A 54,853-nucleotide genomic window follows, 5' to 3' on the forward strand; every position below is an offset into this window, starting at 1 on the left:
AATATGCGTCCGCGCTCGGCGGCGGGCATCGCTGGAAGGTGCTCGGCGTCGGCGTGGCGGCCAACGCGAGCTTCTCGGCTGCGGCGGCCGGCATTCCGACCACGGCCGTGTGGATGCGCAGCGGCTATCACCTGAGCAACGGCGAACTGGGATTCGTGCTCGGCGCGCTCGGACTGGGTGTCGCGCTCTCGGAATTGCCCTGGGGCGTGTTGACGGATCGCTGGGGCGACCGTCCGGTTCTGCTGACGGGCCTGCTGTCCACCGCCGCCGTGCTCGTCGCGATGAGTCTCTTCGCGCTGCCGTCGTCGGCCACGCTCGGCTGGCTCGTCTTCGCGATGTGCGCGCTCGGCCTGCTGGGCGGCAGCGTGAACGGATCGAGCGGACGCGCGGTGATGGCGTGGTTCGCCGAAGGCGAGCGCGGCCTCGCGATGAGCATCCGGCAGACGGCGGTGCCGCTCGGCGGCGGCATCGGCGCGGCGTTGTTGCCGTGGCTCGCGTCGTCGCACGGCTTTGCGGCCGTGTTCGGCGCGCTGGGGGCGATGTGCGCGGTCTCCGGCGCCCTGGCCTGGCGCTGGCTGCACGAGCCGCCTGATGCTATGCATCGCGCGGCCGCGAGCAAGAGCGCCGCACCGCTGACGAACGCGCTGGTCTGGCGCGTCGTGCTCGGCATCGGCATCCTGTGCGTGCCGCAGTTCGCGGTGCTGACGTTCGCGACCGTGTTTCTGCACGATGCCGGTCATTTCGGCGTGAGCGCGATCAGCGCGACGATGGGCGCGATCCAGCTCGGCGCGATGGCCATGCGCGTCTGGAGCGGCCGTCATACGGACCGGCGCGGCAACCGGCGTGCGTACATGCGCGTGTCGGTGATCGTGGCGTCGGCGTCGTTCGTGGTGCTGGCGGCGGCGACGGCGAGTGGCGCTGCGCACGCACCGGTGCTGCTCGCGTCGATACTCGTATTTGCCGGCATCTGCGTCTCGGCGTGGCACGGCGTCGCGTACACGGAACTGGCGACGCTCGCCGGCACCGAACGCGCCGGCACCGCGCTCGGCATGGCGAACACGGCAGTCTACGCCGGCTTCTTCCTCACGCCGCTCGTCATTCCGCAAGTGCTCGCGGCGGGATCGTGGGCGGTCGTGTGGCTCGCGGCGGGCGTGTGCGCGTCGTTTGCACTGCTGTTGTTTCCCCGGCCCGCGCGACCTTAAACTGTCCGTCTGAGAAATCGACCACGCGGAGCGCATCTTGATTCTCATCGGCCAATACGATTCCCCGTTCGTGCGGCGCGTCGCCATCACGCTGAATCTCTACGGCATGGCGTACGAGCATCGCCCGTGGTCGACGTTCGGCGATGCCGACAAGATCGCGCCGTACAACCCGCTGTGCCGCGTGCCGACGCTCGTGCTCGATTCGGGCGATACGCTCATCGAGAGCACGATGATCCTCGATTACCTCGATGAACAGGCGGGCGAGGCGCGCGCGCTGGTCGCATCGCGCGGCGAGCAACGGCGTGAGGCGCTGAAGGTCTGCGCGCTCGCGATGGGCCTCGCCGACAAGGCCGTCGCGCTCGTCTACGAACGCGTGCTGCACAAGGAGAAATCGCAGGCGTGGCTCGATCGCTGCACGGGGCAGGTCGAGCGCGTGCTGAATGCGCTGGAGGCGGACCGCGCCGCGCGCGCGATGCCTTACTGGTTCGGCGATGCGATCGGCCACGCGGATATCGCCGTGGCCTGCGCGCTGCGCTTCGCGCGCGAGGCGCATCCGGAGATTTTCAGTTCGACGCGCTGGCCCACGCTCATCGGCCACAGCGACCGCTGCGAGATGCTGGCGGTCTTCACGGCGATCGTGCAGCCGTTCAATCCGCCGCGCTGAATGTCCGGGCTCAGGCTCAGGCGCGCGCGAGCGATGTCAGATCCCAGCGCGGCTTCACGGTGAACGCGTAGTCGCGCACGGCCTGTTCGGGCCAGCGCGCAAGCCGCAGCGCGCCCGCGAGCGCGATCATCGCGCCATTGTCGGTGCACAGCGAGAGGTCGGGATAATGCACGTCGAAGCGGCGCTTCTTCGCCGCCGCAGACAGCGCCTCGCGCAACTGCCGGTTCGCGCCCACTCCGCCCGCCACGACGAGCCGCTTCAGTCCCGTCTTCTTCAGCGCGGCCAGCGATTTGGCGACGAGCACGTCCACCGCCGCATCGACGAAACCGCGCGCGAGATCGGCCTTTGCCTGCTCGCAGACGTTGTTGCCGAGCTTGCGGCTTTGCGTGAGGACGGCGGTTTTCAGGCCGCTGAAGCTGAAGTCGAGATCGCCTGAATGGAGCATCGGACGCGGCAGCGTGACCGCGCCCGGCGTGCCGAATTCTGCGAGCCGCGACACTTCCGGCCCGCCCGGATAGCCGAGGCCGAGCAGCTTCGCGGTTTTGTCGAAGGCTTCGCCGGCGGCATCGTCGAGCGTTTCGCCGAGCGTCTCGTAGACGCCGACATCGGTCACGCGCATCAGCTGCGTATGCCCGCCCGACACCAGCAGCGCGACGAACGGAAACGGCGGCGGTTCGGCAACGAGCAGCGGCGACAGCAGATGCCCTTCGAGATGATGGATGCCGACGGTCGGCTTGTCCCACGCCATCGCGAGCGAATTGGCGATGCTCGCGCCCACGAGCAGCGCGCCCGCGAGCCCCGGCCCCTGCGTGAACGCGATGGCGTCGATATCGCCGCGTTTCGCGCCGGACTTCTCCAGCACTTCCTCGAGCAGCGGCAGCGCGCGCCGGATGTGATCGCGCGAAGCCAGTTCCGGCACGACGCCGCCGTAATCGCGATGCATCGCGATTTGCGAGTGGAGGGCGTGCGAAAGCAGGCCGCGCTCGGTGTCGTAGAGGGCGAGGCCGGTTTCGTCGCAGGAGCTTTCGATGCCTAGAACGAGCATGGATTCAAAGCGTCAGAGGTAACAGAAAAGTATAGCAGCGGCGAGTAAATCGCGTCCCGCAGGTAAAATGCGCGCCATGGAATCCTTCGATATCGCCGTCATCGGCGCGGGCGCGGCCGGCATGATGTGCGCGGCCGTGGCCGCTCAATCCGGGCGCCGCGTCGTGCTCATCGACCACGCCGAGCGTCTCGCCGAAAAAATCCGCATCTCCGGCGGTGGGCGCTGCAACTTCACCAACATCAACGCGCAGCCGGCCAATTTTTTGTCGGCGAATCCGCATTTTTGCCGTTCCGCGCTCGCGCGTTACACGCCGCGCGATTTTCTCGCGCTGCTGAAGCAATACCGCGTGAAGTGGCACGAGAAGCACAAGGGGCAGCTTTTTTGCGACGACTCCAGCGACACGATCATCGACCTGCTGAAAAGCGAGTGCGATGCGGGCGGCGTCGTGTGGCGGCGTCCGGTCAGCGTGCATGAGATCCGTCACGACGGCGCGCGCTTTTCGCTCGACACGACCGCGGGCGCGATCGGCGCGGCGGCGCTCATCATCGCGACAGGCGGCCTGTCGATTCCGAAGATCGGCGCGACGGACTTCGGCTATCGCGTCGCGAAGCAGTTCGGCCACAAGCTCGTCGATACGCGTCCGGCGCTGGTTCCGCTCACGTTCACGTCCGCCGACTGGGCGCCGTTCGCCGCGCTTTCGGGGCTTTCGCTGCCGGTGCGCATCGGCACGGGCAAGGGCAAAACGCGCGGCGAGTTCGACGAGGACCTGCTGCTCACGCATCGCGGCGTGTCGGGGCCGGGCGTGCTGCAGATATCGAGCTACTGGAACACGTCGGAGCCGATCCACGTCGATCTGCTCCCGGACGCCGACGCCACCGAGATCCTGATCGAAGCGAAAGCGGGCTCGAAGAAGCAGATCGGCAACTTCCTCGCCGAGCACGTGCCCGCGCGTCTCGCGCACGCGTGGCTCGAAGCGCAGCGCGTGTCCGTCGATGCGCGTCTCGCCGATCTGCCCGATCGCACTTTGCGCGCCATCGGCGCATCGCTGTCGAACTGGACGCTGATGCCGAGCGGCACCGAGGGCTATCGCAAGGCGGAAGTGACGCGCGGCGGCATCGACACGCGCGAGCTTTCGTCGGCGACGATGATGAGCGAGCGCGTCGCCGGGCTTTATTTCATCGGCGAGGCCGTGGATGTCACCGGCTGGCTCGGCGGCTACAACTTCCAGTGGGCGTGGGCGTCGGGCGTCGCGGCGGGCAAGGCTGCCGCCGAGTTCGCGCGGGGCGCGGCGGCGGCCGGCTGAGCGCGCATTCGCGGGGGTTTTGGCGAGTCTCGAAATGCGTACCCGTTTGCTATACTCAGACGGTCATCGGAGGATTCTCTCCGCTCTGGCTGGCGCTCGGACGGTTATCGCGGCAAGCCTGGCTTCAGTGCTCGCCGCGGCTCGGAACGGCTCGCAAACAATCCCGCTTGAGGAGGCGTTTCCCAAGCGGGTTTTTGCTTTCGCGGCCCGGCCGGCGCCCGCCGGAATCCAAACTTTCGCAATTGCACCGGGTGAACGATGAGCCTCAAAGACCAGATCAACGACGACATGAAGACTGCCATGCGCGCGAAGGAAACCGAGCGCCTCGGCACGATTCGCCTGCTGCTCGCGGCAATCAAGCAGCGTGAAGTCGACGATCGCGTCACGCTCGACGACGCGGGCATCACCGCCGTCATCGACAAGATGATCAAGCAGCGCAAGGATTCGATCAGCCAGTTCGAGGCCGCGGGCCGCACCGATCTCGCCGACAAGGAAAAGGCGGAACTCGCGGTGCTGTCGGCCTACATGCCGGAACAGCTTTCCGCCGATGCGATCGCCGCCGAAGTGCAGGCCGCCATCGCCGCGACGGGCGCCGCCGGCCCGCAGGACATGGGCAAGGTGATGGGCGTGCTGAAGCCGAAGCTCGCCGGAAAGGCCGACATGACCGCCGTCTCGGCGCAGGTGAAGGCAGCACTCGCCAAGTAACCTCCGCTGCTGACTGATCGGTGATTCCGCACGCATTCCTGCAGGATTTGCTCAACCGCGTCGATATCGTCGACGTGGTGGGCCGTTACGTCCAGTTGAAAAAGGGCGGCGCGAACTTCATGGGTCTCTGCCCGTTTCACAACGAGAAGAGCCCGTCGTTCACGGTTAGCCCGACCAAGCAGTTCTATCACTGCTTCGGCTGCGGCGCGCACGGCACCGCCATCGGCTTTTTGATGGAGCACACCGGCCTCACGTTTCCCGAGGCCGTGAAAGAGCTTGCGCAGGGCGCGGGTTTGACGGTGCCGCAGGAGCCTTCGAACTCATTCCGTGGCGGCGGCACCAGCGGCGAGAGCGCGCCGAGCAAGGCGGTCAGCGTCGCGCTGACCGACGTGATGCAAACCGCGTGCGATTTCTATCGCAAGCAACTGCGCGGTGCGGCGAACGCGGTCGCTTACCTCAAGAAACGCGGACTGACCGGCGAGGTGGCCGCGCGCTTCGGGCTCGGGTACGCACCGGATGGCTGGCAGAACCTCGAAGCCGCGTTTCCTGATTATCGGGATGACAACCTGGTGGAATCGGGCCTCGTGATCGTCAGCGAGAAAACCGATTCGCAGGGCCAGGCGCGCCGCTACGACCGTTTCCGCGAGCGGGTGATGTTCCCGATCCGTAACGTGAAGGGGAACGTGATCGGCTTTGGCGGGCGCGTGCTCGACGGCGGCGAGCCCAAGTATCTGAATTCGCCGGAAACGCCGTTGTTCAGCAAGGGAAGCGAGTTATACGGACTGTTCGAGGCGCGTCTCGCGATTCGCGAACTGGGCTACGTGCTCGTCGTCGAAGGGTACATGGATGTCGTCGCGCTCGCGCAACTCGGCTTCGCGAACGCGGTGGCGACGCTCGGCACGGCTTGCACGCCGGTCCACGTGCAAAAGCTCTTTCGCCAGACGGACACTGTCGTCTTCAGCTTCGACGGTGATTCGGCCGGCCGACGCGCCGCGCGCCGCGCGCTGGAGGCGGCGTTGCCGCACGCGGCGGACAACCGGACGATCAAGTTTCTCTTTCTGCCGAAAGAGCACGATCCTGACAGCTACGTGCGCGAATTCGGCACGGACGGTTTCGGCGAGCAGGTCGATCGCGCGATGCCCTTGTCTCAGTTCCTTCTGAACGAGGTGCTGAACGACAAGGAGCTTGAGCAGCCGGAAGGCCGCGCGAAAGCCCTCTTCGACGCGAAGCCGCTGCTTCAGGCGCTGCCCGCGAATGCGCTGCGGGTGCAGATCCTGCATATGCTCGCGGATCGGCTCGACACGCCGTTCACCGAGATTGCCGCGTTGTGCGACATCGATTCGCGCGCGGCCGCCGTTGCGCGCGCGAACGTGCCGAAGAGCGAGCGCCGTCGCGTGACGGGGCAGGAACAGCGCGCGTTGCGCAATCTCGTGATGTATCCGGGCATTGCCGTTTCGCTCGATCAGGACAGCGAGGGCACCCTCGTCACGATGACCGAGCACGGCGAATTGTTCAGCGAGGTGATCTCGCACGCCCGCGAACTAGGGAACGCAGCGGAATTCCAGTTGCTGTCGGAGATCTTGAGAAATGCAGCAAACGCGCCCACGTACGACGATATCTTCCAGGAAATTCTCGCCTATGATGAAAACGTTCGCGATTTGCTGATGCGCGACCCGGCCGACGAGGACGCGGCGCAGCGAGTCGAAGAGCAAAGGCGCCTGCTCGCCGAAGAATTGCAGGCGACGGTCGTCAAGCTGCGGCACGACAGCTATCGGGCGCGGCTGGACCAATTGGCGCGGCAGTCGAGCCTTTCGGCGGAAGAGGTCGCGGAGTTTTCGGATCTGTCGGCGAAAGTCGCGCAGATCAAGGCCGGACGGGGCACGAGCCCGGCTGGAGGAAGGTGAACTGCTATAATAAAAAGTTCAAAATGAATTGCTTTTTGTCAACTGTTTGAACGTTTTTCCTGCCTTTAGCAGAGGGCGAACGAGACATCGAACCGTTGGCAAAGATCATTTGGCATCGAGCATTCGAAGCAGTCATGCGGTAAAGCCGGCGCGTTGGCCGGTTGGGGGAGCAGAAAGGCGCTGGTTGAAATCGGCTGTCCGTGATGTGGCGCGATGCGGTTCTAGGTGGCGCATGCCGCATAAATCACACGAAACGGACGGTTAAGCACGCCGACGAACAGACGGGCGCAAGGGAAGCGGCTGCTATTGAGGGTAGGCGAGGAGAGGCGATTCACACTCGTCCGAACCGAAATGGCGCCCCGGGCAGGGCACGCAGGACGAAGCAGCGTGCGCGTATTGGGTATTCACGGTTCCATCGGCTGTTGTCCAGCAGCCGCGAGTCGAGACTAGAGCCGGTATGGCGAACTCCATGACGAAAAAGCTGAACGATGTATCCGTCGAAGACGACGCAACGCAAAACGCAGAGTCTGGCGCCGCTCCCGCGGCGAAGGTCGAAAAGGCCAGGGCTCGCGATCGCCGCGCGAAGGAGAAAGCGCTTCTGAAGGACGCGTTTTCATCGAGCGCGCCCGGCACCGTCGAGGAACTCGAAGAGCGGCGCGGCAAGCTGCGCGCGCTCATCAAGCTCGGCAAGGAACGCGGCTTCCTCACCTATGGCGAGATCAACGATCACCTTCCTGATAACTTCACGGAAACCGAGGCGATCGAAGGCATCATCAGCACGTTCAATGATATGGGCGTGGCGGTGTACGAGCAGGCGCCCGATGCCGAAACGCTGCTGCTGAACGACAACGCGCCGAACGCCTCCTCCGACGACGAAGTCGAGGAAGAAGCCGAAGTCGCGCTCTCTACCGTCGATTCCGAATTCGGCCGCACGACCGACCCGGTGCGCATGTACATGCGCGAGATGGGCACGGTCGAGCTGTTGACGCGCGAGGGCGAGATTGAAATCGCGAAGCGCATCGAAGACGGCCTCAAGCACATGGTGATGGCGATCTCCGCCTGCCCGACGACCATCGCGGATATCCTCGCGATGGCCGAGCGCGTGCAGAACGAGGAAGTGCGCGTCGATGAGCTTGTCGACGGCCTGATCGATCCGAACGCCCAGGATACGGACGGCTTCTCGGAGCAGGAGGCCGAGGCGATCGAGTCGGAGGACGAGGAAGCCGAGGAAGAAGGCGACGAGGAAGAGGAAGAAGAGGACGACGGCAGCGCGCAAGCCAGCGCGAACGCCGCGCAACTCGAAGCTCTCAAACTCCAGTCGCTCGAGAAGTTCGCGCTCATCAGCGAGTGGTTCGAAAAGATGCGCCGCGCTTACGAGAAGGAAGGCTACAAGTCGAAGGCGTATCTGAAGGCGCAGGAAGCCATCCAGACGGAGTTGATGAACATCCGCTTCACGGCGCGCACTGTCGAGCGTCTGTGCGACACGCTGCGTGCGCAAGTGGATGAGGTGCGTCAGGTCGAGCGCCAGATTCTGCACACGGTCGTCGACAAATGCGGCATGCCGCGCGCGGAGTTCATCACGCGCTTCCCGGGCAGCGAAACGGACCTCGAATGGGCCGACAAGGTCGTTGCGGAAGGGCACGAGTACAGCGCGGTGCTGGAGCGCAATATTCCGGCGATCCGTGAGCAGCAACAGCGTCTGCTGGATCTGCAGGCGCGCGTGGTGTTGCCGCTGAAGGACCTGAAAGAAACCAACCGGCAGATGGCGGCGGGCGAGCTGAAGGCGCGTCAGGCGAAGCGCGAGATGACCGAGGCGAACCTGCGTCTCGTGATTTCGATTGCGAAGAAGTATACGAACCGCGGCCTGCAGTTCCTCGATCTGATCCAGGAAGGCAACATCGGCCTCATGAAGGCGGTGGACAAGTTCGAATATCGTCGCGGCTACAAGTTCTCGACGTATGCGACGTGGTGGATTCGTCAGGCCATCACGCGTTCGATTGCGGACCAGGCGCGCACGATCCGCATTCCGGTTCACATGATCGAAACGATCAACAAGATGAATCGCATCTCGCGGCAGATCTTGCAGGAAACCGGCCTCGAGCCGGATCCGGCGACGCTTGCCGAGAAGATGGAAATGCCGGAGGACAAGATCCGCAAGATCATGAAGATCGCGAAGGAGCCGATCTCCATGGAGACGCCGATCGGCGACGACGACGACTCGCATCTCGGCGATTTCATCGAGGATACGAACACGGTGGCGCCGTCGGATGCGGCGTTGCATGCGAGTATGCGCGATGTCGTGAAGGACGTGCTCGATTCGCTGACGCCGCGCGAGGCGAAGGTGCTGCGGATGCGCTTCGGAATCGAGATGAGCACGGATCACACGCTGGAGGAGGTTGGCAAGCAGTTCGACGTGACGCGCGAGCGGATACGCCAGATCGAGGCGAAGGCGCTGCGCAAGCTGCGTCATCCGAGCCGGTCGGACAAGCTCAAATCGTTCCTCGAAGGGAACTGACAAGACGGTCGGGCTTGTATTGAGAGGCGTTGTGAGGCAAACTCGCTTCCCTTCGAGAGCCGCCCAGCGCAATGTTCGGAAGTGACAGAAAGCGCCCGATAGCGGCGCTTTCTTTTTGCCCTCGCTTGTCAGGAAGGGCCGGAAGCTTAACTGGTATAAGCTGTCGACTCATAATCGACCGATAGTGGGTTCGAGTCCCACCCGGCCCACCACGACTATCGTTGTAAAATCAAATAGATAGCGTTATTTTGTCCCACGAGGAAGCCTCCAGGGACAATTTCGGGGACGATGTGGGTACATGACCTCTTCGGGGGCGTGGTGCCGCCAGGTTTCCTGATGGCCAATGGTGCAGCGATCTCCCGCACCACCTACGCGGCGCTGTTCGCGGTGATCGACACCACCTACGGCGCGGGCAACGGCTCCACCACGTTCAGTCTGCCGGATACCCGGGGCGTCGTGCTGCGCGGTCTCGACAACGGGCGTGGGCTGGACCCGGGGCGCACGTTGGGTTCATATCAGGGCGATAGCTTCAGCGCGCACGCACACGCCTTAAATGATCCGCTCCATACCCACGGTGTCTGGGATGGCGGACACAGTCACCCCGTCTCGGACGGCCAACACTGGCATGCCGGGAGCAACGGCAGTGCCTTTTTCAATGACGTAGGTAGTGGTGGCGACGTCAACGTCCATATCGATACCGGGCAGACCAACGCCGATGGGAGGATTGGTCTATTCACCGCACCTGCTTTCTCGAACGTCGGCGTCGGGGTGTCGGGTTCGAGTATCGGCCTTTATGCCAGCGCCACCGGCATCACGGTCGGGGCCAGTAGCGAGTCTGAAACGCGCGGCAAAAACCTGGTCGCGAATTACCTCATCAAGTACTGAACGCCATGACGAACTTGACCATTGCCTACCAGTGCGATGCTCAGGGCGTGCTCCTCGGCGCAACACAGGTGCAGGAGGATCCGCACATGCCCGGCGACTACCTCCTGCCGCCCGGCGTAACGCTGATTGCGCCGCCGGAATACGACCCGTGCTGGGGCGTCATGGTGTTCGTGAATGGCGAATGGACAGTCCATCCGTTGCATCCGGTTGCTGAACCCGATCCGACGCCCGCCGCACCGGCGCTGCCCACGGCGGACAACAAGCCCGCTGTCGACGCGAACCAGATTGCGGCGATCGTCGACGGGCAGTGGAAAGTGCTCGCCGACTTCCGTGGCACGACGTATTGGCTCGCGGACGGCAGCCAGCGCGTCATTACGGACATCGGCGAGACCTTGCCGCTTGACGCGTTGATGTCGCGGCCGCCATCGCCATGAAAGCCGCCGATATCCCGGACGGGATGCCAGCGCCGTTCGCCGTGAACGGCGAGCGCAACGTCATTGCGCAGTCCTCGCAGATCAGCGTCACGAAGGGCGCGGCCTCGTTCAACGACGGCTTTCCGCCGCTCACGATGACACCTGTGCTGCAAGGCGGCGTGCCGCCATTCGGCAAGGATATGAATGGCATCCTTTATCTGCTGTCGCAGGCCGCCCGATGGGCGCAGGCGAGTGGCGCGTTCACCTACAACCCGGCGTTCGCGACCGATCCGATCGTGGGCGGTTATCCGGCGGGCGCGGTGCTGCTGCGGGCCGATGGGCGGGGGTTCTGGTTCAACCTCGCCGACGACAACGAGACGAATCCGGACGCGACGGACGGCAGTGCCGCGAACTGGCTCTCCCTGAACCCCGACTGGAATGCGGTGAGCGGCCCGAGCGCGATCCTGAACCGGCCGGATCTCGCGACGGTCGCGACCAGTGGACGCTATGAGGACCTCATTGATCCGCCCGCCATTCCGGCCGCGCCAGTCAATGCCGACTGGAACGCGACCTCGGGCCAGTACGCGGACCTCTCGGGCACGCCGACGATTCCGGCCGCGCAGGTGAATAGCGATTGGAACGCCACGTCGGGTGTGGCGCAAATCTTCAATAAGCCGTCATCGCTGAGCGGTTCGGCCTCGGGCTTGTATATCGAGCTCGGCTACGCCGGTACACGCGGCATCGACAAGGGCGATCACTACGAGCTGGATTTCAGTGCGGCCACGAACACCTTCGGCGGCTTCCAGTTCACGCTGAACAGCGACAATTCCATTTCGGTGCCCACGGGCCTGTATCTGATCGATGCCGACGCCGAGATCCTCGCGCCGGTTGAGGACCAGTGGCAAGTCCCCGCGCAAGTGACGTTCTCCGTGTGTGTGGGCTACGGCTATCCAGGTGTCTATCAGCAAGCGGTGCGACGCTTTCCCGACCTGCCGCTTGGTACGCAGGTGAAGGGCGGCATACTCGGCTCGCTCGTGATCGCGGGGCCGCCATCGATTGGGGAACACGATCACGTGTGGGCGGGTTTTACGAACGTGCTCGGCGCCAACACGCAAACCTCGCTGATGCTCCGTGGCCACCTGTCACTGGCCAAAGTCGCATAAGGCGCTCGATCATGAACCGGCTCGTGCGGATGGGCATGGTCGGCGTGTTGCTCACGCTCGGCGCTTGCACCTTCGTGCACATCGAGGGCGACCATAACGCCCTGAGCGATGTCGGCGGGCATGGCGGGGGCATTCAACTGCCCGAGCACACGATCCCGTCAGCGCCGCCTTCGCGGCTTCTTCCTCACATCCCTCAACCATGACCAAGAGGTGACACCACGAAACTCAAAATCGAGAACATTGGACAGCACGGATGCCGCGTTTTAGCTATCGAATATCGTCGAGCGCGCGATCACTCGATTGGTGCCAGGCGGACAACCGCACATCACAATATCGCCGTCAGCCACACAGCGCGATCGGCCAAACCGCCAATTCACGGCGGTGCCGAGCATCGGCCCAGGTTTGCCGCAAAGCGGACATGAAGCGAGACCCATGTGCCGCGCGATCATCTTTCCGTCGTCGAGCATCGAGTCGTCGCCATCCTGCACACGCCCTCCTGTTGTCGTGAGATTCCCTTCCAGCGCAATCATTTTGGCATGGTGATGTCCGTTCGCTCCTTGTTGATAGATCGCACGCCGTTTGATTGCTTAATAGCAGTCATCGAGTTATGACGATGCTCGCTCAGATTCCGATTCTTCCTCGGCAACCTATAGCACACCTGAAGGCTGAAGATTGTTGAATCTTGAGAACGCAAGACCTTAAACAAGGATTTGTCTGAATTGTTGGTCTAACGCCTTCCATAATCTATCCGGCCCGGATATGTTGCAACCCCAATAAGGCGCGGAAGGCGGCTAACCAGGCGCCAAGGCGCGCAGAACGGCTTTCAACGCTTGCTCTCGTTCATCGAGTGGCGAGCTTCGATAGCACTGCAAATAAAGGAGAGCCTGTCAAATGGGCTTGATGGAAGATGGGTTGACGCTCGCCGAGGGGGAATTGCGTCCCGGCCAGCAACAGTGTTTTCTGGACGTTCCCGGTGTCGAGCAGGCGAGTGCGTTTTCGGTCGGTGACTGGGATGCCATCGAGCGCATGGGCGAGCCTGTGCAGATCGAGATCGAACTGACGCATCCGCTGCGCATTTCGCGCAAGCATTTCCTGAATCGCGATGCGACGTTCCTGATGGCGCCGCAGGGCGGCGAGCCTCGACGGTTCTCCGGGTTCATCGCGTCGTTCACCACGGTGAAGACCACAGCCGACTTCACGTTGTATCGCGTTGTAGTGAAATCTCACCTGGCTAGGCTCCAGGGCATCAGGCAGTCCAGAATTTACCAGCATCAAACCGTGCCGGAAATCCTGGAGGCGCTGCTGCGTGGTCACGGCATTCCGGCGCACCTTATCACGTTCAAGCTGCGTCGTCAGCATCCGCAGTACGCGTTCCGGTTCCAGTATCAGCAGGACGACTTCGACTATTTCCATATGCTCATGGAAAAGGAAGGGTTGTATTGCTATACGCAGGAAACCGAGCACGGGGACATGATCGTCGTCGGGGATGACATCGATCACTACATCTACGACGACAAGCTCGTACTGCCGATGCGACCCGTCTCAGGGCTGAACGCGCCCATCGAGTCGATCTCCGAACTCTCGATTCACTCGACGACGGTACCGAAATCCTTCACGGTCGCCGAGTATAACGAAAATAAGGCTTACGAACGCTTCAAAGATGAAGCGAACATCGCGCCCCAGGACGAAACGACGTACGGGACGCCTTACATCTATGGGACCGGGCATCTTGACCAACAAGGGGCTCAATGGCAGGCGCAGCTTCATCACGAGGCGGCGATCGCCTGGCAGGTCGTGTTCGATGGCAGCAGCACGAAGCACGCGTTGCAGGTCGGTCGCGTGTTCTACACCGACGAAGAACTGGATGACGCGCCCGATGGCTTGGTCGTCATCGAAGTTCGACACAGTGGCGGGCGTGGCAAGAACTACGTCAATAGCTTCAAGGCGATTCCGGCTGACCGGCGCTTTAGGCTGAAGCTTGAATCGGATAAGTGGCCCAAGATCGCGGGAACACTCAGCGCCCGAGTCACGAGTCCGGACTCGTACCAATATTCGTATTTGACCGCCGCCGGATATTACGTCGTTCGCTTCGATTTGGACTTCGCGAATTGGCCCAAGGGCGGCGAGAGCGTGCCGTTGCGGCTGGCTAAACCGTTCGCCGGCAAGTTGCAGACGGGGATGCACTTCCCCGCGCTGGACAATGACGAGGCCACCGTCGAATTTCGCGATGGGGATCCGGACAAGCCCTATATCAGCGGGTTCCATCACCACAGCCAAGCGGTCGATTTGGTCACGAACGATCGTCGCTGGCTGTCGAGAAACACCATCCGGACTCAAAGCAACAACAAACTTCGGATGGAGGACTGGAAGGGTCAGGAAGGCATCAAGCTCAGCACGGAGCATTCGGGCAAGTCGCAGTTGAATCTCGGGTATCTCGTTGATTCAAATCTCGAACGCCGAGGGGAAGGTTTTGAGCTTCGGACGTCGGCTCAAGGAGCACTCCGCGCAGGCGGCGGTCTTTTCTTCTCGTCTAACGATCGCCCTAATGCTACCAGCGCACAGCTGGATATGCGAGAAGCGCTTCAACAACTTGGCGCAGCGCAATCGCAGATGAATATGCTGGCGCAGGCCGCTCAGGCTGCCCAAGCCGACGCAGCGGATGCCAAGGCTATGAATGACGTGCTGCAGGATCAAATTAAAGATCTGCAGCAAGCGGTGATGCTGTTGTCAGCAAGCGCGTCGATTGCCCTTACGTCGCCCGAGACTATCCAACAAAGTGCCGGAAGCAACCTCACGCTAACCGCGGGCGCGAACGTCGATGTTGGGGCTATGCGCAAGTTTACGCTGGCTGCAGGAGAGCTCATCAGCCTTTTTGCGGGCAAACTCGGCATTAAGCTCTTCGCGAGCAAAGGGAAAGTGGATATACAAGCTCAGTCAGACGAGCTCGCACTTACGGCACTCAAGAACGTCACTGTAACCAGCACCAACGGCAAGCTTATTCTCACTGCCAAAGAAGAAGTATGGATCGGTGCGGGCGGCTCGTACATCAAAATTAACGGTAATCGTATCGAGAACGGTACGTCTGGCGATATTCTCGAGAAATGCGCTTCGTGGGATATTGATTCCGTTGGAAGTTCTAACCGATGACGTCGTTCTCATCTGGGATCGAGAGTTGAGCGACGGCAGAGCCGACGTTGCATGGTTGCGTCAGTTGAAGAAATTGAGGAGGGGGCGTCCGTTAGACGGGATCGTTGTGTTACTTGATAGCGATTCACAAGCGCACGTCTCGGACGGACGCTTATCCAAGGCCGCACGATTTAAGATTGCCCGAACGACAGATGTATTGAACTGGGCCCCTCCGGTCTATTTAATCAACATCGATTCGATTTTCCCGAGTGGTGACACGGGATCGGCGGTATTTGGCTGCGAGTTCTCGAATGATTCGGATATTGTCGGCGCCAGTCATCGGCTTTTCGAATTGCGAGACCAGTTGGCGAGCGCCGGCATATTGCGACTCGGACTGAACAAGCGTGATCGCTACTTGGCCGAACTATCGCGTTATTTGGACCAGCGCATTGCACCCTTGGCCGCGCACATCGCAAGTATTAGAGAGGCGCGACCAAATCGAGTGCGATTACGAGGCATCTATTTCACATCGCGGCCTTTTGTAAGTTTACGGGCTGACCCGCTTGCTTTTGTGAACGCTAATCATCGATTGTGGTGCTACATCGGGAAAGACACGGAGGGAGTATCCGGCCGCCGGGTCGGCTTTCACCCGATCACGGTGCTCTCAACGCTCGCGCTATGCGTCCTCGGCCTCTGGGGCGCAGGCATGGCCGCATCGGGTATCCACAATGCGCACCAGATGGTGCTGACGAACGAAGCGTTGAATAGGCTCGAACGCGCTCCGGATATATCCACTCGTCTGCGCGCGTTGCGTGCGTTGCAGGAGCGCATCGGATTCTATGAACACCGGGTCGAGAACCACGCACCGCTGTTCTCGCGCTTCGGACTGAATCACGACCGCGAAGTGCTGGATGCGCTGTGGATACCGTACGCCCGTGCAAGCCGCGAGTTGCTCACCGCACCCGTGCAGCAAGACATCGAAGGCCGTCTGGTCGATCTGAGCCAGATGCCGACGACCGAACTCGACGATCAAGTCACGAAGGTGGTGCAAGACGGCCAAAGCGCGCTCAAGACCTACCTCATGATGGCCGAGCCGGACCACGCCGACGCGACGTTCCTGTCGCAGCAGCTTTCGACGTACTGGAACACATCCGCCAGTCTCACGGCTGGCGAGAAGATGGACCTCTCGCAGCACCTGCTCAGCTTCTGGGCCGATCACCTCAAAGCGCATCCGGACTGGCGCATTCAGCCACGCGAGGAACTCGTCGGCACCAGCCGTCAGACCTTGCTGGCCGTGATCGGTGTAAAGAACTCCGAGGACACGATCTATCAGGGCGTGCTTGCCGCCGTCGGTCACAAATATCCCGACCAGACGCTAGCGTCCCTAACCGCCGGCACGGATACGCGCGGCGTGTTCCGCGCCTCGGCCACGGTGCCGGGCGTATTCACGCGCCAGGCGTGGGAAGGTTCGATCGAAGCCACCATCGATGATGCCGCCAAACACAACGGCATCGCGGGCGACTGGGTGCTCGGCAACGCCGGCGCGGGGCAGACCAATGCAGCCACCAAGGCACAGTCGCCCGAAGCGTTGCGTGCAGCGCTGCGCGCGCGCTACTTCGCCGACTACACCGAGCACTGGCAGAGCTTCATGAACAGCCTCCGATGCGACGCCGCGTCGACGCTGCCCGCCGCGATCGGTCAATTGAAGCTCATCGCCGATGCGCGTCAGTCGCCGACGATCGCGCTGATGAAGTCGCTCGAGTATCAAGGCGGCGCTGGCGCGCAACGCGATTCGCTCTCTGACACGATCGTCGGCAAGGCGCAGAGCATGTTCGGCAAGAAGGACGAGACGCCGCAAGCGGCGAAGCCCGATCCTGCCGGGCCGCTGGGCGCATCGTTCGGACCGGTCTTGCGGCTCGTTGCGCAATCGAACGCAAACGTTTCTGCGAGTATCCGTTCGCCAACACGACGAACGACGCGTCGTTGCCCGAACTCGCGCGTTTCCTGCGCCCGCAAGGCGGTTTGATCGATACGTTCCTGACGACGCAAATGGCCGGCGTGCTGCAATTGCAAGGCGATCAGTGGGTGCCCGTGTCGGCTGCGAGCGGTTCGGGCAGTGCCGCGCGCGCGGTCGATCCGGCGTTCCTGAAGGCGATCAACGTGCTGCAGCGCATCGGCGGACATCTGCTGGCACAAGGCGAGCCGTCCTACCGGTTCGATCTCAAACCAGTTCCGACGCCGGGCATTGTCGATACGCTGCTCACCATCGACGCGCAGAAGCTGCATTACTACAACCAGGTCGAGACATGGAGCGGCATGGCGTGGCCGACGAGCGATCCGCAAAGCGCCGGCACGCGTCTCGAATGGCAAACCGAGACAGCGGGCACCAACAAGCGCTTCGAGTTCAACGGACGCTGGGCGTTCGTGAGAATGCTGGAGCGTGCGCACATCGAACCGATCGACACGGCGACGTATCAGCTGACGTGGCAAGCCACACCGCAATTCGAAGACACGCGATTCAAGCCTAAGTCGAGCGACGACGCCGATCAGGACGCGCTCACAGCGCACGGTCCATCGGCGGTGGCATCGGCGGACGTCACGCATCCCTTGAGCTACATGATGCGAACCGATGTCGGCAAGGGACCGCTGGAACTTCTGGACCTGCGCGGCTTCACGTTGCCATCGCGCGTGTTCTTGAAGCGTGACTCGCCGGTCAAGGGCGGCAAGCTAGCCGATGGCCCGCCGCCATTGCCCAAGGCAACGATCGAAGCGGCGAAGCAGGCGGAGACGCCGTTGCCAAGCGGTCGTGGCGGGCTATGAAGCGTGTTCGCTATTAAGCTGCTTCTGCACGCCGCGTTCAATGCATCGAACGAAACGCCGAATGATCTAAGAAGCCTGACGAGTTGAGAGACAGATCCTGGCGGGCCGCCATACGGAATCGACATGGAGTGCCGGTGAGAATCTTGCAAAAACGTATTGCTACTACGGCCTTGTTGTCCGTCGTGCTGACCGTGCAAGTGGCGATGGCGACCGTGGCGCCCGTGCTGAAGACCGGACCGACGACGGCAATGACACTGCCTATCGCTGCCGAGGCGGCGCGGACCTGCCAGCAGCTGCGCACAACCGGCCCCGCCGCTATTTCGAAAGCGCTACTCACCTTGACGGCGAAACTGCCGAAAGTGCCCGTGAGCGATGCCGCCGCGTTTGCGCGCGAGAACACCGCAGTCATCCCCGATGGCGTGGTGACTTTTCGGAAGCCGCTCTACCATGTTTGGCGGGCCGGACGCTATCTCGAACGCGCGACCGGGCAGATCGGCGTCGTTCCAAATGCCGCGTCACCGATGCTGCGCTAGCTGATGCTCGCCGACAGCGCGAACACGATGTCAGACTATGTGTCGATGGCCACCGATGCGTTATTGCTGGCTGCAGCCGCTCGGGGCGACGCCGACAAACCGGTGCCGAGCAACGCGCAGCTGCAAGATTACGCTTTCGATCTGCAGCAGATCTCGCTCACGCTCAACACGCTGGTCATTTGCAGCCTGCGGCAACCGGGGTGAAGGGATGCGACCTCTGACGATCGAAGCGATGCACGCGATTGCAACTGCACGCGGAGGCCGCTTCCTGTCTGCGCAATACGTCAACAACCATACGCGGCTGGAATGGGAATGTGCCGAAGCGCACCGGTGGTTCGCGCTTCCAAGTGATGTCAAGAAGTATGGCTCATGATGCAACGCGTGCGCGGTGCAAAACCGGCGTCTGTCCCTGGACGATGTCCAGCGTGCGGTCGCCGTGCAGGGCGGGCGATGCCTGCCGAGTGAATACATCAACGCCATCACACCGCTCGAGTTCGAGTGCGCGGCAGGCCATCGCTGGCACACGACGTTCAGACATATCAAGAATGGAATATGGAGCTGGCATGGTCGTCACGAGCTAAGGCGAGACACCATCGAGATGATGCAGGCGTTGGCGGCCGAGCATGGTGGTAAGTGCTTATCCGTGAGCTATGAAAACCAGCGTCTGCCATTGCGCTGGCGTTGCGCGAAGGGACATGAATGGATGTCGCTACCAACTACTGCGAAAAAGCACCGGTGCATGCGATGCTATCGGGAGCGCCGCCGGCTGGGGATCGAGAAGATGCTTGAGATCGCGGCCGGCAGTGGTGGGCGTTGCTGGTCGGACGTGTACGTGACGACGCGCCACCAATTGGAGTGAGAGTGCCGGTTGGGGCATGTCCGGTCGACGATGCCGCAACTTGTGCTCAGAGGGTGCTGTCGTCCGCTGTGCACGAACCTTGAGCGTTCAAAGAAGGCGCTTAAACGAGTGTAATGGGACTTCGAGGGGTTGAGGGCGTCATTGCGTTGCACTCGGTTCTTTTCGCAGTGCTGCCGTTAAACACGAAAGCCCCACGTGGCGGCTGCCATTGCAGATTCAAAGCCTAGGAAGACGAGTTTTGCGAGAGTAAGAAGAGCTTTGGTTCCAAGAGCTGCTCGTTCGTCTTGTAACTCGCCATAGCTAGACAAAAAATGCCGCGCTGGAACGGATCGGCTGCCTCGAGCTGGTCTCCGATTGGCTGCGATTCATCGAAGGGACGGCTTTGCCCATACGCCGCGCGAAGCTTGATGATCTCAACGTCCGTGTGCAAGGTGAGATCGTCGTACACGAGGCGAGTCGGAGCAACCCGAAGAGCCTGCGCGAGCGCAGGAAGCAGTTGTGTGTGTGTTGGACACAGTCTGGTTGTCGCTGCCCACGTGCCTCGATCTGCGCGACGGTGCGATAAGCTTTTTCGAGGTGCACAGGGTCGTCGCTCACCGTCTCGGCGGCGAGTTCTCTCGCGGTCCACCGAAGTGCCAGGCGGGCGCGGACGACGTTGCGGCCCAAGCTCATGCCGAAGCTCGAACGTCTCCCAAAAAAAGAAGCGCCCGCACAGTGGCGGGCGCTTCCTCGGTTGCGATACGTCTGGAATGACTCGACCTATCGCGCACTTCCGTTATTTCCATTCCTCGACGCGCTTCGGCGTGTCGGGACGCGAACTCTGGGTGACGCTCTCGGGCCAGCTATGGGAAAAGCAAGGCGCGGATGACGATGCCAGAGAGGAGAAGCCCATCGGCCCGGACCGGCACCTGACGGTGCGTGCCCTCGTCCACAACGGCCGTCTGCCCCGCATGGCGCTTGCCGAGGCGACGATCACCGAGACGGTGTCGGGTTTCACCGGCATCGCGTCGGTGCGCAACCTGAGCGCGCCGACCTTGCCGTACTACCCGCCACGGCACCATCCGGAATACGACTGGCGCGTGCTCGGTCACTACGCGGCAGGCGGCGCGAACGAGTTGACCATGATCCGGATGGGCGGCGCGCCCGCGCTGCGCGAGGTGCTGGACCTTTACGACTGGGCAGTCGATGACCGCATCGAGCGGCGCATCGAGGCGATCCAGCGCGTGTGGTTAGTCGAGCATGAGGTGCTGCAGCGCGCGTACCTGCACCGGGAAGCTCGCATGCATGTGCAGCTCGATGCGAAGGCGCTCGACGGCCCGGGCGATGTCATCCTGTTCGGCGACGTGCTCAGCGGCTTCGTCGGTCATTACGCGAACTTCCATCATTCCATGCGACTGGTGCTTCATGTCGATGGCAAGGAGATCATCTATCCACGCATGGAGCACGCCGGAGCGCCGTTCTGATGACCGCACGGATCATGCGATGCGCGACCTGCGTTGGCCTTGCGTTAAACGACCGATCCGGTGCGACTGATGGCAGTGGGCCGCGATGTGTACATTGGCATCGTTACAGTAGCGCCACCGACGCTACTGGCCGCGAAGGCAGCGATAGCCGACGCTGCGCGCGCAGATGCTCGCCGACAGCGCAATCACGATGCGAAACCACAGGACTACGCCCTCAACCTGCAACAGATTTCGCTTACGCTCAGCACGCACACTCGCCCGCCCCGGGCGTTAAGCGTCGGAGGCGTTCGCAAATAGCGCGAGATAGTCAGCGGGGTTGACTGGCCTGTTATCCACGCGTACCTCGAAATGCAGGTGTGGACCGGTTGAACGACCTGTCGAGCCGACCTCGGCGATCGTCTCGCCCGGCTGCACCGTCCGTCCGAGATGCACCTCGATCTTCGAGGCGTGAGCATAGCGCGTGATAAAGCCATTGCCGTGATCGATTTCGACGGTGTTGCCATAGCCGGGCTTCGGCCCGGCGTAGATTACGCGGCCGGCGCCGGCGGCGAGGATAGGGGTGCCCGTTGGGGCAACCAGGTCCACGCCCGGATGGAAGCTCAGCCGGTGCGTGAACGGGTCGGCGCGGTTGCCAAACGGTGAACCGATGCGTCCGGGCCCGAGCGGGCGACGGCCGGGGAAGGCGTTCCACGCCGCCTCGTGCTGTGCCACACCCCGTTCCACCGCGCTAAGCGTTGTCGAGAGGCAGTCGAGTTCGGCGCGGATAGCTTGCGGCTTTGACAACCCACCGGCGGTTTGGCAAGGCCGGGGCGGCAGTTCGGGGCCGCCCTCGGCGTCGCTATAGGACGCGCGCGCTGACGCCGCCGTCCTGGTGGCGATGGCGTGCAGCGATGGTGCGCGCAGGCGCTGGTCGAACGCGCTGAGGGTATTGAGTTGTGTGGAGAGCCGCTCGACCCGCGCATCCAGCGAGGCGTTGGCGGCCTGCAGGCGCGCAAATTCGTCTGCCGTGTAAGGGGCGACGATGGAAGACCGCTCAGGCTCGTGGTACACGCGCGGCGTCTGGGTGATTTGGATACCGTAGTGCCCCAAAGCGAAACCTACGGCCAATGCGACCGCGACTGTCGAACACGCAGTCCTGAGGATGGTGTTGCGAATTGCGCCACGCCGCATGACGATGTACGCATCGCTTCTCGAACGCGAGAACACTGAAGCCATCCTTACCTCCCGACAACCCGTGACAACTTTGAGATGGTAAGAGTGCGGGCAGATGCCGGCATATCGGAGAAATCAGATAAATTTGAGATGAGCGCGCGTAGAAGCCGAAATAGAGTGTTTACCTTCACGACAAAAGTCGCTGGTTGAGGGGTGCTCTCAATTGCCTCGCTTTGATGAAACGGTTGTCATCCGCCGCGACGATGCGCCAAGGCCACTTCTTGATTAGATGATGCGGTCTCCAGCCGCGCCATCGCGAGATTGTTTAGGCTGCCGTCGATCCGCTTCGCGTAGGTACGCAGGAACATCTCGGCCGTGTGGACGGTTTGCCGCGCGCAGAGCACGGGCGTCATGCCGGCCATCAGCATGCTCGTCCCGAAGGAATGTTGCATGTTGCAGGGACCGAAGTAGCGGACCCGAGACGCATTCGAAATGCGCGCCCACTCGTTTCGTTGAAACGCTTCCCCGCTGTGCCAAGGTTTGCCGGTGCGCGGATCCTTAAACACTCGGCCGCCCGCCACTTGCGTTAAGGCGCGCTAACGCTGTAGCGCCGCGCGCGAGCGGCTGTTCAGGCGCACCAGGCAACCAGCGGTGAAGCGGAAGCGAACGTCTGCGTGCTTCGCTCGCGCAGTCGGCCAACGCGTTGAATGTGCTCGCAGGCGTGTTGCCTCTGGTTTCGGGGATACTTGGAGACGCCCAGGGACACCGCCGGGGAAAGTCGAGCGGCATGCAGGGGCACGGAGAGAAACAGCCCCGTCGACTATAAAATAGTTAGCATGCCTATCATCATGGTGGCGCGCGAAGCGCAAGCGTTGCGACGCGTGGAGAAGCAACGGAAAGACACAGATCCGCTGAAGATTCCGGTACAACGGAACCGGCTCGCGTGCGAGGGCGCGAAGCCGAAGCCCGTCAGGCACGCGCGCCAGCAGTTAGCCGACGCGCTGAAGAGCGCAAAGGCGAGTGGAGCTCGGCCTCACAAACCGCTGCTGGGCTGCTCTCGAACCGGGCACGTCCGAGCTGCCTGACTGCATTACTCCGCTCGCGGGGCGCTTTCCCAGTCTCGGACCTTCATCAACAACAAGGCAGGTAAAAACATGAAGCAATTCCTTTCTCTCGCCGCGTGTGCGCTTTCGGTTTCCCTATTGGCCGCCTGCGCCACCGGGCCCAATCGCGACCACGAGGTCGCACTGAACCAGCAAGTCGGCATCGAAGTGACGCAGACCAAAGACGGTGTGCAGGTGCGCCTGCCCGATCGCGTGTTGTTCGATGTCGACCAATCGGCTTTGCGCGGCGATTCCGCCGTGGCGATCCAGCGTGCGGTCGTGCTGCTCAAGCGAAGCGCGAAGTCCGTGATCGTGGAGGGCCATACCGACAACACCGGCACGCACGAACACAACCAGGCGCTGTCCGAGACCCGCGCACAGACGGTCGCGAGCGCGCTGGAACGGCGCGGCATCGCGGCGTCACGCCTCACCACCAAGGGCTTTTCTTACGATCGCCCGGCGGCCAGCAACGATACGCCAGAGGGGCAGGCGAAGAACCGCCGCACGGAGATCGTCGTGGTCGGCGAATCGCTCGATACGATCATGGGCAAGGCAAAGCGCTGACGCGCGTCGTCGCCCCCGGGCACGTCCGTCGAAGCGCGTGCGGACGTGCCATGCGTGGCCGCGGCATGATCGGCCTTCGGATCCCGACCCGCCACCGATCCGCTATATCCGACCATACATCCCGCCCTATATGTACGATAAGAATGTTTTGCTTTCGTGGATGCTTTTTCTGCCTCAACATGAAGTGGTTCTGAAAAGCACATGGAGCGAGACATGGACAGCACGACGGATCTGAAGCGCTATGAATTGCTGATCAACGGCGAGTTCGTCCCGCCGAGCGGCGGCGATTACTCCACGAACCTCGACCCTGCAACCGAGAACCCGATCGCGCGCGTGGCGCAGGGCACCTCCGCCGATGTGGACCGCGCCGTGCTGGCCGCGCGCGCCGCGCTCAAGCCGTGGAACGCGATCCGGGCCGCCGAGCGCGGCCGCATCCTGATGAAACTGGCCGAGCTGCTGCGCGAAAACCAGGAAGAACTCGCGGCGCTCGAAAGCCTCGATGCGGGCAAGCCGATCGCCGGCGTGCAGCGCCAGGACGTGCCCGCCGCCATCGATACCCTCACGTACTACGCCGGCTGGTGTGACAAGATCAACGGCCAGGTCGTGCCCGCGCGTCCCGACGCGCTCACGTATACCGTGCGCGAGCCGGTCGGCGTTGTCGCAGCGATCGTGCCTTGGAACTTCCCGTTGATGATCGGCATGTGGAAGATCGCGCCCGCGCTCGCGTGCGGCTGCACGCTGATCGTGAAACCCGCCGAGATCACGCCGCTCTCCGCGCTGATGGTCGGACGGCTCGCGCTCGAGGCGGGCGTGCCGCCTGGCGTGCTCAATATCGTGACGGGCAAGGGCTCGGTCGTCGGCGATTCGCTCGTCGCGCATCCGGGCGTCGACAAGGTGACGTTCACCGGTTCGCCGTCGGTCGGGCGCGGCATCCTGCAGGGCGCGGCGGGCAACTTCAAGCGCGTCACGCTGGAGCTCGGCGGCAAGTCGGCCAATGTGATTTTCGCGGACGCGAACGTCGACAGCGCCGTGCGCGCGGCGGCCTCCGGCATCTTCTTCAATGCGGGACAGGTCTGCTCGGCGGGCTCGCGCATTCTCGCCCAGCGCGCGGTCTACGACGAAGTGGTCGAACGCCTCGCCCAGCGCGCGCAGACGATCAAGCTCGGCGATCCGTCAAAGCGAGAGACCAACATGGGCCCGCTCATCTCCGCCAAGCAGATGAAGAGCGTGCTGGATTTCGTGGACATCGGCAAAGGCGAGGGCGCATCGCTCGTGACGGGCGGCAGGCGTTCGGGCGAGCGCGGTTATTTCGTCGAGCCGACTGTCTTCGCGAAGGTCGAGCACGAGATGCGCATCTCGCAGGAAGAGATCTTCGGGCCGGTCGCGAGCGTGATTCCCTTCGACGATGAAGCCGACGCCCTGCGCATCGCCAACGGCACCGCATACAGTCTCGCGGCGGGCGTGTGGAGCGCGGATATCGGCCGCGTGCATCGCATGGCCGCGGAACTGAAGGCGGGCACGGTCTGGGTGAATACCTACGGCTTCACGGATGTGCGTCTTCCGTGGGGCGGCGGAGGCGATTCAGGCTTCGGCCGCGAACATGGCGATGTCGCCATCGAGAACTTCACCGAGCCGAAGGCGGTGTGGGTCGCCCTGACGCCCTGACATCGAAGGCGCCGCGGGCAACCGCGGTGCGTCGTATGAACGTCTTATAAAGGCAGAAGGGCGGTCCGGATTTCCCGGACCGCCCGCATCAGTAATAGTGAAACCTCAGACGCGCGCCGTTTCCTGGTTGCGCGCCCGCCAAAGCCGCGCCCGCTGCGTGCTGTCTTCGTACTGAACCGTGTTTTGCCGGCACGCTTCGATCGTGGAATTCTTCCGCTCGACGATCGCCTGGCAAAGAAATTCCGCGCTGTACGCCTTCAACAGATGCGGACATTGCGATTCGATGTACTGCGCGATCTTCCCGTAGTCGCTATCCGCCGACGCGAGCGAGCGCCAGGTTTGCGCGTCCCAGCGGAACATCAGGTCGAGCTCTTCGAAAGCGGTATTGAATGCGCAGACTTGCGCCTGTACTTCGCGTTCATCGCCGTGCGTTGCATGGATCATGATCGTCTCCTGTATGGCCGAGGGGCATGAATGCAGGATAGAAAAGCCGATCCATATACGATAGTTAAACTTTTTTCGGTTATTTATTCAGTAAGCGTTATGCATTGGGTTTACCCGTCTTCGCGACGATCTGTGTGATCGCCTCGATCTGCGCGGCGCCTTCCTCGATCAGGAATTGCTTGAACGCGAGCGCCACCGGGGGCAGCCGCTTGTTGTTCCGATGCACGACGAACCAGTTGAGCATCACGGGAAAACCCTCGATGTCGAGCACCGCGAGCTTGCCGACCTGCAGCTCCATGCTGATCGTGTGCGCGGACAGAAAGCTGAGACCCATGCCGGCGATGACCGCCTGCTTGATCGTCTCCGTGCTGGTGATTTCCATCGCGACGTTGAGATTCGTAAGGCGTCCGGCGAAACCTTCCTCCATCGAATTCCAGGTATCTGAGCCGCGCTCGCGGACGATGAACGGCTCGTCGGCAAGCGCTTCGAGCGGAACGTCCTTGCGCCCGACGAGCGGATGGTCCGGCGGCGCGACGATCACGTACGGATGAGGCGCGAAGGATACGTTCACGGTATCCATGTCGCGCGGCGGCCGCACCATCACGGCGAGGTCGGTCAGGTTATCGGAAAGCTGATGCAGCAATTCCTCGCGGTTATGCACGGCGAGGTTGAGCCTTACATCGGTATTACGCCGCGTGAATGCTGCAAGGAGACGGGGAAAGAAATAGTCGCCCGCGCTGATCACCGCGACATTGAGCGTTCCACCCGAGATGCCCTTGAGGCGTGCCATGGCGTCGTCCGCTTCGCGGAACTGCTCCAGGATGGCACGGCTGTAATGGAGCATTTCATTTCCGGCCGGAGTGAGGTAGATTCTTTTGCCCAATTGCTCGAAGAGAGGCAAGCCGGCATGCTCTTCCAGCTGCTTCACCTGCGTCGAGACCGCGGGCTGCGTGAGGTAGAGCTCCTCGGCGGCGCGGGAAAAACTCAATCGCCGGGCCACGGTTTCGAAGATCTTCAGTTGACGCAGGGTGGCGTTGCGCAGCACAGCAGTCCCTCATCCATTAACGATAGCTAATTTATACAATAATTTTTTCTAACTTTCCTTAATCGTTTTTCTCCTCCACGATGCTTTCACGTCCCCGTTTGTTGTAAGGCGGACAGTTGCGGATAGCACGAACGACCATGCTGGACCCGGGCATGAGCCGGCTTTCCGCGCGGCACTCGAGCATCACCCCGCAGTACACGAAGCCTGCAAAGGCCGCTCAACCATCCGGACTCTATTGGGAATCGCTTGAAATGATTCGTCGATCGCCTGACGCGGATGTACGCCGGATGTGCGAATCGATCGCCCACTTCCTCCCGCGCGACCAGCGCGCCAAGCACGACAAGCGGCCTCACGCCCATGCCGCCTGGACGGAGCATTTCCCCTGACCGACCGCTCGCCGCCGACGCACCGCGCCGGCTTCTCGCAGTACCTCAAGCGCCGTACGAGCGCTAAGAACACATAACGGAGACAGACATGGCAAGCGCAGACACGGTTGTGTCCGGGCATTCGCACGGGCGTCATCACAACAGATGGATTCAGCTAGCGGTGGGCATCCTATGCATGGGGCTCGTCGCCAACCTGCAGTACGCATGGACGCTATTCGTCGTTCCAATGGATGCGAAACATCATTGGGGGCAAGCGGCGATTCAAACGGCCTTCACCATCTTCATCGTCACTGAAACGTGGCTCGTGCCCGTGGAGGGCTGGCTCGTCGATAAATTCGGGCCGAGACCGGTCGTCATCGGCGGTTCGATCTGCGCGGCGATCGGCTGGGTCATCGATGCCCACGCGACCAGCCTCATGCATCTCTACATTGCGGCGGTGATCGCGGGTATCGGCGCGGGCTGCGTGTACGGCACCTGTGTCGGCACGGCGCTCAAGTGGTTCCCGGACAAGCGCGGTCTCGCGGCCGGTCTGACGGCGGCGGGCTTCGGCGCGGGCGCGGCGGTCACGGTCATTCCGATTTCCAACATGATTCAGAGCTCCGGCTACGAGCACGCGTTCATGTTCTTCGGCATTCTGCAGGGCGTGTGCATCTTCGTGCTCGCGCTGCTGCTCGTGCGCCCGAATCCGCCGAAGGATATCGTGCCGGCCAAGCGCATCGTGTCGACGAAGGTCGACTACACGACCGGACAGATGGTGCGCTCGCCGCTCTTCTGGGTGCTGTATCTGATGTTCGTGTTCGTCGCGGCGGGCGGCGTGATCGCGACCGCGCAGTTCGGGCCGATCGCCAAGGAGTACGGCTTCGCGAAGATGCCGGTGAACATCCTCGGCGTGACGCTGCCGCTGCTCGCGATGACGCTCTCCATCGACAACCTGTGCAACGGCTTCACGCGTCCGCTGTGCGGTTTCATCTCCGACAAGATCGGCCGCGAGAACACGATGTTCATCATCTTTCTCGGCGAAGGCGTGGCCTTGCTCGGGCTGATGGAGTTCGGCCACAACCCGTATCTGTTCATGCTGTTCGCGGCGATGACCTTCCTCTGCTGGGGCGAGATCTTCTCGATCTTCCCGGCGACCTGCGCCGATACCTTCGGCAGCAAGTACGCCGCCGCCAACGCCGGCACGCTGTACACGGCGAAGGGCACGGCGTCGATGCTGGTGCCGCTCGCTTCGGTGCTCGCGTCGATCGGTTCGTGGAACGCGGTGTTCATCGCGACCGCGATCACGTCGATCGCGGCGGGCCTGTGCGCGAAGTTCGTCCTCGCGCCGATGAGGAAGCGCTGGATCGAGAACACGGTGGCAGAGACGTCCGCCGAGTCGTCGTCGGCCAACGCGTCGTTCCAGGCGGGTTGGGACGCATCGCGCAACACGGTGCAGTAAGGAAGCACGGCATGCGCGATCAACCGAACAGGAACGCGCATGCCGCGCCGTCGCTCAGCGTATCGCTGCATCAGTTGAGGCTGTTCGTCACCCTCGCGCGGCATCGCAGCTTCACGCGCGCGGGCGACGAATTCGGCATCACGCAATCCGCGGTCAGCCGCAGCATCCGCGAACTCGAAGACGAAATCGCGCTGCGGCTCTTCGATCGCACCACGCGCCAAGTCGCGCTCACCGAAACCGGCCGCAAGCTGCTCGCGCGCATCGCGCCGCTCGTCGAGGAACTGGAGGCGACGCTCCGGCCGCGCGCGCAGGAGGGCGGCGAGCCCGGCGTCGTGAACCTCGCGAGCAGTTGCGGTCTCACCGCGAGCGTGCTGCCGGCGATGCTCGCCTCGTGTCATGAACGGCTGCCGGATATCACGGTCGTCGTGATGGACCGGCCGCAGAACGCGGTGCTGCAGCTCGTGCGTTCGGGCGAGGCGGAACTGGGCGTCGTCGTGGCGCCGGACAATCTCGATGAACTCGCCGCCGAGCCGCTTTTCGCCGATGGACTCGCGGCGGTCGTCGGCGCGTCGCATCGTCTGAATGCGGCGGCGCGCATCGACTGGCAGCAGTTGCGCGGCACGCCGCTCCTCCTTCTCGATGACGACACCGGCAGCCTCGGCGCCATCGAAGCCGCGCTCGCGCTGCACGGCGTGACCGGCGCGGTGCGCCAAAGGCTCACGCAGCCGGCGGCGGTCGCGCGCATGGCCGAAGCGGGGCTCGGCGTCGGCATCCTGCCGATGCACGCGCGCGCCGCATGCGACAGCGCCCGGACGCGCTTCATCCCGCTCGTGCCGGACGCCTCGCGCACGATCATGCTCGTGCGGCGCAAGAGCCGCGCGTTGCGCGCCAGCGCGGCCAGCGTCTGGTCACACATCATCGCGGCCTCGTCGCATACTCTCATCACGAGCCAGGCCGTCGAGGCCTGAGCGACGCCTTTCCGATCCATTGGCAAAGCCCGCAGCGCGGTATCGCGCATGCGGGTTTTCGCTCGTCCGGAAGCGCACGATTCGCCTTGTTCTCGCTCAATACGGAATGTAGTATCTTGTATATCAGAAAGCTTTAAGGCTACAACCCTCAGGAGACGAACCATGAAAATCTGCGTGTACGGCGCCGGCGCGATCGGCGGCTATATGGGCGCACAACTGGCGCGAGCCGGTGCGGACGTCAGTTTCGTCGCGCGCGGGCCGCATCTCGCGGCCATGCAGGCGAACGGCGTCAAGCTGCGCATCGACGGCGAGGAGCACACCGTCAAGGTCCGCTGCACGAACAACCCTGCCGAGCTTGGTCCGCAGGATTACGTGATCATCGCTCTGAAGGCGCATTCGATTCCGGGCGTCGTCGATCTGATCCCCCCGCTGCTCGGCCCCGAGACGGCGATCGTCACGGCCGTCAACGGTCTGCCGTACTGGTACTTCTACAAGCACGGCGGCGAGCTGGAAGGCACGAAGCTGCAGAGCGTTGATCCGGGCGGCCGGCAATGGGACGTGTTCGGGCCGGAGCGGGCGATAGGCTGCGTGCTGCTGCCGGCGGCGGAGATCGCGGAGCCGGGCGTCATCGAGCATCACTACGGCAAGAAATTCCCGATCGGCGAGCCGAGCGGCGAGATCACGCCGCGTTTGCAGGCGCTGCACGACCTCATGGCGAAGGCGGACATGGAGGCGCCGATGCGCGACAACATCCGCGATGAAATCTGGCTGAAGCTCTGGGGCAATCTGTGCTTCAACCCGATCAGCGCGCTGACCGGCGCGACGCTCGACGTCCTCACGAGCGATCCCGGCACGCGCGCGCTTTCGAAGGCGATGATGCTGGAAGCGAAGGCCATCGGCGACAAGATCGGCGTGAATTTCCGCGTCGACGTGGAGCGGCGCATCAACGGCGCGGGCGCGGTAGGTGCTCACAAAACATCGATGCTGATGGACTGCGAAGCCGGACGGCCGATGGAAATCGATCCCTTGATGACCGTCGTGCAGGAAATCGGCCGCCTGGTGAACGTCGGAACGCCGATGCTCGATGCGGTTCTCGCATTGATCAAGCTGCGTGAGGGCGTGAACCAGGGCACGGCGAAGGCGTTGCCGCTCCCGCAATCGCAAAAAGCCGCCTAAACTGCAGACGAAGGGACCAGCGTTGTTTCTGATATACAAGATTCAAAATATGTTGCGCGCTGTTGCGATGCAGCATATACTGAGGGCTCTTGAGTGATTTAACTGGAGCCTGAGATGAGCATCGCCCTGTTGGTTGTTGTCGGATTCGCGCTGGTTGCCGTGGGTGTGGGTGTTACATTTATGATTGCGTCGTCGGTGCCGCAGAGCATGCTGCAGCGCGCACAGGATCACGGTCGCTTCGCCGGTCTCGCGGCGGATGACCAGAACGGCGGTTCGGGCAAGCGTGTGCACGCTGGCCGTCCGCACTTGGGAAATCAAGCCATCAATGCCATCTGATACTCAATCCGTAGACCGGCCGGAAGTTCGCCCCGAAGTTCGTCAGAGCGGACTGACGCTTTCGCTGGAACCGATCAATGCCACGGTTTCGCTGCGCGATCAGGCGTACGCGAAACTGCGGCAGGCGATCGCCGAAGCGGACATCTACCGCTCGCGGGAGGAAATCCGTCTCGACGAGAAAGAGCTGACCGAAGCGCTCGGCGTCTCCCGCACGCCAATCCGCGAGGCCATGACGCTTCTCGAGCAGGAAGGCTTTCTGCGCACGGTGCCGCGGCGCGGCGTCTATATCTTGCGCAAGACCAAGCGCGAGATCGTCGAGATGATCCATATGTGGGCGGCGCTGGAGAGCATGGCGGCGCGGCTCGCGACGCAGCGCGCATCGGACGAGGAAATCGCCCAGTTGCGCCATATGTTCGACAACTTCCGCGATTCGACGCCCGCCGAGCATATCGACGAATATTCGGACGCGAACATCGCGTTCCATTCCGCGATCGTGCGCTTGTCGAAATCGGAGATCATCTTCGAGACGATCAAGAACATCTTTGTGCACGTGCGCGCCATTCGAAAGATGACGATCTCGCAGAGCGACCGGGCGTCGCGCTCGATCGTCGATCACATGCGCATCATCGAGGCGCTCGAGCAGCGCGATACGGAATTGGTCGAGCGGCTCGTGAAGCAGCATTCGCTCGACCTGGCGGCGTTCGTCGAGGCAAATTGCGACTTTCTGGACTGAGTTCGGATTGCAGTGCAGCAAAAAAGGCCACGCGGCGTTCGCCGTGTGGCCTTTTTCGTTCTGACTTACATAACGGCTGCCGCGAGCGCCTGCTCGATGGTCATCGAGAAAAACAGCGCGGCGACGGCGGCGTAGAACAGGCGGATCATGGCGGCTCCGTCGAACGAGGTTGAGATCGACCCGCCAGTTTAAGCTCTTTTGTAATTAAATCGTAATAAATGGATGCGGCATTGTGAATTGCGCCGCATCCGCTTGCCTGCTAACCGACGCTTAGCGCATCGCGCGCACCATCGTTTCGCCGAGCGCGGCGGGCGAATCCGCCACATGAATGCCCGCTGACTTCATCGCGTCGATCTTCGCGCTCGCGGTGCCCGAACCGCCCGAGATGATCGCGCCCGCGTGGCCCATGCGGCGTCCCGGCGGCGCGGTCGTGCCCGCGATGAAACCGACGACCGGTTTCTTCGTCTTCGCATCCTTGAGGAACTGCGCCGCTTCCTCCTCTGCCGATCCCCCGATCTCGCCGATCATGATGATGCCTTCGGTCGCGTCGTCCTCCAGAAAGAGCGAGAGGCAGTCGATGAAGTTCGTGCCGTTCACGGGATCGCCGCCGATGCCGATGCACGTCGTCTGCCCGAGCCCGGCCGCGGTCGTCTGCGCGACGGCTTCATACGTGAGCGTGCCCGAGCGCGACACGACGCCGATCTTCCCCGGCTGGTGAATATGCCCCGGCATGATGCCGATCTTGCATTGCCCCGGCGTGATGACGCCCGGACAGTTTGGCCCGACGAGCCGGCTGCCCGAGCCGGCGAGCGCGCGCTTGACGCGCAGCATGTCGAGCACCGGAATGCCTTCCGTTATGCAGACGATGAACGGCACTTCGGCGTCGATGGCTTCGAGAATCGCATCGGCGGCGAAGGGCGGCGGCACGTAGATGACGGATGCGTCCGCGCCGGTTTTCGCGACCGCATCGGCGACGGTGTCGAACACGGGCAAGTCGAGATGCGTCGTGCCGCCTTTGCCCGGCGTCACGCCGCCGACCATGCGCGTGCCGTACGCGATCGCCTGCTCCGAGTGAAACGTGCCCTGCGCGCCGGTGAAGCCCTGGCAGATGACCTTCGTGTTCCTGTCGATCAAAACGCTCATGTCGGCTTCCTTTTCAGTGACGTGCGGCGGCGACGGCGCTGACGATCTTGTCGGCGGCATCGGCGAGGTTTTCGGCGGGGATGATGGCGAGGCCGGACGTGCGCAGGATTTCGCGGCCCGCATCGACGTTGGTGCCGGCCAGGCGCACGACGAGCGGCACGCGCAGATCGACTTCGCGCGCGGCCGCGACGACGCCTTGCGCGATCACGTCGCAGCGCATGATTCCGCCGAAGATATTGACGAGAATCCCTTGCACTTTCGGATCGCGCAGGATCAGCTTGAACGCGGTCGCGACGCGCTCTTGCGTTGCGCCGCCGCCGACGTCGAGAAAGTTCGCCGGCTCGCTGCCGTAGAGCTTGATGATGTCCATCGTGGCCATCGCGAGGCCCGCGCCGTTCACCATGCAGCCGATGTTGCCGTCGAGCTTCACATAGTTGAGGCCGTGCTTCGCCGCTTCGATTTCGGCGGGATCTTCCTCGTCCTCGTCGCGCAGCGCTTCGATGTCCGGGTGACGATAGAGCGCGTTGTCGTCGAAATTGAGCTTGGCGTCGAGCGCCATGACATCGCCGGAACCGGTCACCACGAGCGGATTCACTTCGACGATGGACGCGTCCAGATCGACGAACGCCTGATACAGCGCCGTGATGAACTTCGACGCCGCGCCGACCTGTTTGCCGGTGAGGCCGAGGCCGAACGCGATCTGGCGCGTGTGGAAGGGCTGAAGGCCGGTCGCGGGATCGATCGCGACCTTGAGGATCTTCTCCGGTGTCCGATGCGCCACTTCCTCGATCTCCATGCCGCCTTCGGTCGACGCCATGATGGTGATGCGTGAGCTCGCGCGGTCGACCAGCATGCCGAGATACAGCTCGCGCGCGATATCGCAGCCTTCCTCGATATAGAGGCGCTTCACTTCCTTGCCCGCCGGACCCGTCTGCTTGGTCACGAGCACCGACTTCAGCATCTTCTGCGCGTTCTCGCGCACGTCTTCCACCGACTTCACGACGCGCACGCCGCCCTTGCCATCGGGATCATTGGCAAAGCGTCCGGCGCCGCGGCCGCCCGCGTGAATCTGCGACTTCACGACCCAGACCGGGCCGCCCAGCGCGCTCGCCGCGTCGGCGGCTTCCTGCGCGGAAAAAGCGACGCGGCCATGCGGAACCGCGACGCCGTACTTTCGCAGCAGCGCCTTCGCTTGATATTCGTGGATGTTCATTGCGTCTCCTGTGTCCTCTCTTGGGAATGGCGCGACCAGAAAAAGGCGTCATCCGTGGCGCGCTGAAATACGATATATCACATTTCACGGCGTGCAAAAAACTTTTGACCGCTGCTTATCGCTCGCGTTATGCACCTATTTAATCGAGAAAGGAGGATTACAGCGATTGATGCGGCGCAGCGCGAAGTGAGCGGAATCCGTTGTGCATCGGGCGTTCTGGCGCATCGTGCAGCGCATCACAGGGTTTTCGCCGATCGGGATACAGTTGACTAATACTGTGTGTGGAATATTGTATATCACAACGACCAACGCGAACCTCGGCGAGCGGCGGGGCGCGCGAGTCGATCGCGGAGATGGGGCAAGAGCGCGGTCATCAACATCTGGGTCGACCCGACTGTGTACGCGCGGACAGATGGCCCAGACTATGTACGAATAAACGTCGAACTTATAAACGCGGAAGCAAGATTTCGGAGACGAGCAATGACGGTGAACAATTCTGGCAAGGCGCTTGACGGCGTGCGAATCCTGGACTTCACGCACGTTCAATCGGGACCGACCTGCACGCAGCTGCTCGCGTGGTTCGGCGCGGACGTCATCAAGGTGGAGCGCGCCGGTGCGGGCGACATCACGCGGGAGCAACTGCGTGATATCCCCGACGCCGACAGCCTCTACTTCACGATGCTCAACCACAACAAGCGCTCGATCACCATCGATACGAAGAATCCCGAAGGGAAGAAGGTGCTCGAGACGCTCGTGAAGAATTGCGACGTGCTCGTCGAGAACTTCGCGCCGGGCGCGCTCGATCGCATGGGCTTCACGTGGGAGCGCATCCAGGAGCTGAATCCGCGGATGATCGTTGCGTCGGTGAAGGGCTTCGGGCCGGGACCGTACGAAGACTGCAAGGTCTATGAGAACGTCGCGCAATGCGCGGGCGGCGCGGCCTCGACGACCGGCTTCGACGACGGCCCGCCCGTCGTGACCGGCGCGCAGATCGGCGATTCGGGCACGGGCCTGCATCTCGCGCTCGGCATCGTCACGGCGCTGTATCAGCGCAACACGAGCGGCCGCGGCCAGAAGGTGCTCGCCGCGATGCAGGACGGCGTGCTCAACCTCTGCCGCGTGAAACTGCGCGACCAGCAGCGGCTCGAGCGCACCGGCGTGATGAAGGAATATCCGCAGTACCCGAACGGCACGTTCGGCGAAGCGGTGCCGCGCGCCGGCAATGCATCGGGCGGCGGCCAGCCGGGCTGGATCCTGAAGTGCAAGGGCTGGGAAACCGATCCGAACGCGTACATCTACTTCATCACGCAGGCGCCGGTGTGGGGCGAAATCTGCAAGGTGATCGGCCGGGAGGAATGGATCGATCATCCGGACTACAAGACGCCGAACGCGCGTCTGCCGCATCTGAAGCAGATCTTCGATGAAATCGAGCGCTGGACGATGTCGAAGACCAAGTTCCAGGCGATGGAAATCCTCAACAAGCACGACATTCCGTGCGGCCCGATCCTTTCGATGAAGGAGATCGCCGAAGAGCCGTCGCTGCGCAAGACCGGCACGATTGTCGAAGTGGATCATCCGGTGCGCGGCAAGTACCTCACGGTCGGCAATCCGATCAAGCTCTCCGACAGCCCGACCGAAGTCGTGCGCTCGCCGCTGCTCGGCGAGCATACGGATGAAGTCATGGCCGAACTCGGCTACACGTCTGACCAGATCGCCACGCTGAAGAGCCTCGGCGCGATCTGAGCCTGTCTGAACCGCGAACACGCCCGCCGCCTCGACAGGAGGCGGCGAGGATCGTCACGTCCAAAAAGACGGACACCTGAAAACGGAGACACACCAAATGAACAGCACGGTTGTCCAGGATCGCAGCGAATCAGCCAATTCTCCCAACCAGGCAGCGCCAGCCGTTCCGCTGCATGCGCCCGATGCCAAGCGCCGCGTCGCCGAGGTCTTTGATCGCGTGAAGGCCGAAGGCCGCACGTCGCTCACGGCGCCGGAAGGCAAGCTCATTTGCGATGCATACGGCATCGCGGTGCCGCAGGAAGGCGTCGCCAAATCGGCGGACGATGCCGCGAAGCTCGCGTCGTTCATCGGCTTTCCGGTGGTGCTGAAGATCGTTTCGCCCGAAATCCTGCACAAGACCGAAGCGGGCGGCGTGCTCGTCGGCGTGAAGAATGAGGCCGATGTCCGCGCGGGCTTCGACACGATCATCTCGAACGCGAAGAAGTACGACCCGAACGCGACGCTCGTTGGCGTGCAGGTTCAGCAGATGGTCGGCGCGGGCCAGGAAGTGATCATCGGCGCGGTGACCGATCCGTCGTTCGGCAAGCTGATCGCGTTCGGTCTCGGCGGCGTGCTCGTCGAAGTGCTGAAGGACGTGACGTTCCGCCTCGCGCCCGTCACGCGCGAAGAAGCCGCGTCGATGCTCGACGGCATTCAGGCCGCCGAAGTGCTGCGCGGCGTGCGCGGCTCTGAAGCCGTGAATCGCGAGGCGCTCATCACGCTGATCGAGCGCGTGTCGCGTCTCGTCGACGATTTCCCGCAGATCTCCGAGATGGACCTGAACCCGGTCTTCGCGAGCCCGAGCGGCGCGGTGGCCGCGGACGTGCGCATCGTGATGGACTTCGAGCCGGCCGCGCCGCGCTATCGCCCGACGCAGGAGCAGATCGTCGCGCAGATGAACCGCATCATGAAGCCGGATGCTGTTGCCGTGATCGGCGCGTCGAACGAGGACGGCAAGATCGGCAACTCGGTGATGAAGAACCTCATCAACGGCGGCTATCAGGGAGCGATCTATCCGATCCACCCGAAAGCCGACGAGATCATGGGCCGCAAGGCGTACAAGAGCGTGAAGGACGTGCCCGGCGTGATCGATGTCGCCGTGTTCGCGATTCCGGCGAAGTTCGTCGCGCAGGCGCTCGTCGAAGTGGGCGAGAAGAAGATTCCGGGCGCGGTGCTGATTCCGTCGGGGTTCGCGGAAACGGGCAATCACGAAGGCCAGGAAGAGATCGTGCAGATCGCGCGCAAGTACGACATCCGCATGATGGGTCCGAACATCTATGGCTTCTATTACACGCCGAAGAACCTCTGCGCGACGTTCTGCACGCCGTACGACGTGAAGGGCAAGGCCGCGCTGTCGTCGCAATCGGGCGGCATCGGCATGGCGATCATCGGCTTCTCGCGCTCGGCGAAGATGGGCGTGTCCGCGATCGTCGGCCTCGGCAACAAGAGCGATATCGACGAAGACGATCTGCTCACGTTCTTCGAGCAGGATGACAACACCGAGATCATCGCGCAGCACTGCGAGGACCTGAAGGACGGACGTTCGTTCGCCGAAGCCGCGAAGCGCGTGTCGAAGAAAAAGCCGGTCGTGGTGCTGAAGGCGGGGCGCACGAGCCTCGGCGCGCGCGCGGCCAGCTCGCACACCGGCGCGCTCGCGGGCAACGACAAGATCTACGAAGACGTGTTCCAGCAATGCGGCGTGATCCGCGCGCGCTCGTTGCGTGACCTGCTCGAATTCGCGCGCGGCATTCCGAAGCTGCCGACACCGAAGGGCGAGAACACGGTGATCATCACGGGCGCGGGCGGCTCGGGCGTGCTGCTGTCGGATGCGTGCGTGGACAACGGCCTGTCGCTCATGACGATGCCCGACGATCTCGACGCCGCGTTCCGCAAGTTCATCCCGCCGTTCGGCGCGGCGGGCAATCCGGTCGACATCACTGGTGGCGAGCCGCCGAGCACATACAAGAACACGATCCGCCTCGGTCTCGAAGACGATCGCATCCATTCGATCATTCTTGGCTACTGGCACACGATCATCACGCCGCCGATGGTCTTCGCGAAGCTCGTGATCGAAGTGAAGGAGGAGATGAAGGCGCTGGGCATCGAGAAGCCGATCGTGGCATCGCTTGCCGGCGATGTTCAGGTCGAGGAAGCGGCGGAGTATCTTTACGAGCATGGCGTGCCCGCTTACGCGTACTCGACGGAACTGCCCGTCGCGGTGCTCGGCGCGAAGTACAAGTGGGCGCGTGGCGCAGGTTTGATCTGATGTAAGAAGGAGTATGGAGGAGGGGACGAGAGCGCGGGCCATTTCAAAGCAAATGCAGCCCGCGCTCCTTATAAGGGAGGCAGACTTGACACACTGGATTCGTTTTCGCGATACCGATGGCAGCATCGGTTTCGGCACGCTCGATCAGCACTCGGGCCGCGTCGTGCAGCACGACGGCGCGATGTTCGACCGCCCGCGCCCGACCGACATTTCCTACGCCGTAGACGACCTGACGCTGCTCGCGCCCTGCGAGCCGAGCAAGGTCATCGCGCTGTGGAACAACTACTACGCGCTGTCGCAGAAGCTCGATAAGGCGCCGCCGCAGCATCCGCTCTTTCTCATCAAGCCGCCGATGTCGGTGATCGGGCCGAACGAGTCGATCCGCCGGCCGAAGAGTTATCACGGCAAGATTGCGTATGAGGGCGAGCTTGGCATCGTGATCGGCAAGACGGTCAGCGGGGCGTCGGTCGAGGAAGCCGAGGCGGCGATCTTCGGCTACACGTGCGTCAACGACGTCACGGCGATCGAGCTGCTGCAGGAAGATCCCAACTTCGCGCAATGGTGCCGCTCGAAGGGCTTCGACACGTTCACGTGTCTCGGTCCCGCGATCGTCACGCCGGGCAACGGCTTCGACTGGCGCGCGGCGAGTGTCGTCACGACGCTCGAAGGCACCGAGCGCCAGAACTATCCGCTCGACGACATGATCTTTTCGCCCGCCGAGCAAGTGAGCCTGCTGTCGCAGGACATGACGCTCGTACCCGGCGATGTGATCGCGTGCGGCACGTCGATCGGGGTCGGCTCGATCAAGGACGGCGCGCGCGTCGATGTGACGATCGCGGGCATCGGCACGCTGTCGAACGTGCTGGCCGCCTGAAGGAGCGACGCATGTCCGATGTTCTGGCCGGCGCGCTCTGCGTGCTCGCGTCGCTGTCTGCAGGGGCGTCGCTGCGTTCGGGCGCGGCGCGCTGGCGCCGGCTGTGGGAAATCGGCGCGGTTGCGATCGTGGCTTACGGTGTGAGCCGAGGGCCGGGCGCCGCCGCGCTGCTGCTCGCCGTCGTCGCGGGATTCGGCGGATACCGGCTCGGCCGGCCTGCTGCGAACGCCTCGACGCAGGCGTTGCTCGCCACGATCGCATTCGTCGCGTGGCTGCTGCCCGATATGCCCGATACGCTCGGCGTGGCCGGCGCATTCGCCGTGCTCGCGGGCGGCGCGGTTGCTGCGCTGGGTTGTCTGGCGTGCGTCCGGACGCATCGCGAGACGGCAAGTCTGCAGCCGTTGCATCTCGCCTGCGCTGGCGCGTGCGCGGCGCTCGCGTATGTGCTCGGCGCTCAGTCCGGCGCGCTCGCCGTGGTGTCGGTCGTGGCGATGGTCGCGCTTATCGGCGCGCATCTTTCGCTCGCGATGGGCGGCAGCGCCAGCGCGCCGCTCGCGAGTCTGATGAGCGGCGCGGCGTCGTGCGGCCTCGCGGTGGCGGCCGCGATCGGCGGCGTGCACGGCACCCATTTGCCGCTCGTGGTGGCCACGATCGCGCTTGCCATCGGTTGCGCGCGGTCCGCATCGTTCGCCGGGATCGTGCGCGAGGTCCCATGAAACGGCAAAGCCGGCGCGATTGTCGCGCCGGCTTTGTCTTCGATGCATCATCCGCGCGGCGAACCGCGCATCAACGATCGCGATTCCACAACGCGCCGAGCACGAAGCCGACGGCTGCCGCGATCAGCACACCCTGAATTGGCTGGCTCGCGACGGCAAGCCGCACGTTGTCGACAGTCTGTCCATAGCTCTGCTGCAGGTTGCCGTATGCCTGCCGCATCTTGCCTTCCGCTTGCGTGGCTTCATCGCCCGTGAGCGCGCCGACCGCGTCCTGCACCTTGCCGACGACCTTTTGCGCCGCGCCTTCCACTTGATCCTGCACCATGGTGCCTCCCTTTCGGTTGAGCGGTTTCTCATGAATCCCGCGTGAATCGGTCACGCCGGAACGCACCATTACAGCACGTCGCGTGCCCAGCGCCGCTCACGCCGGGCCGATCAAACCTTTCACGGCGGCGATCAGATCGTCGATCGAAAGCGGCTTGCGGCGAAACTGCGCGTGCGGATGGTCGAGCGGCGGCGCGTTCGCCGCCGCGCTCATGAGAATCACGGGCACCTGGCCGAGCCCGTCGCTGGCGGCAAGGTGCTGGATCAGCTGAACGCCGTCCATGTGCGGCATCATCCAGTCGGTGATGACGAGCGCGGGCGGATTCGCGCGCGCGGTGTCGAGCGCGGTGCGTCCGTTGGATGCAGTCACGACCTCGTAGCCCTCCATTTCGAGCACGAGACGCCACGTGGTCAGAATGTCGAATTCATCGTCGACGACGAGGATCTTTTTCATGCGGGCCCGCCGGGGTCCGACACAGAAAGCGCCGGCGCTATCGACGGGTTTCCTGACAGCAGACCTGTCGGGCCGATGAAGCCTTCGCTGATATGCAGTCCGCGCGCGTCGATGACGAGCCGGCGGATCGACGAATCGTGCTTGCCTTCGCGCTGCTTGACGACCGACACCATCCGGTAGAGCGACGAGTTCGCCTCGACATAGCGCATCAGCACGATGTTTTCGGTCATCGCGGAGGCGCGCATCGTCGCGGGCGGCGCGCAGTCGCCGTAAAGCGGCAGTTCCTCGGTGAGGACGGTCGTCACGCCCGCTTCGCGCAGGCGGTGCGTGAGCGCGTTGAGAAAGAGCCCGAAGCGCTCGGTGCGATTCGCGGACTGATGAAATCCGTCGATGCCGTCGACCACGAGCCGCGACGCGTTCGACTGCCTGACCGCGTTCATCAGTTCGACGGCGAGCTCGTCGATTGCGAGCTCGACCGCCGGATGCCAGTGGATCGAGAGGCGTCCGTCGCGCACGGCGGGCGCGAGATCGATGCCGACCGACCTGGCCTTCGCAATCAGCCGTTCCGGCGACTCGTAGAAGCCGAAGTAGACGCAGCGCTCGCCCTGCTCGACGCCCGCCTGCAGGAACTTGAGCGACAGGAGCGTCTTGCCGATGCCCGACGGTCCGGCGAACGTGGTCGTCGAGCCGCGCACGACGCCGCCGCCGAGCATCTGGTCGAAGTCAGGGAAGGCGAAGCCGAGCTTGCTCTCGAAATCCGGCGCGGCCCGTTCGTTGGCCGGCGACGCCTCGATGCGCGGAAAGGTTATGAGACCTTCCTCGGTGATCCTGAAAAAATGCTTGCCCAGCAGATGATCGCGGGCGCGCAGCTTGTGGACCTCGATCTCGCGGGCGCGCCGCATGCCGGTGTTGTAGCGGTTGAGCTCGATGAGCCCGTCGACGAGCGTGTGCTCCGGATGCGGCTCGTTGCCGGACAGCGGCGCGAGGATCAGCGTCGTGCAGCGCGCGGCGCTCACGAACGCGGAGAGCTCGTGGATGAACTGCGAGAGCTCGAGCTCCGTCGAGCTGAATTCGCGCGCGCTGCGAAAGCCGTCGATGACCATGAAGCGCGGCCGGCTCGACTTGATTGTCGACGCGATCAGCGCGAGAAAGCCGGACAGGCCGTCGCGCATCAGTTCGTGGTAGCCGGAGACGAAGAGCATCCGGTTTGAGATGGCGTCGGCGTTGTAGAACGAGAGCCCCTTCAGATGGGACAGCAGCTTGGTGTGCGATTCGGCGATCAGCGTGATGTACAGCACCATGTCGCCCTGCGCCACGCGGTGAAAGCCGATCTGCGACGAGAGAATCGTCTTGCCCGCGCCTGCCATCCCTTCGATCAGATACAGGCCGCCTTCGACGAGGCCGCCGCCCAGGATGTCGTCCAGGCCCGTGACGCCGGTCGTCACGTTGCCGTCGTTGGCGGCGGGCTGTCTGGCGTGATCGGTCGGGAGGTTGTCGTCTTGATTCATGGCATTTTCGTTTTTACTTGAGCGGTCCGGCTTTTTTGCGAAGGCGCATTATGGCTGACTCTTGGCAAGATGTGGTCGCCCGTCGTACCGGTCGTCCCCGTCGCCAGGCCTTCCCGCGCGTGCTGCCGCGGGTTCGCGCGACGCTTCGTATGGTCGCTGCGGCGATCGAGGCGAGCGCCAGCCGCGCTTGCGCCAGCGAGCGAATGTTTCTTGCACGCATTTTTCGCGCCCGACCGCCGCACCGGATCTTCCATCAAAACAGGAAGTCTTTGAGAACCTTCTCATGGGCAGCAGGCGGGAAGGCTGATGAAATAACGAACTATGCCGTACACGGACGCCGCGTGTCCCTTCTCGGCCGCTCAATCCCGGCGCTCGTGCGCCTTCATTCGCCTTTCCTGCCATGTACCGTTCGCACCTGATTCCGGGCGCTCTTGCGCTCGCTGCCAGCTTTTTCGTTTCATTCGCCGCGGGCGCCGCGCCGACGCAAGTAGCCGCAACCTTGCCCGACGCGCGCATTCTGTCGGGCGCGCCCTTCGTTTTCCGGGCGGACCGCGAGATTTTCTTCCGCAATTCCGATGAGCCTTCGGATTCGCGCATCTTCAGGCCGATCGAACCGATGCAGAGCGCCGGCGAGTCGCAATTGCTGCAGGAGCGTTCCAGACGTCGCCCGATGATTTGAACCGGCGCGTATTCGTCACGGTTTCAATATCGGATTCTCGATCATTTACCCGTGGATTCAGCGCCGAAATAACGGACGCGCCAGCCGCGAAGAATAGCGATGTCGCGGAACTGGAGAATCTGACCGCCGCCGGTAAATTCAGCGGAATTGCGCAAGACGGTCAATGGCAGTTACGGTGCGAGTCTCTCGTATTATCCAGATCAGATGAATGATTACGCCGCACTGTTTCAGAAACGTAATATCTGGCGCGGCGGAAATAAGGCGTATCAAGCTGGAAGCGGAAAGAGCCTGTGCCGACAGGCAAATCGCCGCGCACCAGGATCGCGCCAACCGTCTTCAGGCAGATCTCGATATTGGATGTTCTGCGGGTTCGCAGCAAAGCCAGGTGACGAGCTACTAGCAGGAACAGCCGAACGCGGTCCGGGAACTGCGCACCGAGCAAGCCGCCGCACAGGTACAGCTTCGCGCGTTGCAACTCCGGTTTTAGGAGTTGTCCCCTTAGGAGGCGCTTGTCTCGTTGTTAATATCCTGCGGCTTTCGGATCACTTATCGAAATGACGAGCGCGTCCGAAACGGCTCGTCGAGTCTGCCAGCGCCTTTTGACATAAGCCATAGCTGAAAGCGGTCGCACTTTCAGCGATTCGCACTCTGAAATAGACCTGCATGAACATCAAAATGTTTACGAAAACCCTTGCCGTTAGTTTTATCGCCGTGGCAGCGCTTGCCGGCTGCTCATCCACGACGGGACCGACTTTCAATATCAGCGAAATTCAAACGTCGACGGGTCAGAAGGCTTATCGTGCCGAGTGCTACGGTCTGTTCGAGAATGGCAGCGCCTGCATGACGGCGGTGCAGAAGATGTGCGGCAATCAGAACGTGAACGTGCTGCAACACGTCGATGCAACGAACAGGCCCAACGATCCGCGCGAAGTTGTCTTCACGTGCGCCGCGCCGGTGCCACCGGCCGCTCCCGTGGCGCAGGTTTCCGAGCCGCAGCCGGCTGCCGCCGTTGTTCCGGCGCCCGCGCCGCGCAAAATCTCGCTCGACGAGAAGACCAACTTCGCTTTCGACAGCGCCGTTTTGACGCCGAGGGCAAGGGGCATTCTGGACAAGCTCGTCGCGGAATCGCAGGGCACGCAATTCGCCTCGGTCACGGTTCAGGGCTATACGGACTCGACTGGTCCGGAGGCCTACAACGTTGGCCTGTCGCAGCGCCGCGCGCAAGCGGTGCTCGACTATCTCAAGGGACACGGTCTGAATTCCGAGAGCTTCTCAATGAAGGGCTACGGCAAATCACGCCCGGTTGCGTCGAACGCTACGACCGAGGGCCGCGCGGAGAATCGTCGCGTGGAAGTGACGCTCACGCCGTAATTCGTCGCAGCGCGTCATTGCTCAAAAACCCGCGAACCGTCCGGTTCGCGGGTTTTTTTCTGTTTTTCCGGAACACGCCCCGTTCAGAAGAGCGCGAGCTGTTCGCGTCCCGGCCCGCCTTCGAGCGTGAGTAAATGACGCTTGCGCTCCACGCCGCCGGCGTAGCCGGTCAATTCTCCATCGACGCCGATCACGCGATGACACGGCACGATGATCGCCACGGGATTGCGCCCGTTCGCGCCGCCGACGGCCCGCGATGCGCCCGCCGGCAGACCGAGCCGGCGCGCGAGATCGCCATAGGTCCAGGCGTCGCCGAAAGGAATGTGCCGCAGCGCCTCCCAGACCTGTTGCTGAAACGCCGTGCCGCCAAGCCGCAGCGCGATCGAGAATTCCCTGCGCGCGCCGGCGAAGTATTCGCCGATCTGGTCGCGCGCCTCGGCGATCACGCGCGCGCGGGGCGCCGTATCGGACAGGGCCGGTTCCGGCAGCCCGGCCGGGAAATGTTTCTGTCCGACGAAGAAGAGCCCTGTCAGGCAGTCGTCCTCGGCGCGATACAGAATGTGCCCGAGCGGACTCGGGGCGACATGGCATTCGATCACTTCGATCCTCTTACATCAGCGGCCGCTATTCACCTGAACGCTCGCTGAGCGCGTCAGATGAACGGATTGTCGGCGGTGCCGGAGGGCGCGGCCGGTTCGTCGGGCAGCTTCGCGGGCAGCGACGCATCGCTCTGCAAGGCTTCGACGATCGCGCCGAGCGCCTTTTGAAGCGCGAGCGCGTTCGCGAGACCGGCCTTGTCGCGCGCGATGGTCAGATCGCCGCTGATCGACACGCGGGTCTTGCCGTTGACGATGTTGATCGCGTCGCCCGCGATGTTCAGCACGTCGGTATCGTTGGCAAATGGCTTAAACACCTCGCAATCCTCCAATTCGCTTGTCTTTCAGTCCGTCCGGAATGCCGGGAAACGCGAGCCCGCTCATCGCTTCCAGCTCCCGCACGGTTTTCATCGTATACGTGTTCGTCGGCGTGTTTTCGACGACCACCGCGAACGCGATCTGCCGCTGCGGCAGATAGACCACCTTGTACAGCTGCGTAGGCACGAACACGCGCGAATCGCCGATGGTCTGCAACTGGCGTCCCGCGAAGAGCGGCCCGGTGACGACATAGGCTTCGCCCGATTCTTCCGTCAGCCTGCGCACGGCTTCCTCGATGCGCGACCAGATGCGCCGGTTGTTCGACGGATCCTGCGGCACTTTGCTTTATGCAGACCCAATGTGTTCAGAAGGTCTTCAGCCGCATGGGTTGCTAACCATCCCAAAAAAGCGCTACTCGTCTTTCATAGAAAGACTGCTACTCGACCCCGTTTCCTATCGGTGTCGACGCGAACGAGGCACAACGGCCAATTAGTAACGCGTAAATACTTATATACTTCTCAACGAACGGCGCCTTCACTTTTCGCCAGATCGAGCTACGATTAAGTCGATAATTGGGAGGGCGCCGACATGAATCGCTTTTCGGTTGAAGAACTGAACAGGTTTAGAAGCCTTGATCCGAAAATCGTCATGTCAGCATTGGTAATCAATGCGAAGCGTGACGTTACCTTTAAGCCGACAAAATCGGCGTCCACCGAGCGATGGCACGTGAATGCCAACGGCCGTGAGTATGAATTGCTTATTAACGGAGTCAAGTTCTTTGATACGCGCGAAAGGAAGGGCGGAGGCGGTGCCATCGACCTTGTTATGCACTTGTACAAATTGAGCTTCGTAGACGCAGTGCGTCATATAAGAGGCATAAATCTTTGAGAAAGGAAGGGGATTACCCTGCGTAAATGAAACCAGTAAATCGGTACTAGACTGGGTCGCGTTCCAAAGCAACGTCCGGGTGCCTTCCGAATCGCTGCGGCCGACGGTTACTCTCTTCGGGCTCGACGCCGTTTGGCAAAATTAGGAGATCAATACGGGTCTGCAAACTGTATTAACAAATGATTAAGTTAGGAAGGGAAAATCATAGACCTCGTCGCTGAGCATACTCAAACCACGTTGACCGGCTCCTCAATCCACATGCGCTGTCCGCGACTCGAGCACGGTGGTCATCAAAACTGAGCGCGCGATAGTCATATCCAGACGTTCTTTCGAATCGGCTTACGACAACGTATCAGGCCACTCTTGTCCCCGAACGCCTCTTGACTCAGGTTCGATTTTACTTCGCGCAGTGCACACAGTGCCCGAAGCAAGAAAGCTGAATAATTCGAACTTTCAATGCCATAGCCTACGCATGCTTCAGATAGAGTGCGAGCGATTGTTTCTCACGATTTGAGCGCTCGCGGCCAGGCATTACGTTTGCCGCGCATGACAGCTCGGAGAACCTTTAACGAAAGCGTTTATAGAACCACCGCATAAGACTCACCTCAAGCTTTCAATAGTCAATGCGTCGCTTAATCACTCTTTGTGCCAAACTATTAATACAAAGCCGACGTGCCCGAAGGTCCAGCCTTAAGGTGAGCGTTTTCGGGATTGGTTGATTCTGGTCTCTCAAACGCAACTAGACACCGCGCTTTCACCGCGCGTCACAGATCGCGCGCTATTGGCCGTTGGGCGCTCCCTGCTCGGTGGCCTCCGACGATGTCGGCAACATTGGCGAGAAGAGCTCAGACAAAGGGATGGCAAGCGTCTCCGCGAGCTTTTCCAAGTGAGCAACATCGGCGTTCTTTTGCTGTTTCTCAAGTCTCAACACGAAATTCCGAGACAACCCTGCGGCCTCGGAGAGACCCTCTTGGGACCATTTCTGCTTGTCGACGCGGAATGACTGGACGTTCAACGCAACCCGTGCTCTCACGGACAACGTCGTGTTGAACGCGGAAAACGTCTTGTCCTGAAGCAGGGAATAGACGTCGACCCCCAACGCGCCGGAGAAGCGCTCGAGCGTATCGAGTGAAAGGTTCAAGGACCCGGATTCGACCTTCACAACACGAGTTCTATGTAAACGAAGGATTTGCGCAAATTCTGTTGGAGATTTGGCGCTTTCCTTGCGTAATTCGCGGATGCGGCGTCCGATAAGAGCCAGATTGTTTTCATTGTCGCTGACCATGGCGCGCTAGCTTGCGCGAAAAGCCGCAAACTGACCAACCCCTTTTGTTGCACCACCTTTTGTTGCACCACCTTTTGATGCACAATGGAGGCTGCCGTGAGCAGTTGCCGGCGATGTCCGGGCCGTCGTCGCTGGGAGACCACGTTGCGAGCCCCGTTGACTGCGACCTTCAGCTTTCGGTGGAAGTGACGACGCGGTGCTGACGTTTTCGGAAAGCCGGCAGGAAAATTGGACGGGACTCGTCCGGCCGACGGAAGCACGCGAACTCCGCTCCTTGATAGGTCTGCGCTCGTGGACGCCTGATTCTCATGCTGCAGGATTTGTAAAGGAACAGCGTCTCTTTTCAAATGCCTCGAGTGCAGGTACACGCAAGAAGGCACGCAGGCGTAGCGGTATGCCGTGAAGAATTGACAACGAACGTGGGTCGTCGCTTTGCGGAACAGGCCGACGAGCTTCCAACACGATGGATGAGGGCGTGCGCTGCGTACGCGCTCGACTTAAGAGGGAGAAGTGGATGACAGGGCTGAATAGTCAAGCGACGGAAGTCGACCGCGCGCGTGAGCTACTGACCGAGCTATCGTCGGTCAGTACTGCACTCGAAGCTCTGCGCCGACGTGCCGCGAATATCTTAGCGGCCTTTCCAACGGACTCCGAAGCGTCATCTCACAGCTCTGAAGCCGTGGAGCATAAGATTGGTCACGATGCCGGGAACGTCAACGTCAACGTCAACGTCAACGTCGACGACGCCAACGGTTTTCGACAGCAGGACATGGTCAGCTTTGACTTGTTAAATGCGAAGGCCCTGATCAAGGCGGGCGAGTTGATTTCGAAAGAAGCACTATGCGAACGACTGCGCGTAGGACCGGCGCGGCTTTTCCGCTATGTTTACTACAACAATATGTTCTCCATTGACGTTGACGGCGTAGCGTATTTTCCCGCTTTCTTCGCACCGCCGCTCGGGTCGAATTTTAGGTTGCATTGCACTTGTAAAATCATCTCGCGGGCTCCAGTTGAAGAAAGATTTCAATTCCTAACGATGCCGCGAAACGACTTGGACGGCCGAAGCCCCATCGATTGCCTTTCGGATACCGACGCCTACCCCCGTGTGACCGAAGCGGCGAAGGCGTGGTTAGAGGGCCAGTTTCGGACGTCAATGCGAGCATACGAGGGCGTGCATAGCGTCGAACCGGACGTCGGCTCGGTTGCTCTTATGGCGGTGGGCAGATGTGACCCAGCGGCGGATGTCTGGGCGCGTGCACTCAAAGTCGTCGACAGCGACGAATGTGAGGGCGGGACCAACTCCGATGAGACCGTGCAAGCGGCCACGCTCTTCGTGAGTCAAACCTCTGCTTACACTGGTAGGGAATTACAGGCGAAGGTAGATATCGAGGTTGTAGGCAACACGGCGCACGTCCGCACTGAAAGAATCGTCCATTTCCGTGGAAAGACCACCATTGCACTGACTGGCGAACAAACGATCAGGAACATTGTGCGTTCCGTTGTTGATGCGTTAGACCAGCCGGGGCCTGATCGTGTGTCAAAGCCGTGAGGACGCGGGTGGGAATGCGTCTGTTGAATTCATTTAGGATCTCGTAATCATGACAGTTCGCGAGTTGATTGAGATTTTGAAAGGTGCTGATGTGGAAAGCGTCGTGCTTTTTCTCGACAACTACGCAGACGTTGGCGAGTCCGATGAGATTTCACATGTGATCATCCCAGAAAAATCCTGGCTGCATGAAACGGGTTGTAATTTTGGAGAGCGATATGAAATCCGTGTCCCGATGGCAGAGCGAGGCGACGCGGAACCCGAACGCACGGATGTCGCTCAGCGATTCGAACAAGTCGTCGTGCTGTCGAATGGGCCCACGAATCTTCGTTATGTAATCGAAGGGTAGTCCCGAATGATCAAGGCGCTGAACGTCCCATTTCCAAAGTCGACATGCGAGGGAGCAATGACCACGGCAACCGAACGAGCAGGCGCTCTCATCCGAGCGCGCGAGTTCTTGTTAGCGTTGTCCGAACTACGGGAGCCAGTCGACGCAGCGGCACTTCGGCTGAGTGCGGCCAGGTTGCTGCGGCACTACCCGGACGCGGGGACAGTAGAGCTGATTGCTGAACAGACACAATGGTTGGAGGTGAAGCGGGAAGGTGCCGAGACTGCCAGTCCTCTGACGAGAAAGGTTTCGTTGCCACCACTGCCGCCATCGGTACCCGACGGACCGGTGCAGAACGAATCGTTCTTCGAGGACTTTCGTCAACGAGAGCTCGAGAGCCTGCGAGCAAAGGTTGAAACCGGCGAGCTTGTCCCAGCCGATGATTTTCGGCGGCGCCTCAAACTTTCGCAAAAGGCCCTTCGCGAGTTGCTTATGGATGGCTCCGTCTTCGCTATTGACATCGATGGCGTACCGTATTTTCCTGCGGTTCTAGCTGACCGAGCCTACCACAGAGCGCGGCTGTTCTCGATATGCAGAATCATCTGGCCTGAGCATCCGACATCTCGACTGCATTACCTAACGTCCAGACGAGGGAATCTTGGTGGCTTAACGCCGCTGGAGTGCCTGAGTGATATAAAGCGGTTTCGCATGTTGGAGAGAGCGGCGTGGGCCGAAACAGTGGATTCGTACCGCACATCCATTGTTGCGTATGCCGGACTGCATGATGCGCAACCAACCAATGTTCCGCCGTCGTACTCGGTCGCAGAAGACCTTGACCGGAGGCGCGACTTCTGGGCCAAGGGAGCGGCGGCATTGAATCACCATGGATTCACAGGGGTGTTTGGGCCATACGAGCAACTGCGCGAAGCAACAATTTTCATCTCGCAGTTAAGGGCAGGCTCGACGACGCCAGACGAAGGAGCGAAGCTAAGCTTCTCCATTGACGGTGACTTTGCGAGTGTGCACGTCGAGCGATTTGTGTCCAATAAAACTTACTATCTCCGAGTTCGTCTGGAAGGAGGCGAAAACGTTGAAGACGCGATGCGGGCGATTTTTCGAGAGTTGTGGAATCGCGGGGCAAATTGATTCATCACTTAGCTCGTCGAAACCCGCCAGATGGTGCTGAATGAAAGGCTAATGACCCTTCATCCACGAGATAAACTGCAAGAGGACACGATGGAAGGAGATTTCGATGGCCTGCACATCGCCTGGGAGGCCCGCGCGTACTCTGGCAAGCGGTGGAATCCGGACGACGACCTTTCGGAGCCCATCTCTACGACGCGCGGCATGTGCAGTGCGGACATGGAACGGTTCTACCCGTCGGTAGGTCGCTGCCAGCTCGCGGGGATGCTCGCAAACCTGAGCGTTCTCGCCCGTTCGTACTATGCGGCCGAGCCCAGGGCGAGCGCGGAGTCAATCATGACGGTTTTCGTCTACCGGCTCACGCACCCGGAACGGCACGACAGTGAGCGTGTGGCACGGATTCACATCGATTACTACGCCGGATATGCGTCTGCATCGATATTCATGGTGGGAGAACAGTACGCGTACATCAACGCGGTGGAATGCAAGGCCTCGGATGGCCTGTGGGATATCGTTCTGCGCATATTGCGCAAGTTGTTCTCCGGTCCGCGTTGACAATCATGAAGGTCGTCGGGATCGGCCAAATGATGCGGTGTCAAACTAAGGGAGCTCAAACATGCCAGTCTGGCGAACGGCACCTGTGTTGGAGGAGCCGCAAGTTGTTCTTGTCCGCTGGAGCATCTTCGAAACAGATGATGGCCAGCGGCATTTGGTAGGCGCGAGACAAGACGGGCTGGGTGGTCGAGTGAGTGCAGCCGTCGTCGAACTCAACGTTGGTGCCCGAACAGGCGTAACGCGAAGCGGACGCAGGTATTCGCTTGTTGGTGCACCGGGAGTCGACCTGGACGCAGACTATGTGTGGAACGCTTGGAAGAAAATCAACGAAGTTGAGTCGGTGAGGAACGTTACTGCTGAATTGTTCAAAGACACGGACTTCGATTGAGCTCTGTTACCTGTAGGGCAGATCTATCCGCTTGGAGCATCCCTCAAACGAACTGCGCGGTCGTGTGATGAATGTAGCGAGACCTTGGGAGGCAGGGAGATGACCGAGCCCTCAAAGCCCAGCATGCAAGTTAGACTGAGGCTTCGTTACCAACTCGGCGATGCGATCCGAGACATTGTCCTGTTCGCCTCCGATTTTGACGAGGCCATTGGACATGTAGCCGTTCCTCAGGTCGATTTGGCTGTGTTCAAGATGCTGCTCAAGTCGGAACTCGAACAGCTTCAAACATACAACTGCGCTCGTTATCGCCTACCGATGGATAAAACGGAGGAATGGATCGACAAAGGGCGTCCAAGTTAGACGTCTGCGCGCGCGCACGAATGATTGGCAGGAATGGGAGCTGGAGTTGAAAAAGCGATCGAAAGAGCCAATGTGCGGTGTGGACCCCAAAGAACTTACCATCGAAGAAGCTGCGAAAGTTCTTCACGTGTCTTTGGTGTTTTTGCAAAACCTCATCGCAGAGGGACGCCTAACGGGTGTTCGTTTCATTGAAGGGAGCCATTGTCGGATTCGTCGAGCGTCCGTGTTGGCCTTCAAAAAGAGAATGAAACGAGCGCAAAGAGAGGGTCTAGACCAAATGGTGGCCGCGTCTGAGCAGATCGGCCTGTACGAGGCAGAGCTTAAAGAAATTCGTATTGGTCGTCGACAATAGGTGCGGTACGAAGATGCATTGTCTCCACACGAAGCCTGCATCCGCACCGGATCATCCGCCGGTTCGGAAGTCGGAGCGGAAGGTTGTTCTGCTGGATTTTGATGGTGTTCTCCACCGAGGCGACGCATACCGAACAAGGCGTGGAATCGTCAGTGGCGACCCATCTCGGATAAAGCTCTTCGAGTATGCAGGATTACTCGCTGAGGCCCTGAAGCCCTATCCGGACGTCGAGATTGTACTTTCGACGACTTGGGTGGAGGCGCTGGGATTCAATCGTGCGCGCGACGCATTGCCGGAAAAAGCGCTCCGAGACAGAGTTGTCGGAGCGACGTATCACTCGCAGTACTACGACGCACGTCGGTGGTCCGAGATTCCTAGAGGGCACCAAGTGCTTCGGTACGTGCGTCGTCATCGTCTTTTGAAGTGGCTTGCAATCGACGACCGACATGACGGATTCGAGACCGTACGAGATCGCCTCGTGCTGTGTGACCCTGATAAGGGACTGGGTGACCCGAACACGCAAGGCGCTTTCGCGAGCGCGTTGGGAAAGATTTTCAGCAGCGACGTCCCTACTATTGGGGACTTTGGTGATGGTTGAGACGACGTTGCAGGAGGTAACGATGTTGGAAAAGGAGCGGGTCATCTCGAGGTCTGAAGCGGCGAAACTACTGTTCGTGTCTCCGTCGCACATTGTCAAGCTCATTGAAGAGGGAAGCCTGCCGCTTCATCACGTTACTGCGCATGTCAGATTTTTGCGAAAATCTGACGTACTTGACTACAAGGCACGGAAGCAGGCTGAGGCCAAGATTTTTTTCGCGTCGCAGACCGAAGACCGCGATCCGCCCGGTCTCTGACAACCGCATTCAATTTTTCTGTCGCGTATGCACGGTCTCGTCTGGAAGCATGTAGTGAAAGCGTCGGACAGCGAGGAGCGGAGTTGTCAAGGTGCGCTTCTCGGGTGTCGCTCGGTTCCATTGCTTCCGTTCAAAAGAGGGGATATGGATTCGGCGCTCCCTCCGTATGCGGATTTGCCGAACAACTTCAATCCTGTAGGATAGCGTCGAATACCACTAATCTTACCGGTCCAGCAGGTGTTCGACGCGTCGATTCTCACATAGGCAACGATTGCAGGATGTACATCGTCCGCATCGAACCCCCGATGCGAGGTCGACCGAGACGTAGGCTCGTGCCCGTTTCGCAAAAATGAAGAGGTAACTTTGAATAACGATATTGGCGCCCGCTTCGCGATTGCTGAGAATACTGCGAAAGCAAAAGCTCGCATGCTTGTTGAACTGGCTGGCGGTAAAGACACCTTGAACTATCTGTACGCTCTCGAGGCAACTGCCCAAGGCTGCGGGTTCAAAGGCTGGCGCGAATTGAAGCGCTTCTACGAGCAGCGTGTGACAGAGGAGGTTGCGCTTCCCGAGGCAATGTCGACTCACGACGAAGACGTCTCCGAGGAAGTCCGTTCATCACGACTTCACAACCAACTTAAGGCGATTCTGCGGTATCTGAAGTGTGAGCAGGAACAGGCTACCGAACTCGTTCAGGCATGGGGGCTAACCAGGTTACACCCGACGGGTACTTCAAAGCGCAGGCAGGAGATACACTCCAGGTCCGTTCGTGGCGAAGGAAAAGAAAGGTGGCAGGCACACAAGTCTGAACCGCAGCAATCGCACGGCACGCGCAGCACGGGACAGCGACCATCGAAGCGACCGGCGAATCCTCCGCCTCGCGAGCCCCGGAAGAAACACGAATCTCGTCCGCAGAATGCTCGTGAGAATTTGACGGCAAAACCTCGGTTCCGGCCGGACCCGTTGGTTTCGAGCGTGTTCCTCTCCGGGATGGAGGGCGCACCTAAGACGACACTGCGCGTTACGGACGGGGGGCAGCAGGTACAACGTCCTCGCACTCCCACGCGTCACCAGAACGGTCAGAACATCCGCCCCCGTCGGCCAAATCCCTTGCAAAGCAACACCTTTCTAGCTCGTGCGGAAGAGCGTTCTCTGCGGCAAGTGCGTGAGGACAACGACTACACCGTTTACATGTCGCGCCCGGGTGCGTCGGCAGCAGTGACATACAAGAAGCGTCGGGTGCTCGAGGGACAAAGCTGAGGAGGCTGCGTCTTTCGATCGCACCTCGTTTCGGGACACCGCACTGGGTGAGGGTCTCTCGACCCCGGTTGCATTCGCCTTCGTCCTGGCGGAGCCTTGGCATGGCGGTGCGAGCCCATTTGAACGCGGTCGCGGTCAGGGCGTAGTCTTTGATATGGCGTTTGCTCCTGCGTCCATCTGCCGGACGTGTCCTCTCCGGACACGTATCAAATTCGAGAGCGACATTGCATCCTGCTGACAGACTTCGGAGCGGCGACCAAGAATGTCTTGTTTAAACCGTTCGCGGGGGCGCGCGCAGCAATGCTTACTTGCACCGCTTTGTCTGGTCCCTATGACCACGCAGGAGACCCGCGACACTGATGTCCTCGTCGAGTTCATCCCAGCGCAGGGCCCCGCCAGAATGTGATATGCGGACAAATCGTCGTTGCATCGGTGTGGCCGACTCTAAAACAGGAAACCAGTCGAGCGGTACCCGCAACCGCCGCCCGTCATTCAAGCTAACAACGAAACTACTTTCGTCGAATTCTATCGCGGTTGCGCTCACGGCCGTGTCGGTACAGGAAGAAGTGAGTTCAGGATACTTGAGACGTCGGAAATTGGTTGGGCCGCTTGCAATAAGAACTACACGCTCAGTGCCGTGAGCGACGCTGTGGCAACACGAATTATCACGAGGTTCGAACGGATAAGGGTAGCGGACACTGTATTCCTCGCCGTTGCATTGTCCTCGCTCGTGAGTTTACGCTGCGGCAGGCGCAATTACCTCGCGAATCTCGTCTGTCTCCTTAAGGTCAGCATAGTCGTGGAGAAGCAAAACTCTGCTGCCAGGGTCCACATTCCGTAACAGCGCTATGCTACATCGCCTCCAAATCTGACGGACTCGGTCTGAGCCACGCTTCGATGTTCTCGGATTTGATGGGAACGATGCAACCGTCGTGACTGGAGGCCCCTAATCTCCGGTGGAGGCTTTTCCGTGATTGCAGCGAAAAAGCAAGTCCGGCCGTCCCGACGCTTTCCAATGCACGGCTAAGCTGGTTTCGTGC

The 54,853-nt window shown here is 61.6% G+C and carries 59 protein-coding genes, 1 tRNA gene and 1 pseudogene (1 of these 61 running past the window's edge); 44 read left to right on the plus strand and 17 right to left on the minus strand.

What is annotated here, in order from left to right; genetic code table 11:
• Together AC1Z32_RS26570 and AC1Z32_RS26575 are read left to right on the plus strand one after the other, a co-directional pair.
• Window positions 1-1,202: the 3' portion of an MFS transporter gene (locus tag AC1Z32_RS26570; protein WP_483481829.1), read on the plus strand. It extends 28 nt beyond the left edge of the window; the window shows 1,202 of its 1,230 coding nt (coding positions 29-1,230); its start codon lies beyond the left edge, outside the window; the stop codon is at window positions 1,200-1,202.
• Between the two features lie 37 nt (window positions 1,203-1,239).
• Window positions 1,240-1,866, plus strand: a complete 627-nt coding sequence (locus tag AC1Z32_RS26575; RefSeq protein ID WP_483481830.1) for a glutathione S-transferase family protein — start codon at window positions 1,240-1,242, stop codon at window positions 1,864-1,866.
• Between the two features lie 16 nt (window positions 1,867-1,882).
• Here the strand turns inward: AC1Z32_RS26575 and tsaD are convergent, their stop codons facing one another.
• Window positions 1,883-2,911, minus strand: coding sequence for a tRNA (adenosine(37)-N6)-threonylcarbamoyltransferase complex transferase subunit TsaD (gene tsaD, locus AC1Z32_RS26580; protein ID WP_483481831.1), 1,029 nt, complete (start codon window positions 2,909-2,911; stop codon window positions 1,883-1,885).
• A gap of 76 nt (window positions 2,912-2,987) precedes the next feature.
• On the opposite strand from tsaD, the gene AC1Z32_RS26585 reads away from it, so the two are divergent.
• The 9 genes from AC1Z32_RS26585 to AC1Z32_RS26625 all read left to right on the plus strand — a co-directional run bounded on the left by AC1Z32_RS26585 (window position 2,988) and on the right by AC1Z32_RS26625 (window position 12,002).
• A complete protein-coding gene (locus AC1Z32_RS26585; protein WP_483481832.1) occupies window positions 2,988-4,214 on the plus strand; it encodes a BaiN/RdsA family NAD(P)/FAD-dependent oxidoreductase in 1,227 nt (408 codons plus the stop codon).
• A gap of 258 nt (window positions 4,215-4,472) precedes the next feature.
• Window positions 4,473-4,919 carry a GatB/YqeY domain-containing protein gene (locus tag AC1Z32_RS26590; protein ID WP_062603606.1) on the plus strand — a complete coding sequence of 149 codons (447 nt, stop codon included), beginning with the start codon at window positions 4,473-4,475 and terminating at the stop codon, window positions 4,917-4,919.
• A 20-nt stretch (window positions 4,920-4,939) separates the two neighbouring features.
• Complete coding sequence (gene dnaG / locus AC1Z32_RS26595; RefSeq protein WP_483481833.1) at window positions 4,940-6,823, plus strand: DNA primase; 1,884 nt, start codon at window positions 4,940-4,942, stop codon at window positions 6,821-6,823.
• A gap of 457 nt (window positions 6,824-7,280) precedes the next feature.
• Window positions 7,281-9,338, plus strand: coding sequence for an RNA polymerase sigma factor RpoD (gene rpoD, locus AC1Z32_RS26600; RefSeq protein ID WP_483481834.1), 2,058 nt, complete (start codon window positions 7,281-7,283; stop codon window positions 9,336-9,338).
• Between the two features lie 135 nt (window positions 9,339-9,473).
• Window positions 9,474-9,550: transfer RNA gene (locus AC1Z32_RS26605), tRNA-Ile, on the plus strand.
• A 76-nt stretch (window positions 9,551-9,626) separates the two neighbouring features.
• The gene (locus AC1Z32_RS26610; RefSeq protein ID WP_483481835.1) at window positions 9,627-10,223 is read left to right on the plus strand and encodes a phage tail protein; all 597 of its coding nucleotides are present in this window, start codon (window positions 9,627-9,629) and stop codon (window positions 10,221-10,223) included.
• A 5-nt stretch (window positions 10,224-10,228) separates the two neighbouring features.
• Window positions 10,229-10,657, plus strand: a complete 429-nt coding sequence (locus AC1Z32_RS26615; protein ID WP_483481836.1) for a hypothetical protein — start codon at window positions 10,229-10,231, stop codon at window positions 10,655-10,657.
• Window positions 10,654-11,799: a hypothetical protein gene (locus AC1Z32_RS26620; RefSeq protein WP_483481837.1), complete on the plus strand. Its 1,146-nt coding sequence runs from the start codon at window positions 10,654-10,656 to the stop codon at window positions 11,797-11,799. Before AC1Z32_RS26615 ends, AC1Z32_RS26620 begins: the two co-directional genes overlap by 4 nt.
• Window positions 11,800-11,810: 11 nt before the next feature.
• Window positions 11,811-12,002 (plus strand): hypothetical protein, encoded by a 192-nt coding sequence (locus AC1Z32_RS26625; RefSeq protein WP_483481838.1) that lies wholly within the window; start codon window positions 11,811-11,813, stop codon window positions 12,000-12,002.
• 60 nt (window positions 12,003-12,062) lie between these two features.
• Here AC1Z32_RS26625 and AC1Z32_RS26630 read toward each other — a convergent pair whose 3' ends face one another.
• Window positions 12,063-12,329, minus strand: a complete 267-nt coding sequence (locus AC1Z32_RS26630; RefSeq protein WP_483481839.1) for a PAAR domain-containing protein — start codon at window positions 12,327-12,329, stop codon at window positions 12,063-12,065.
• 361 nt (window positions 12,330-12,690) lie between these two features.
• Between AC1Z32_RS26630 and AC1Z32_RS26635 the strand changes: the two genes are divergently transcribed.
• The 6 genes from AC1Z32_RS26635 (at window position 12,691) to AC1Z32_RS26660 (ending at window position 19,137) form a co-directional block, all read left to right on the plus strand.
• Window positions 12,691-14,946: a type VI secretion system Vgr family protein gene (locus AC1Z32_RS26635; RefSeq protein ID WP_483481840.1), complete on the plus strand. Its 2,256-nt coding sequence runs from the start codon at window positions 12,691-12,693 to the stop codon at window positions 14,944-14,946.
• On the plus strand, window positions 14,927-16,951 hold the full coding sequence (locus tag AC1Z32_RS26640; RefSeq protein ID WP_483481841.1) for an ImcF-related family protein: 2,025 nt from the start codon (window positions 14,927-14,929) through the stop codon (window positions 16,949-16,951). Before AC1Z32_RS26635 ends, AC1Z32_RS26640 begins: the two co-directional genes overlap by 20 nt.
• Entirely contained in the window at window positions 16,909-17,745 is an 837-nt protein-coding gene (locus AC1Z32_RS26645) for a type VI secretion IcmF C-terminal domain-containing protein (RefSeq protein WP_483481842.1), read from the plus strand. Before AC1Z32_RS26640 ends, AC1Z32_RS26645 begins: the two co-directional genes overlap by 43 nt.
• 128 nt (window positions 17,746-17,873) lie before the next feature.
• A complete protein-coding gene (locus tag AC1Z32_RS26650; RefSeq protein ID WP_483481843.1) occupies window positions 17,874-18,278 on the plus strand; it encodes a hypothetical protein in 405 nt (134 codons plus the stop codon).
• A gap of 3 nt (window positions 18,279-18,281) precedes the next feature.
• Entirely contained in the window at window positions 18,282-18,482 is a 201-nt protein-coding gene (locus tag AC1Z32_RS26655) for a hypothetical protein (RefSeq protein ID WP_483481844.1), read from the plus strand.
• A gap of 184 nt (window positions 18,483-18,666) precedes the next feature.
• Window positions 18,667-19,137 carry a hypothetical protein gene (locus AC1Z32_RS26660; RefSeq protein WP_483481845.1) on the plus strand — a complete coding sequence of 157 codons (471 nt, stop codon included), beginning with the start codon at window positions 18,667-18,669 and terminating at the stop codon, window positions 19,135-19,137.
• A gap of 223 nt (window positions 19,138-19,360) precedes the next feature.
• Here AC1Z32_RS26660 and AC1Z32_RS26665 read toward each other — a convergent pair whose 3' ends face one another.
• Window positions 19,361-19,585 carry a hypothetical protein gene (locus AC1Z32_RS26665; protein WP_483481846.1) on the minus strand — a complete coding sequence of 75 codons (225 nt, stop codon included), beginning with the start codon at window positions 19,583-19,585 and terminating at the stop codon, window positions 19,361-19,363.
• A gap of 301 nt (window positions 19,586-19,886) precedes the next feature.
• On the opposite strand from AC1Z32_RS26665, the gene AC1Z32_RS26670 reads away from it, so the two are divergent.
• Complete coding sequence (locus tag AC1Z32_RS26670) at window positions 19,887-20,600, plus strand: type VI secretion system baseplate subunit TssF (RefSeq protein ID WP_483481847.1); 714 nt, start codon at window positions 19,887-19,889, stop codon at window positions 20,598-20,600.
• A 270-nt stretch (window positions 20,601-20,870) separates the two neighbouring features.
• Here the strand turns inward: AC1Z32_RS26670 and AC1Z32_RS26675 are convergent, their stop codons facing one another.
• Both AC1Z32_RS26675 and AC1Z32_RS26680 read right to left on the minus strand, forming a co-directional pair.
• A complete protein-coding gene (locus AC1Z32_RS26675) occupies window positions 20,871-21,815 on the minus strand; it encodes a M23 family metallopeptidase (protein WP_483481848.1) in 945 nt (314 codons plus the stop codon).
• A 185-nt stretch (window positions 21,816-22,000) separates the two neighbouring features.
• On the minus strand, window positions 22,001-22,174 hold the full coding sequence (locus AC1Z32_RS26680) for a hypothetical protein (RefSeq protein ID WP_483481849.1): 174 nt from the start codon (window positions 22,172-22,174) through the stop codon (window positions 22,001-22,003).
• A 732-nt stretch (window positions 22,175-22,906) separates the two neighbouring features.
• Here AC1Z32_RS26680 and AC1Z32_RS26685 point away from each other — a divergent pair.
• Together AC1Z32_RS26685 and AC1Z32_RS26690 are read left to right on the plus strand one after the other, a co-directional pair.
• Window positions 22,907-23,419, plus strand: coding sequence for an OmpA family protein (locus AC1Z32_RS26685; RefSeq protein WP_483481850.1), 513 nt, complete (start codon window positions 22,907-22,909; stop codon window positions 23,417-23,419).
• A gap of 213 nt (window positions 23,420-23,632) precedes the next feature.
• Window positions 23,633-25,084 carry an aldehyde dehydrogenase family protein gene (locus tag AC1Z32_RS26690; protein ID WP_483481851.1) on the plus strand — a complete coding sequence of 484 codons (1,452 nt, stop codon included), beginning with the start codon at window positions 23,633-23,635 and terminating at the stop codon, window positions 25,082-25,084.
• A gap of 105 nt (window positions 25,085-25,189) precedes the next feature.
• On the opposite strand, the gene AC1Z32_RS26695 is transcribed toward AC1Z32_RS26690, so the two are convergent.
• Both AC1Z32_RS26695 and AC1Z32_RS26700 read right to left on the minus strand, forming a co-directional pair.
• Entirely contained in the window at window positions 25,190-25,528 is a 339-nt protein-coding gene (locus AC1Z32_RS26695) for a hypothetical protein (RefSeq protein WP_483481852.1), read from the minus strand.
• 97 nt (window positions 25,529-25,625) lie between these two features.
• Entirely contained in the window at window positions 25,626-26,570 is a 945-nt protein-coding gene (locus tag AC1Z32_RS26700; protein WP_483483319.1) for a LysR family transcriptional regulator, read from the minus strand.
• Between the two features lie 140 nt (window positions 26,571-26,710).
• Here AC1Z32_RS26700 and AC1Z32_RS26705 point away from each other — a divergent pair, with 140 nt between their 5' ends.
• From AC1Z32_RS26705 to AC1Z32_RS26730, 6 genes are all read left to right on the plus strand, one after another.
• Window positions 26,711-26,959: a hypothetical protein gene (locus AC1Z32_RS26705; protein ID WP_483481853.1), complete on the plus strand. Its 249-nt coding sequence runs from the start codon at window positions 26,711-26,713 to the stop codon at window positions 26,957-26,959.
• 88 nt (window positions 26,960-27,047) lie between these two features.
• Window positions 27,048-28,397, plus strand: coding sequence for an oxalate/formate MFS antiporter (gene oxlT / locus AC1Z32_RS26710; protein WP_483481854.1), 1,350 nt, complete (start codon window positions 27,048-27,050; stop codon window positions 28,395-28,397).
• Between the two features lie 11 nt (window positions 28,398-28,408).
• Window positions 28,409-29,365: a LysR family transcriptional regulator gene (locus tag AC1Z32_RS26715; protein WP_483481855.1), complete on the plus strand. Its 957-nt coding sequence runs from the start codon at window positions 28,409-28,411 to the stop codon at window positions 29,363-29,365.
• Window positions 29,366-29,527: 162 nt separating this feature from the next.
• Window positions 29,528-30,541: a 2-dehydropantoate 2-reductase gene (locus AC1Z32_RS26720; protein ID WP_483481856.1), complete on the plus strand. Its 1,014-nt coding sequence runs from the start codon at window positions 29,528-29,530 to the stop codon at window positions 30,539-30,541.
• A gap of 114 nt (window positions 30,542-30,655) precedes the next feature.
• Window positions 30,656-30,877 carry a hypothetical protein gene (locus AC1Z32_RS26725; RefSeq protein WP_483481857.1) on the plus strand — a complete coding sequence of 74 codons (222 nt, stop codon included), beginning with the start codon at window positions 30,656-30,658 and terminating at the stop codon, window positions 30,875-30,877.
• Entirely contained in the window at window positions 30,867-31,610 is a 744-nt protein-coding gene (locus tag AC1Z32_RS26730; RefSeq protein WP_483481858.1) for a GntR family transcriptional regulator, read from the plus strand. The genes AC1Z32_RS26725 and AC1Z32_RS26730 overlap by 11 nt, the downstream gene beginning before the upstream one ends.
• Before the next feature lie 270 nt (window positions 31,611-31,880).
• On the opposite strand, the gene sucD is transcribed toward AC1Z32_RS26730, so the two are convergent.
• Window positions 31,881-32,753: a succinate--CoA ligase subunit alpha gene (gene sucD / locus AC1Z32_RS26735; RefSeq protein WP_483481859.1), complete on the minus strand. Its 873-nt coding sequence runs from the start codon at window positions 32,751-32,753 to the stop codon at window positions 31,881-31,883.
• Window positions 32,754-32,766: 13 nt separating this feature from the next.
• Entirely contained in the window at window positions 32,767-33,966 is a 1,200-nt protein-coding gene (gene sucC, locus AC1Z32_RS26740; protein ID WP_483481860.1) for an ADP-forming succinate--CoA ligase subunit beta, read from the minus strand.
• Between the two features lie 480 nt (window positions 33,967-34,446).
• Between sucC and frc the strand changes: the two genes are divergently transcribed.
• The 4 genes from frc to AC1Z32_RS26760 all read left to right on the plus strand — a co-directional run bounded on the left by frc (window position 34,447) and on the right by AC1Z32_RS26760 (window position 39,604).
• The gene (frc, locus tag AC1Z32_RS26745) at window positions 34,447-35,709 is read left to right on the plus strand and encodes a formyl-CoA transferase (RefSeq protein ID WP_483481861.1); all 1,263 of its coding nucleotides are present in this window, start codon (window positions 34,447-34,449) and stop codon (window positions 35,707-35,709) included.
• A 97-nt stretch (window positions 35,710-35,806) separates the two neighbouring features.
• Window positions 35,807-38,014: an acetate--CoA ligase family protein gene (locus AC1Z32_RS26750; protein ID WP_483481862.1), complete on the plus strand. Its 2,208-nt coding sequence runs from the start codon at window positions 35,807-35,809 to the stop codon at window positions 38,012-38,014.
• 85 nt (window positions 38,015-38,099) lie between these two features.
• Window positions 38,100-38,888, plus strand: a complete 789-nt coding sequence (locus AC1Z32_RS26755) for a fumarylacetoacetate hydrolase family protein (protein ID WP_483481863.1) — start codon at window positions 38,100-38,102, stop codon at window positions 38,886-38,888.
• A gap of 11 nt (window positions 38,889-38,899) precedes the next feature.
• Window positions 38,900-39,604 carry a hypothetical protein gene (locus AC1Z32_RS26760; protein ID WP_483481864.1) on the plus strand — a complete coding sequence of 235 codons (705 nt, stop codon included), beginning with the start codon at window positions 38,900-38,902 and terminating at the stop codon, window positions 39,602-39,604.
• Window positions 39,605-39,674: 70 nt separating this feature from the next.
• On the opposite strand, the gene AC1Z32_RS26765 is transcribed toward AC1Z32_RS26760, so the two are convergent.
• The 3 genes from AC1Z32_RS26765 to AC1Z32_RS26775 form a co-directional block, all read right to left on the minus strand.
• The gene (locus AC1Z32_RS26765; protein ID WP_483481865.1) at window positions 39,675-39,929 is read right to left on the minus strand and encodes a CsbD family protein; all 255 of its coding nucleotides are present in this window, start codon (window positions 39,927-39,929) and stop codon (window positions 39,675-39,677) included.
• A gap of 96 nt (window positions 39,930-40,025) precedes the next feature.
• Window positions 40,026-40,382 carry a response regulator gene (locus tag AC1Z32_RS26770; RefSeq protein WP_483481866.1) on the minus strand — a complete coding sequence of 119 codons (357 nt, stop codon included), beginning with the start codon at window positions 40,380-40,382 and terminating at the stop codon, window positions 40,026-40,028.
• Window positions 40,379-41,890: an ATPase domain-containing protein gene (locus AC1Z32_RS26775; RefSeq protein WP_483481867.1), complete on the minus strand. Its 1,512-nt coding sequence runs from the start codon at window positions 41,888-41,890 to the stop codon at window positions 40,379-40,381. Before AC1Z32_RS26775 ends, AC1Z32_RS26770 begins: the two co-directional genes overlap by 4 nt.
• A gap of 400 nt (window positions 41,891-42,290) precedes the next feature.
• On the opposite strand from AC1Z32_RS26775, the gene AC1Z32_RS26780 reads away from it, so the two are divergent.
• The 3 genes from AC1Z32_RS26780 to AC1Z32_RS26790 all read left to right on the plus strand — a co-directional run bounded on the left by AC1Z32_RS26780 (window position 42,291) and on the right by AC1Z32_RS26790 (window position 43,940).
• Complete coding sequence (locus AC1Z32_RS26780) at window positions 42,291-42,569, plus strand: hypothetical protein (RefSeq protein WP_483481868.1); 279 nt, start codon at window positions 42,291-42,293, stop codon at window positions 42,567-42,569.
• Window positions 42,570-42,716: 147 nt separating this feature from the next.
• Window positions 42,717-43,127 carry a DUF2968 domain-containing protein gene (locus AC1Z32_RS26785; protein WP_483481869.1) on the plus strand — a complete coding sequence of 137 codons (411 nt, stop codon included), beginning with the start codon at window positions 42,717-42,719 and terminating at the stop codon, window positions 43,125-43,127.
• A gap of 117 nt (window positions 43,128-43,244) precedes the next feature.
• A complete protein-coding gene (locus tag AC1Z32_RS26790) occupies window positions 43,245-43,940 on the plus strand; it encodes an OmpA family protein (protein ID WP_483481870.1) in 696 nt (231 codons plus the stop codon).
• Between the two features lie 83 nt (window positions 43,941-44,023).
• On the opposite strand, the gene AC1Z32_RS26795 is transcribed toward AC1Z32_RS26790, so the two are convergent.
• The 3 genes and pseudogenes from AC1Z32_RS26795 to AC1Z32_RS26805 form a co-directional block, all read right to left on the minus strand.
• Window positions 44,024-44,539 carry a methylated-DNA--[protein]-cysteine S-methyltransferase gene (locus AC1Z32_RS26795; protein ID WP_483481871.1) on the minus strand — a complete coding sequence of 172 codons (516 nt, stop codon included), beginning with the start codon at window positions 44,537-44,539 and terminating at the stop codon, window positions 44,024-44,026.
• Between the two features lie 53 nt (window positions 44,540-44,592).
• Window positions 44,593-44,853 (minus strand): hypothetical protein, encoded by a 261-nt coding sequence (locus tag AC1Z32_RS26800; RefSeq protein WP_483481872.1) that lies wholly within the window; start codon window positions 44,851-44,853, stop codon window positions 44,593-44,595.
• Window positions 44,846-45,193, minus strand: a pseudogene (locus AC1Z32_RS26805) (DNA/RNA non-specific endonuclease); the annotation flags it as partial. The gene AC1Z32_RS26800 and the pseudogene AC1Z32_RS26805, both read right to left, overlap by 8 nt.
• A 249-nt stretch (window positions 45,194-45,442) precedes the next feature.
• Here AC1Z32_RS26805 and AC1Z32_RS26810 point away from each other — a divergent pair.
• Complete coding sequence (locus AC1Z32_RS26810) at window positions 45,443-45,742, plus strand: hypothetical protein (RefSeq protein ID WP_483481873.1); 300 nt, start codon at window positions 45,443-45,445, stop codon at window positions 45,740-45,742.
• 778 nt (window positions 45,743-46,520) lie between these two features.
• Here AC1Z32_RS26810 and AC1Z32_RS26815 read toward each other — a convergent pair.
• On the minus strand, window positions 46,521-47,027 hold the full coding sequence (locus AC1Z32_RS26815) for a helix-turn-helix domain-containing protein (protein ID WP_483481874.1): 507 nt from the start codon (window positions 47,025-47,027) through the stop codon (window positions 46,521-46,523).
• Window positions 47,028-47,541: 514 nt separating this feature from the next.
• Between AC1Z32_RS26815 and AC1Z32_RS26820 the strand changes: the two genes are divergently transcribed.
• The 10 genes from AC1Z32_RS26820 to AC1Z32_RS26865 all read left to right on the plus strand — a co-directional run bounded on the left by AC1Z32_RS26820 (window position 47,542) and on the right by AC1Z32_RS26865 (window position 53,813).
• Entirely contained in the window at window positions 47,542-48,576 is a 1,035-nt protein-coding gene (locus tag AC1Z32_RS26820; RefSeq protein WP_483481875.1) for a hypothetical protein, read from the plus strand.
• A 49-nt stretch (window positions 48,577-48,625) separates the two neighbouring features.
• Window positions 48,626-48,922 (plus strand): hypothetical protein, encoded by a 297-nt coding sequence (locus AC1Z32_RS26825; protein ID WP_483481876.1) that lies wholly within the window; start codon window positions 48,626-48,628, stop codon window positions 48,920-48,922.
• Window positions 48,923-48,928: 6 nt separating this feature from the next.
• Window positions 48,929-50,047 (plus strand): BPSL0761 family protein, encoded by a 1,119-nt coding sequence (locus tag AC1Z32_RS26830; RefSeq protein ID WP_483481877.1) that lies wholly within the window; start codon window positions 48,929-48,931, stop codon window positions 50,045-50,047.
• Window positions 50,048-50,077: 30 nt separating this feature from the next.
• Window positions 50,078-50,599 carry a hypothetical protein gene (locus AC1Z32_RS26835; protein ID WP_483481878.1) on the plus strand — a complete coding sequence of 174 codons (522 nt, stop codon included), beginning with the start codon at window positions 50,078-50,080 and terminating at the stop codon, window positions 50,597-50,599.
• 61 nt (window positions 50,600-50,660) lie between these two features.
• Window positions 50,661-50,987 carry a hypothetical protein gene (locus AC1Z32_RS26840; RefSeq protein WP_483481879.1) on the plus strand — a complete coding sequence of 109 codons (327 nt, stop codon included), beginning with the start codon at window positions 50,661-50,663 and terminating at the stop codon, window positions 50,985-50,987.
• 99 nt (window positions 50,988-51,086) lie between these two features.
• Window positions 51,087-51,347: a hypothetical protein gene (locus AC1Z32_RS26845; RefSeq protein WP_483481880.1), complete on the plus strand. Its 261-nt coding sequence runs from the start codon at window positions 51,087-51,089 to the stop codon at window positions 51,345-51,347.
• Window positions 51,348-51,393: 46 nt separating this feature from the next.
• A complete protein-coding gene (locus AC1Z32_RS26850) occupies window positions 51,394-51,699 on the plus strand; it encodes a helix-turn-helix domain-containing protein (RefSeq protein WP_483481881.1) in 306 nt (101 codons plus the stop codon).
• 13 nt (window positions 51,700-51,712) lie between these two features.
• Window positions 51,713-52,297 carry an HAD domain-containing protein gene (locus tag AC1Z32_RS26855; protein ID WP_483483320.1) on the plus strand — a complete coding sequence of 195 codons (585 nt, stop codon included), beginning with the start codon at window positions 51,713-51,715 and terminating at the stop codon, window positions 52,295-52,297.
• A 22-nt stretch (window positions 52,298-52,319) separates the two neighbouring features.
• A complete protein-coding gene (locus tag AC1Z32_RS26860) occupies window positions 52,320-52,553 on the plus strand; it encodes an excisionase family DNA-binding protein (protein ID WP_483481882.1) in 234 nt (77 codons plus the stop codon).
• 363 nt (window positions 52,554-52,916) lie between these two features.
• Entirely contained in the window at window positions 52,917-53,813 is an 897-nt protein-coding gene (locus AC1Z32_RS26865) for a hypothetical protein (protein ID WP_483481883.1), read from the plus strand.
• Between the two features lie 304 nt (window positions 53,814-54,117).
• On the opposite strand, the gene AC1Z32_RS26870 is transcribed toward AC1Z32_RS26865, so the two are convergent.
• A complete protein-coding gene (locus AC1Z32_RS26870) occupies window positions 54,118-54,357 on the minus strand; it encodes a DUF2442 domain-containing protein (RefSeq protein WP_483481884.1) in 240 nt (79 codons plus the stop codon).
• Window positions 54,358-54,853 lie beyond the last annotated feature (496 nt).

The sequence above is a fragment of the Caballeronia sp. 11_S32 genome (assembly GCF_056930355.1).

Bases quoted from the DNA above. Each gene is read 5' to 3' on its own strand.
- AC1Z32_RS26835 (WP_483481878.1), top strand. From the start codon at position 50,078: ATGGTGCTGAATGAAAGGCTAATGACCCTTCATCCACGAGATAAACTG.
- AC1Z32_RS26610 (WP_483481835.1), top strand. From the start codon at position 9,627: ATGTGGGTACATGACCTCTTCGGGGGCGTGGTGCCGCCAGGTTTCCTG.
- AC1Z32_RS26625 (WP_483481838.1), top strand. From the start codon at position 11,811: ATGAACCGGCTCGTGCGGATGGGCATGGTCGGCGTGTTGCTCACGCTC.
- AC1Z32_RS26810 (WP_483481873.1), top strand. From the start codon at position 45,443: ATGAATCGCTTTTCGGTTGAAGAACTGAACAGGTTTAGAAGCCTTGAT.
- AC1Z32_RS26695 (WP_483481852.1), bottom strand. From the start codon at position 25,528: ATGATCCATGCAACGCACGGCGATGAACGCGAAGTACAGGCGCAAGTC.
- tsaD (WP_483481831.1), bottom strand. From the start codon at position 2,911: ATGCTCGTTCTAGGCATCGAAAGCTCCTGCGACGAAACCGGCCTCGCC.
- oxlT (WP_483481854.1), top strand. From the start codon at position 27,048: ATGGCAAGCGCAGACACGGTTGTGTCCGGGCATTCGCACGGGCGTCAT.
- AC1Z32_RS26815 (WP_483481874.1), bottom strand. From the start codon at position 47,027: ATGGTCAGCGACAATGAAAACAATCTGGCTCTTATCGGACGCCGCATC.
- AC1Z32_RS26730 (WP_483481858.1), top strand. From the start codon at position 30,867: ATGCCATCTGATACTCAATCCGTAGACCGGCCGGAAGTTCGCCCCGAA.
- sucC (WP_483481860.1), bottom strand. From the start codon at position 33,966: ATGAACATCCACGAATATCAAGCGAAGGCGCTGCTGCGAAAGTACGGC.
- AC1Z32_RS26830 (WP_483481877.1), top strand. From the start codon at position 48,929: ATGATCAAGGCGCTGAACGTCCCATTTCCAAAGTCGACATGCGAGGGA.
- frc (WP_483481861.1), top strand. From the start codon at position 34,447: ATGACGGTGAACAATTCTGGCAAGGCGCTTGACGGCGTGCGAATCCTG.
- AC1Z32_RS26780 (WP_483481868.1), top strand. From the start codon at position 42,291: ATGTACCGTTCGCACCTGATTCCGGGCGCTCTTGCGCTCGCTGCCAGC.
- AC1Z32_RS26725 (WP_483481857.1), top strand. From the start codon at position 30,656: ATGAGCATCGCCCTGTTGGTTGTTGTCGGATTCGCGCTGGTTGCCGTG.
- AC1Z32_RS26585 (WP_483481832.1), top strand. From the start codon at position 2,988: ATGGAATCCTTCGATATCGCCGTCATCGGCGCGGGCGCGGCCGGCATG.
- AC1Z32_RS26670 (WP_483481847.1), top strand. From the start codon at position 19,887: ATGACTCGACCTATCGCGCACTTCCGTTATTTCCATTCCTCGACGCGC.
- AC1Z32_RS26750 (WP_483481862.1), top strand. From the start codon at position 35,807: ATGAACAGCACGGTTGTCCAGGATCGCAGCGAATCAGCCAATTCTCCC.
- AC1Z32_RS26770 (WP_483481866.1), bottom strand. From the start codon at position 40,382: ATGAAAAAGATCCTCGTCGTCGACGATGAATTCGACATTCTGACCACG.
- AC1Z32_RS26820 (WP_483481875.1), top strand. From the start codon at position 47,542: ATGACAGGGCTGAATAGTCAAGCGACGGAAGTCGACCGCGCGCGTGAG.
- rpoD (WP_483481834.1), top strand. From the start codon at position 7,281: ATGGCGAACTCCATGACGAAAAAGCTGAACGATGTATCCGTCGAAGAC.
- AC1Z32_RS26630 (WP_483481839.1), bottom strand. From the start codon at position 12,329: ATGATTGCGCTGGAAGGGAATCTCACGACAACAGGAGGGCGTGTGCAG.
- AC1Z32_RS26655 (WP_483481844.1), top strand. From the start codon at position 18,282: ATGCTCGCCGACAGCGCGAACACGATGTCAGACTATGTGTCGATGGCC.
- AC1Z32_RS26790 (WP_483481870.1), top strand. From the start codon at position 43,245: ATGTTTACGAAAACCCTTGCCGTTAGTTTTATCGCCGTGGCAGCGCTT.
- AC1Z32_RS26765 (WP_483481865.1), bottom strand. From the start codon at position 39,929: ATGGTGCAGGATCAAGTGGAAGGCGCGGCGCAAAAGGTCGTCGGCAAG.
- AC1Z32_RS26590 (WP_062603606.1), top strand. From the start codon at position 4,473: ATGAGCCTCAAAGACCAGATCAACGACGACATGAAGACTGCCATGCGC.
- AC1Z32_RS26840 (WP_483481879.1), top strand. From the start codon at position 50,661: ATGCCAGTCTGGCGAACGGCACCTGTGTTGGAGGAGCCGCAAGTTGTT.
- AC1Z32_RS26620 (WP_483481837.1), top strand. From the start codon at position 10,654: ATGAAAGCCGCCGATATCCCGGACGGGATGCCAGCGCCGTTCGCCGTG.
- AC1Z32_RS26690 (WP_483481851.1), top strand. From the start codon at position 23,633: ATGGACAGCACGACGGATCTGAAGCGCTATGAATTGCTGATCAACGGC.
- AC1Z32_RS26705 (WP_483481853.1), top strand. From the start codon at position 26,711: ATGCTGGACCCGGGCATGAGCCGGCTTTCCGCGCGGCACTCGAGCATC.
- AC1Z32_RS26720 (WP_483481856.1), top strand. From the start codon at position 29,528: ATGAAAATCTGCGTGTACGGCGCCGGCGCGATCGGCGGCTATATGGGC.
- sucD (WP_483481859.1), bottom strand. From the start codon at position 32,753: ATGAGCGTTTTGATCGACAGGAACACGAAGGTCATCTGCCAGGGCTTC.
- AC1Z32_RS26825 (WP_483481876.1), top strand. From the start codon at position 48,626: ATGACAGTTCGCGAGTTGATTGAGATTTTGAAAGGTGCTGATGTGGAA.
- AC1Z32_RS26860 (WP_483481882.1), top strand. From the start codon at position 52,320: ATGTTGGAAAAGGAGCGGGTCATCTCGAGGTCTGAAGCGGCGAAACTA.
- AC1Z32_RS26855 (WP_483483320.1), top strand. From the start codon at position 51,713: ATGCATTGTCTCCACACGAAGCCTGCATCCGCACCGGATCATCCGCCG.
- AC1Z32_RS26635 (WP_483481840.1), top strand. From the start codon at position 12,691: ATGGGCTTGATGGAAGATGGGTTGACGCTCGCCGAGGGGGAATTGCGT.
- AC1Z32_RS26680 (WP_483481849.1), bottom strand. From the start codon at position 22,174: ATGGCCGGCATGACGCCCGTGCTCTGCGCGCGGCAAACCGTCCACACG.
- AC1Z32_RS26760 (WP_483481864.1), top strand. From the start codon at position 38,900: ATGTCCGATGTTCTGGCCGGCGCGCTCTGCGTGCTCGCGTCGCTGTCT.
- AC1Z32_RS26685 (WP_483481850.1), top strand. From the start codon at position 22,907: ATGAAGCAATTCCTTTCTCTCGCCGCGTGTGCGCTTTCGGTTTCCCTA.
- AC1Z32_RS26775 (WP_483481867.1), bottom strand. From the start codon at position 41,890: ATGAATCAAGACGACAACCTCCCGACCGATCACGCCAGACAGCCCGCC.
- AC1Z32_RS26615 (WP_483481836.1), top strand. From the start codon at position 10,229: ATGACGAACTTGACCATTGCCTACCAGTGCGATGCTCAGGGCGTGCTC.
- AC1Z32_RS26715 (WP_483481855.1), top strand. From the start codon at position 28,409: ATGCGCGATCAACCGAACAGGAACGCGCATGCCGCGCCGTCGCTCAGC.
- AC1Z32_RS26845 (WP_483481880.1), top strand. From the start codon at position 51,087: ATGACCGAGCCCTCAAAGCCCAGCATGCAAGTTAGACTGAGGCTTCGT.
- AC1Z32_RS26675 (WP_483481848.1), bottom strand. From the start codon at position 21,815: ATGGCTTCAGTGTTCTCGCGTTCGAGAAGCGATGCGTACATCGTCATG.